The sequence below is a fragment of the Streptomyces sp. NPDC005962 genome, from assembly GCF_040629205.1.
GTDB lineage: Bacteria > Actinomycetota > Actinomycetes > Streptomycetales > Streptomycetaceae > Streptomyces.
This window is the reverse complement of record NZ_JBEXVE010000047.1, coordinates 1-56619: the sequence shown is the minus strand read 5'-3', so window position 1 is coordinate 56619 and position 56619 is coordinate 1. Positions and strand designations below refer to the sequence as shown.

Genomic DNA, 56619 nt, shown 5'->3' with positions numbered 1-56619 from the left:
TCGTCCGGGACGTCCGCGAGCTTCTGCACGGTCGCGCCGTTGTCGAAGTTCTGCCAGTACCCGGTGACCGCGTGCGCCGGGACGGCGGCGGTCGCGGGGCCGTGCTCTTCGGCCGCGTGTCCGGTGCCGGTGGATATCAGCCCGCCGGCGGCGAGCGCGGCGACCGCCGCGGCTCCGAGCAGTTGCTTCCTGATCTGGGGGGATTGTGCGCGTACCACGACAGCCTCCGAGCGTGGGGGGAGAAAAGGAGGTGGTGCCAGTGCGCGTCCAGGGGCCCCTGAGGCGTGCGACCAAGGTGGTCCAGACCAATGCGGTTGTCAAGTCCATGAGGTGTATCCGCTGGTCACGGGCTACTCCCCGCCGTAGGCCGGAGGAGCGGGCGCACCGGGAGGGTGTAACTCAGAGGAACTGTTCTCTCACGCGGCTTTCGTGGATAAAGTGACGATGCACCAGCCAGGGGCAGTTCACGAACTGCGGCCGCCGCCGCTCGGCGACGACGTGAGACGGGGTAGCCGACGTGCCCACCGCGATAGCAGTCACCAGCCGTGAGCTGGTGCTTCCACCGCCCGACGGGCAGACGCCGTCGGCCGTAGTGCTCCGGCCGCCGGAGGAGCAGTCGTTGGACGACGCGCTCGCCGAGACCGGGGCGCTCCTCGACGTTCAGGGCTATCTGGTCGCGGTCTATCCTGCCGCCACGCCACCGCCCTTCGTCCGCAGACTGCATACCGTGCGTTCCGTACTGGAGAGCGACCGGATCGCGCTGTGTCCGCTCGAACTGCCGCCGCTGGCCGTCGCCGTCATCGCGCGTCAGCTGCGTCAGCTGTCGGTCTCCGACCTCGGCCCGGGCGTGCTGGCCTGTTCCGCCCGGCTGCTGGCGCACTACGTGCACGCGGGGGCGCTGCTCGGCAGCGTGGCCAGGCTGGACCGGGTGCCGGTGAGTCTGACCTCGCACGTCAAGTCCTGGATGCCGGGGGCCCAGTTCGGCGTCCTCGCGCACCCCGAGCCGCAGCTGGTCAAGGTGGGCGGTGGCGGCGCGCTTCCGGGGCCCGCGTACGCCACCGATATGACCGTCGCCCGTGGCCAGCTCACCAGCCATGGCCATGGGACGGCCCCGCGCGACGACTGGGTCGGCGGGGCACTGGCGCCGTCCTGGGGCGTCGGGGAGGTCCAGGAGGTGCCACTGGCCGCCGAGTCGGCGCGCTGGTGGGGCACCCCGAAGCTGATCGAGTTCGCGGCGGCCATCCCGGACCTCTCCGTGCTCTACCAGCTCGTGGCGTCCGTACGGAGAGAGGAGTGCCACTGGTGCGGCTTCGAACTCATCGGCGACCGCTGCGCCTTCTGCTCCTGCCCGGTGCCGCGCGGCGATGAGATTCCCGCCCTGGCCCGGTCCGCCGGGCGCCCAGCCCTGACCAGCCGGTAAACGTCCCACTCACGAGGTTGTCCGTCCATGAATTCTCGCCAGCGCCGTGGAGTCATCCTGCTGGTCCTGTCGGTCCTGTGCGCCGGTGGCGCGTTCGCCGGAGTGCTCTCGGTCGTCAACGACGTGGAGTCCAAGGTCGGGCCCGAGACGACCGCGTACAAGCTCAAGTCGGACATCAATCCCTATGAGGCACTGGAGCCGGGGGCGTTCGAGGCGGTCTCGATGCCCGAGCGCTGGGTGCCCGACGCCGCGATCACCGATCTGGACGAGGTGCGCGGCAAGATAGCCGTGACCGAGCTGAGCAAGGGCTCGCTCCTCCAGAAGGGCATGATCGTCGACCGGCCCGCGCTCAAATCCGGGCAGCAGGAGATCGCGATCATGGTCGACGCGGCGACGGGGGTCGCGGGCAAGATCACCCCCGGGTCGAAGGTCAACGTCTACGCGACGTTCGAGGGCAAGGCGCAGGGCGAGAAGTCGGTCTCCAAGCTGATCGTCCAGGACGCGGACGTCATCGACGTCGGCAAGATGTCCGCGCTGAAGCCGGACGAGAACGACGACCGGCGCATGAACCAGGCCGTGCCGATCACCTTCGCGCTCGACACCAAGGACGCCCAGCGCGTCGCGTACGCCGAGTCCTTCGCGTCCCACGTACGGCTCGCCCTGATCGGCCCCGGCGGCGACGCCTCCGTATCGCCGCGCGACCGCACCTACACCCTCGACGGCGACAAATGACCCCTGTGAATCCCGTGAATCCCGTGAGTGAGGAGGTGCCGCGGTGACGATCAGAATCCTCCCGGCCGTCAGCGACGCCGACGCGGCCCGCGCCATCGGCGGGCTGCTCGGCCAGCTGCCCGGCGTCGAACCGTCGGCGCCGGTGGGCGACTCGACCCGGCTGCTGGACACCCTCGCCGCGCTGGCCGCCGCCTCCCTGGAGGAGCTGCCGGAGGTCGTCCTCGTCCATGAGCGGATCGGCCCGTCCCCCGCCCTGGAGCTGATCCGGGAGGTCGCGCTGCGCTTCCCGGCGGTGGGCGTGGTGCTGATCACCGGCGACGCGGGACCGGCCCTGTACTCGGCCGCGATGGACGCGGGCGCGCGCGGCATCGCCGGGATACCGCTGTCGTACGACGAGCTGGCGGCCCGCGTCCAGGCCGCCGCCCAGTGGGCCACCGGCGTACGGCGCCACCTCGGGGGCGGCGGCGATGTGGCCGCCACCGGGCCGGGTGGCACACTGGTCGCCGTCGCGGGCGCCAAGGGCGGGGTCGGTACGACCGTCACCGCCGTCCAGCTCGCGCTGGCCGCGCGCGCGGCGGGCCGCACGGTCGCCCTGGTCGACCTGGACCTCCAGTCCGGCGACGTGGCCTCGTACCTCGACGTCCAGTTCCGGCGCTCCATCGCCGACCTGGCCCAGATCACCGATATCTCGCCGCGGGTGCTCCAGGACGCGGTCTTCACCCACCACACCGGCCTCGGGCTGCTGCTCGCGCCGGGGGAGGGCGAACGCGGCGAGGAGGTCACCGACCGGGCGGCCCGGCAGGTCGTGGGCGCGCTGCGGACCCGGTTCGAGCTGGTGGTCGTCGACTGCGGTACGCAGATGACCTCGGCGGGCGCGGCCATCGTCGAACAGGCCGACACCGCGCTGCTGGTGACCACCCCGGACGTGGTCGCGGTGCGGGCCGCCAAGCGGATGGTGCGGCTGTGGGACCGGCTCCAGGTCCGCAAGGCCGAGGAGACCGTGACCGTCGTCAACCGGCACACCCGCAGCGCCGAGATCCAGCCGCAGCTGGTCGCGCGCGCCACGGGAACGGCGGTGGCGCGGACCGCGATCCCGGCCGGGTTCAAGGAGCTGCAGCCCGCCGTCGACTCGGGGCGGATGCAGGACCTGGACCCCAAGTCGGCCGTCAAGCAGGCGCTGTGGGGGCTCGCCGGGGAACTGGGCCTGGTGGACGGGGCGCAGGGCACACCCCCGCCCGGCCGCCGCGCCTCCCACCGGGGCGGGTCCGCCGGAAGCGGCGGCGACCGCTCCCTGCCCGGAATGCGGCGGCGCCGTGCCCTAGGGGCGGGGCCGTATGACGACGGTGACGGTGACGGCGGCGGTGACGCGGGCCCGGGGACGGACGCGCTCAACGAGATCCCGTCGTCCGCCACCGGCCGCTTCCTGCGCAAGCGGGGCGGCGGCGACCGCGGCCAGGTCACGGTCGAGTTCATGGGCGTTCTGCCGCTGGCGCTCGTCGTGCTCGCGGTGGTCTGGCAGCTGGTGCTCGTCGGCTACACGTACTCGCTCGCGGGCAACGCGGCCGACAAGGGGGCCAGGGCGGGCGCGGCCGGGGGCTCGGCCGCCTGCCAGGCCGCGGCGCAGGACGACATTCCCGGCTCTTGGAGCGCCGACATCGACTGCCCCGGCGGGGGCGGCGGCGCGGTGTACCAGACGACGGTGAAGCTGTACGTCCCGATCCTGTTCCCGGGCGCCTCCGACTTCCCGTGGACGGTGACCGGCTCGGCGGGCGCGTCCGACGAGACGGAAACCGCGGCGGGCACGGGGCAGTGAGGGGGCCTACAGCGATGACCCGACGGAGAAGCCCCGGGCGCGACCGGCATGGATGCGACCGGCGCAGTCGGGATCGGGGGCAGGCGTCGATCGAGTTCCTCGGCTTTCTGCCGCTCCTGATCCTCGTCGCGCTGGCCGCCGTCCAGATGGGCATCGCCGCGTACGCCGTCCAGCAGGCGGGCACGGCGGCGCGGGCTGCGGCGCGTACGGGCTCCCAGGACGAGCCGGGCACCACCCCGGCGGCCGCCGGTCAGGCGTCGATCAGCGGCTGGCTGGCCGGTGGGACGGACATCAGCGGGGGGAACTGCGGCGGGGGCGAGGCGAGCGCGACCGCGTCCGTCACGATCCCCTCGGTCTTCCCCGGCTTCGACGACTTCGGCAGCGCGGAGAGGAGCGCCACCATGCCGTGCGACGACGGACCACTCCAGGCGGCTGGAGGGCGGCCATGAGCCTGCGGGCCCGTATCAACGTGCCCGAGGGGCCCGCGGAGGGGCGACAGGACGGGCATCTCGTCGCCGTCTACCGCGCCAAGCTGCTGGAGGAGATCGACCTCGCCGAGATGTCCTCGCTGGCCGCCGCCGAGCGCCGGACCCGGCTGGAGCGCGTCCTCGGCCACATCATCAGCCGCGAGGGCCCGGTGCTGTCCACCGGCGAACGGGCCCAGCTCATCCGCCGGGTGGTGGACGAGGCGCTGGGCCTCGGCGTGCTCGAACCGCTGCTGGAGGACGCGTCCATCACCGAGATCATGGTCAACGGGCCGGACCAGATCTTCGTGGAGCGGGCGGGCCGGGTGGAGCTGGTGCCCGTCCGGTTCGCGTCCGAGGAGCAGCTGATGCAGACCATCGAGCGCATCGTCTCCACCGTCAACCGGCGGGTGGACGAGTCGAATCCGATGGTGGACGCCCGCCTGCCGTCCGGTGAGCGGGTCAACGTGATCATCCCGCCGCTGGCGCTCACCGGCGCCACGCTCACCATCCGCCGCTTCCCGCGCGCCTACACCCTCAGCGAGCTGATCGGCATGGGCACGCTGGACGAGCAGATGCTGATGCTGCTGGCGGCGCTGGTGCGGGGCAAGTTCAACGTCGTCGTCTCCGGACCCACCGGCTCCGGAAAGACCACGCTGCTCAACGCCCTCTCCGGGCTGATCCCGGACGGCGAGCGGATCATCACCGTCGAGGACGCCGCCGAACTCCAGCTCCAGCAGACCCATGTCATCCGGCTGGAGTCCCGGCCGCCCAACGTCGAGGGCAAGGGCCGGATCACCATCCGCGACCTGGTCCGCAACTCGCTGCGCATGCGCCCCGACCGCATCATCGTCGGCGAGGTGCGCGGCGGCGAGACCCTCGACATGCTGCAGGCCATGTCCACCGGCCACGACGGTTCGCTCGCCACCGTCCATGCCAACAGCGCCGAGGACGCGCTGATGCGGCTCCAGACGCTCGCCTCGATGTCCGAGGTGGCGATCCCGTACGAGGCGCTGCGCGACCAGATCAACAGCGCCGTGGACTGCATCGTCCAGCTCGTCCGGCAGGCCGACGGCTCCCGCCGGATCAGCGAGATCGCGCTCCTCGACAGCCATGGCCACGAGGAGTACCGCATCGCCACCGTCTGCCGCTTCGACGCCCAGCCGATGGGCGCCGACCGGATCGTGCACGGACAGTTCTCGTACTTCCCGCTCCCGGAGCGGGTCGCGGAGCGGCTGCGGATGGCCGGTGAGGCGGTGCCGCCCGCCTTCGGGGTGGCCGCCTTCCCGGCGCAGCTGACCACGCGGGGCGCCGCGTACGAAACGGGCGCGTACGGCACGGGCCCGTACGGCAAGGGTCCGGACGACACGGGCGCTTACGGCGCGCGGGATGGGAGGTAGCCCCGCATGGACCGGCTCGCGGTGCTGGCACTCGGCACGACACTGGTGTGCGGCGCGCTGGGCGTCGCCGGGGTGCACACCTACGCCCGGGGGACGGACCGGCAGCGCGCGCTGATCGACCGGCTGTCGGAGTCGGGGGCGGCGGAGGCGACCGGGCGCCTCCGCCGCTTCGCCCGGGTGGACCGGCGGCTGCGCACCACCTCCCTGGGGCGACGGCTGGAGCTGCGGCTGGCGGCGACGGGCCTGGACATCACGCCAGGCGAGTTCTTCGTCTACACGGCCGGGGCGGCGGCCGGGCTGTGGCTGCTGGCGGCGTCGCTGCTGGCGTCGTTCTTCGGCCCGATCGCGGCCGTCATCGCCGTCTGGTCGGCGTTCGGGTTCCTGAGCTGGCAGCGGCAGAAGCGGATCGAGCGGTTCATCAACCAGCTGCCCGAGCTGTCCCGCATCCTGGCCAACGCCACCCAGGCCGGGCTGGCGCTGCGGACCGCGCTGAGCATGGCGGCGGACGAGATGGAGGCCCCGGCGGGCGAGGAGCTGTCCAAGGTCTCGGCCAAGCTGGCGGTGGGCCACTCGGTCGACGACGCGCTGGGCGAGCTGGCCGAGCGGCTGCCGTCCCGGGAGCTGGTGGTGCTGGTCACGACGCTGGTGCTGTCCAACCGCGCGGGCGGGACCGTCGTCAGCTCGCTGCGCAACCTCACCCACACGCTGGAGGAGCGGAAGGAGACCCGGCGTGAGGTCCGCACCCAGCTCTCCCAGGTGACCGTCACCGCGTATGTGGTGCCGCTGATGGGCATCGGGACGCTGCTGCTGATGGACCGCATCTCGCCGGGTTCGCTGGACCGCATGACCGCGTCCATCTGGGGGCAGGCCGCGGTGATCGGGGCCTTCGCCCTGTACGGGATCGGCTTCTTCCTCATCCGCCGCATGTCGAAGATCGACGTCTAGGGGTACCTCGCATGGGTTCTGGAGTGCTGCTGGCGCTGGCCGCGGGGCTCGCGGTGGCGGGCGTCGCGTACGGCATCGCGCTGTACCGCAGCGAGGCCAAGCTGCCGAGCGACCTCGCGGTCGCGCTGGAGGTCGGGGCGACCCGTACGAACGCGGTCGGCTCGGCCGTCGACCGGCTCGGCATGCGCTACGCGCCGCTGGTGCTGCGGATGATGGGCGAGAAGCGGGTCGCCCGGGTGCGCCGCCGGATCGATCTGGCGGGCCATCCGGGCGGGCTGACGGTCGACCGGTACGCGGCCCGCCGCGCGGTGTACGGGATGCTCGGTTTCGGCGGCGCGCTGGTGATGCTGATGAAGGGCCAGCTGCTGCTGGCCCTGCTGCTGGTCGTCTTCGGCCTGTTCTGGATCGAGGTCGGCATCTGGGCGGCGGTGCGGGAGCGCAAGGACGCGATCGACCGGACCCTGCCCGATTTCCTGGACGTGCTGGCGGTCGTGGTGAGCGCGGGGCTGGGCTTCCGGCAGGCGCTGGACCGGGTGTCCGAGAAGTACGAGGGTCCGTGGGCCGATGAACTTCGCATCACACTTCGGCAAATGGACATGGGGGTCAGCCGCCGCCAGGCGTTCGAAGAACTGCGGAAGCGGAACGACTCCGAACAGGTCGCCCAGTTCGTCACGGCGCTTCAGCAGGGCGAGGAACTGGGCGCTCCGATCGTCGAGACACTGATCGCCATCGCGAACGACATGCGCCGTACGGACGCCCAGAACGCCCGCCGCCGCGCCGCCCGCGCCGTCCCCAAGGCGACCATGGTCATCACCACCTTCATGGTGCCCGGGACGATGGTGCTGCTCGTGGCGGGGTTCTTCATCGGGTCCGGTACGGACTTCGGTTCGGTCACGGGAGATTGACGGTCATTTGGGCGAATATGCTTCGCGATCGCAATCGGGTGTGGGACAGTCGTCGACGGTGGACTCCTCGGCGGCGGGAGGGGGTGAGACGGATGGGCCGCGGCGGCGGAGGTCCGCGCACAGGGTTCGAACACCGTGTATCGGGAAGGCAATGCCCCCTGGGACACTGTTCCGAGGCAGCTGTTTCGGCGTACTTTGCTCGTGTCGCGAGCGACACCACGGGGGTTGAGTCGCCGGACCACAGTGGGACGGCCACCCATGGAGGGGAACACGATGGGGAAGCGCGTTATGGGGAACGACCGGGGTCAGACCTCGATCGAGTACCTGGGGATCATCGCCGTGGTGGTCGCCATCGTCCTGGTACTGGCGACGACGGACTTCGGAAGCATGATCGCGAATGCGATCTCAGACAAGATCGCTCAGGTCGTCGGCATCTGAATCCGAGCGAGCGTGTGAGTCGCCGCGCGCGTGACCGCGTGAAGGCTCGTGGATATCGCAACGGCGATACCGGGCAGGCCTTTCCGATATACCTCACCGCGGTCGCGGCCCTGCTCTTCCTCGCCCTCGCCTTCTTCGCGGTGGGCCAGGCCGGGGCCACCCGCAACGGCGGACAGACCGCCGCCGACGCGGCCGCCCTCGCCGCCGCCCAGGACTACCGCGACCAGCTGGGCACGGCGCTGCTGGCCGCCGTGACGGACGGCGGCGCGCTGGAGGACCTGCTGAACGGGCGGGGGATCGGCGTGGGTAACGCGTGCGAGCAGGCCGAGTGGTTCGCCCAGCAGAACGCCGCGAACCTCACCGGGGACCGCTGCGTCCCGGGCTACCTCCCCACGTCGTTCACGGTCACCGTCAAGACGCAGAAGCCGGTGGGCAAGTCCGTCATCCCCGGTACGGAGAGCCAGTACGGCGAGGCGGAGGCCAAGGCGGTCATAGGTCCGCGCTGTACGCTCCAGCCGCCCGCCGAGCCGTCGCCCGCCCCCACCCCCACCACGAGGCCGACACCGACGCCGACGGGCGACGAGGACGGCGGAGACGGCGGAGATGGCGGTGGCGACGAGGGCGAGAAGCCTGCCACCGCCCTGAAATGCGACGGCAGGACAGTGACCATCGACCCGGCACACCCGGAACTGCTCCCGGACGTCAAAGACCTGTTCTCCGTGCACCTTGCCGACTGAGCGACCCAGCGACTGAGCGACTGACGAGTAGACGAGCAAAGGACAGCGAACGATGAGCATTCGGCACACGACGAAGGCCCGGAGGGGGGCTGCCGCGGCGGCGCTCGCAGCGGCCCTGGCCCTCGCCGTGGCCGGGTGCGGCAGCGGCGACGACGGCGGGGGCGGCGGGAAGGGGGACGGCTCCCCGCAGAAGTCCACCGAGGCCAAGACCGACGACGGGCAGGGGGAGACGGAGCCCGCCGCGGACTCCAAGAAGGTCATCGGCGAGATGAAGGGGCCGAAGAACATCGTCGTCACCCTCCACTCCGCGGAGCGCGACAGCGGCGGCTTCGTCACCGTCAGCGGGACGGTGACCAACCGCGGCAGCCTGCTGTTCAACCCGGTCGACTGGCGCTCCTCGGAAGTGGAGCTGGCCAAGTCCCGTTCGTCCGTGTCGGGTGCGACCCTGGTCGATGCGAAGGGCAAGAAGCGGTATCTCGTACTCCGGGACACCGATGGGCAGTGCCTGTGCACGACGGGGCTCTCCGGGATCAAGCAGAACGAGAGCCGCCCGTTCTTCGCGCAGTTCCCGGCCCCGCCCAAGAGCGTCACGGAGGTCGACTTCCAGCTCCCGACGATGCCGTCCGTCAGCATCAAGCTCTCCGGGTGAGCCCCGCCATGCCGACACGGACGACAACCCGCCGCGGCGTAACGGCCCTGGCCGCCCTCGCCCTCGCCCTCACCTTCGCCACCCCGGCCCCTGCCGACAGCGGCCCCGGCGCCCCCGCCGACACCAGGCCACCCCTCAAGATCGACGCGAACGACCCCGATCTGCGGATGCCCGAGGGCGCCAAGCTCGCGGCCGGGCGGGTCCTGGACATCAAGTCGGTCGTCGAGACGGACAACGGCGACGAGCGCCGCGAGGACACCAACACCAAGGTGAGCTTCGCCCTCCAGGCCGAGGTGCTGTTCGGCAAGGACAGCGCCAAGCTCGGCGCCAAGGCGAACGCCCGTATCCAGCAGATCGCCGACGAGGCGAAACGGCAGGACGCGAAGAGCGTCCGGGTCTTCGGCTTCACCGACGACCTGGGCTCGGCGGCCCACGGCCTCGAACTGTCCCGGAAACGCGCCGACGCGGTGCAGCAGCGGCTGGCGGCGAGCCTCGACTCCTCGGTCGCGTACCAGATCCGCGGCTACGGCGAGCAGTACCCGATCGCGGACAACGCGACGGAGGAGGGCCGCAAGAAGAACCGCCGAGTAGAAGTCAGCTTCCCCCGAGGCGCGTAGGGGTGGGGGAAGGGCCCCCGGCGGGGCGTGCCGCATCATGGTGCACGTTGCCCACCCCCGCACGGGAGTCCCCCTGAGTACCACCGTCGCCGAGATCCTCGCCGTCACGCTCCTGCTCGCCGTACTGGCGTTCGCCGTCGCCCGCCCCCGCGGCTGGCCCGAGGCTGTCGCGGCGGTGCCCGCGGCCGCGGTCGTGGTGGGGGCCGGGGCCGTGACACCGGCGGCGGCGTGGGCGGAGACGCGGAGCCTGCTGCCCGTCGTCGGGTTTCTGGCGGCCGTGCTGCTGCTGGCGCAGATGTGCGCGGACGAGGGGGTGTTCGAGGCGGCGGGGCAGGCCGTGGCACGGGCCTGCCGGGGGCGTACGGACCGGATGCTGGGCGGGGTGTTCGCGGTGGCGGCGCTGGTCACCGCCGTACTGAGCCTGGACGCGACGGTCGTCCTGCTGACCCCCGTGGTGTTCGCGACCGCGACCCGGCTCGGCGCCCGCTCCCGGCCGCATGTCTACGCCTGCACCCATCTGGCGAACTCCGCGTCGCTGCTGCTGCCGGTCTCCAACCTCACCAACCTGCTCGCCCTGGAGGCGAGCGGACTCTCGTTCACCCGGTTCGCCCTGGTCATGGCCCCGGCCTGGCTGGTGTCCATCGGCATCGAATTCCTGGTCTTCCGCCGCTTCTTCGCCGCGGACCTGGCCGCCGGGACCACGAAGCCGCCGCCCGCCGAGTGGCCGCCGGTGCCGGTGTTCGCGCTGAGCGTGCTGGGGCTGACGCTGGCCGGGTTCGTCGGGACGTCGCTCGCCGGGCTGGAGCCCGCGTGGGCCGCGGGGGCGGGGGCGCTGGTGCTCGCGGTGCGGGCGGTGCGGCGGGGGACGACGACGGTACGGGGCGTGGTCGGCGCGGCGGGCCCGCTGTTCTGCCTGTTCGTGCTCGCGCTGGGCGTCGTGGTGCAGGCGGTCCTGGACAACGGCCTGGAGGGGGCGCTGTCCCGGGTGCTGCCGGTCGGCACCGGCCTGCCCACCCTGCTCGCCATCGCGGGCATCGCGGCGGTGCTGGCGAACCTCGTCAACAACCTGCCCGCCACGCTGGCGCTGCTGCCGATCGCCGCCGAGGGCGGCCCGGGCCCGGTCCTGGCCGTGCTGATCGGGGTCAACCTGGGCCCCAATCTCACCTACGTCGGTTCCTTGGCCACGCTGCTGTGGCGGCGTATCGTCCGCCACCACGGGGCGGACGCCGACTCCGGGCTGGGCGAGTTCACCCGCCTCGGGCTGCTCACCGTGCCGACCACGCTGGTGGCGGCGACGGTGGCGCTATGGGCCATGCTGGCGACGCTATGAGAGCGATGAGGCTATGAGGGCTATGAGGAACTCATGATCGTGCTCATCTGGATCGCCGAGGGCACCTGGCAGTCCACCGTGGACGCCGCCCGCGACCACCTGCCCGCCGACGGCGGCGCCGAGATCCGTCTGCTGTACGTCACCGACGACCAGGTGGCGGGCGCCGCACACGGCGCCTTCGCCGGGCTGCTGGGCCGGGGCCGCCCCGGGCGGGACCCGGGGGATCAGATGGAGGAACTGGCCCGGACCGCCGCGTCCGAAGCGCTGGACGCCGCCGCCGAGCGGCTGCGGCGGCCCGCGGCGCGGCTCCAGCGGCACGGCCGGGTCGAACACGAGGTGGTGCGCGAGGCGGACGGCGTGGACCTGCTCATCTGCGCCCGCGACGGGGACCGCGACCGGCTGGGGCCGCACAGCCTGGGGCCCGCCGCGCGGTTCGTCGTGGACCACGCGCCGTGCGCCGTCCTGCTGGTGTGGCCGGAGACAGTGCCCGGTATCGAGTCGCTGCCGCCACCGCCGCCGTGAGCGAGTCGGGTCAGGACTCGATCCAGTTGTGCGCCTGGGCCAGCTCGATGACCCGGCGCCGCACCTGCTTGATCTGGTCGGCGGTGAGACTGCCGCCCATGTCGACCAGCGACTCGGTCAGCTCCTGCCGGAACTCGCCCACCGAGAGCACGTCGCACATCGTGTCGTCACCCGAGTCCGAAGGCGCGGAGGGCGGCCGGACGACCGGGGCCGCGGAGCGCTCCAGGATGCGGACCTCGGACGCCTTGGGGCCCTTGTCGCCGTACTCGGGGATGAACCGCACCTTCGAACCGGGCTGGAACAGGTGCTTCTCGTCCAGGAGATCGTTCGCGTGCATGAACACATCTTCGCCACCGTCGTCCGGGGCGATGAAGCCGTAACCGCGAAACTCGTCGAACCGCAGAATCTTGCCCGTCGTCGTCAACGTGCCACCCCTACCCCTGTACCTCTACCTCTTGTACCTCATGAAAACCGAGCTCAGCGTACAGAAGGCGGTGGAGCCGAAGAAGGGCCGGGGTCGACCGCGACCCGGACGCCCCGCCGCAGGCCCCAGTGCTCCATGGCCCCCGCCTCGGCCTCCAGGACGTGGCGTGAAAACGCCCGTGGCAGCCCGAGCCGCCCGGGGCGCAGGCTGGTGACGGCCAGCACGGTCAGCCGGCGGTCGAGATAGGCGACGTCGATGGCGAAGCGCATCCGGAAGGTGTGCACCCCGCTCGCGGGGGTCAGCAGGATCGCGCCGGTCAGCTCGTCCCGGCCGAGCAGCCCGCGGGCCCGGGCGCGGTAGGAGGCGGCGATCTCCAGCGGTACGACGAGCGGTGCGTCCGCACCGCTCGGGACGTGGAGCGTTCCGGTGCCGTCCCGCCAGCGGCCCATGCGTGTCCCCTCCACCACCCGTCGTCCACCCTTGGGATGAGTGTTCCACCGACGGGTCACCAGGGCCCGCCGCTTCCGTAGGCTCGGGCCGTGCTCCCACCGCTGCTGATCGTCCTCGCCGCCGCGTACGGCGCCGCCGCCGGGCTGCTGGTGCCGCGCCCGCTGTACCGGCTGGCGGTCGAGTCCGGGGAGCCATGGCGCGCGGAGTGTCCGCGCGGGCACGCGCTCACCGGCCCGGCCCGCGGCTGGCTGGGCCCCGCCCGCTGTCCGCGCTGCGAGACGGACGAAGGGGGCGCCGGACCGGCGTACGGGCCGGGCCCGCTGCTCCCCGCCGTGCTCACCGCGCTGGTGTGCGCGGGCCTGGCGGCGGCCACCGGGGTACGCCCCGAACTGGCGGTGTGGCTGCTGCTCGCCCCGCCCGCGGTGCTGCTGGCCGGAGTGGACCGGGCGGTGAACCGGCTGCCGGACGTGCTGACCCTGCCGATGGCGGCCGCCGCGTCGGCGCTGCTCGGCGCCGCCGCGCTGCTGCCGCACAGCACCGGGTCCTGGCCGCGGGCGCTGCTGGGCGGGGTGGTGCTGGGCGGGGCGTATCTGGTGCTGTTCCTGATCAGCCCGCGCGGCATGGGCCTGGGGGACGCCAAGCTGGCGCTGACGCTCGGCGTGGCGCTCGGCTGGTACGGCTGGCCGGTGCTCTTCTGGGGCGGATTCGCCGGGGTGCTGCTGGGGTCGCTGTACGCGATGGCCCTGGTTCTGGCGCGCAAGGCGGGCCGGGGGACGCCGCTGGCGTTCGGCCCGTTCATGATCCTCGGGGCGGGCGCGGGGCTGGTACTGGGGGCGCTCGGCACCGGCTGACGCGCCGAGGGTCCTTCTGACGGATCTCCGCGGCGTCGCGACGCCGCGGAGATCCGTCAGAAGGACCCAGGCGTCGGCGCCACGCACATCCTCACCGCGCCGATGCATGGACAACCGCTCACGAAGGGTTATGGTGGAAACCCCCCCTCGGGCCGGTCCGTACTCCCCCCCACGGACCGGCCCGCTCTATTAGGGGGTTCTCCTCGGATTATCGCGGTGCGACGGCGGCACACAGCCCGCACAGCGCGTCACGCAACGTAACGGCGACGGGGGCTCCGAACGGCCCGCGGACGCCTGTGCGGTGCCCCGATCACCCGTCCGACCGGCTCGGTTAGCCACCCCCGCCGCCCCGCAGTAGGGTGCTGCCCTTGGGGCGGACAGCCATGGCGAGCCATGCAAAGCACTGAGGGGCTGGAAGACGTGAAACTGCGCGACCTGGTGTACGGGCTCTACGCACGCCGGGTGGAGGGCCGCCTCGACCACGACCAGGTGCCCAAGCACATCGGAGTCATCCTCGACGGCAACCGTCGCTGGGCGCGCGCCTCCGGCGGCACCGCCGAGCAGGGTCACCAGGCGGGCGCCAGCAAGATCCAGGAGATGCTGGGCTGGTGCAGCGAGACCGACGTCGAGGTCGTCACGCTCTGGATGCTCTCCACCGACAACCTGGACCGCCCCGCGAAGGAGCTGAAGCCGCTCCTCAACATCATCGAGGGCGCGGTGCGCGACCTGGCCGCCGACGGCCGGTGGCGGGTGCACCACGTGGGGAACCGGGACCTGCTGCCCTCCCACACCCAGACGGTCCTCAAGGAGGCCGAGCGGGACACCGAGCACGTCGACGGGATAGTGGTCAACGTCGCCGTCGGCTACGGCGGCCGCCAGGAGATCGCCGACGCCGTGCGCTCGCTGCTCCTCGACCACGCCACCAAGGGCACGTCCTTCGAGGAGCTGGCCGAGGTCGTCGACATCGACCTCATCGCCGAACACCTGTACACCCGAGGTCAGCCCGATCCCGACCTGGTGATCCGCACCAGCGGCGAGCAGCGGCTGTCGGGCTTCATGCTCTGGCAGAGTGCCCATTCGGAGTACTACTTCTGCGAAGTTTTCTGGCCCGCCTTCCGCAAGGTCGACTTCCTCCGTGCCCTGCGTGACTACTCGGCGCGGCATCGCCGCTACGGCGGCTAATCGCCTTATCGCATAAAGAAGTTCACCGGCCGGGGCCGGACGCGACACCGCGTCCGGCCCCGGCCGCCGTGTAGCACGCCCGTTCCTCAACGTTCATGTACGGGCCGTCATATGCCGTTGCATGGCTCCGCACCTTCGAGGGAATATCCCTTCCAGGTCGACGCCCTGTTCCACTGTCCAGTGGGTGTCGAACTGCCAGCGGGCGGCATCGCGCCGTTCGCCCGGGAGGCCCTTTGCACACGGACGACTGTGCGGATCGTGCGTATGACGCGGAGGGCCGGCGCTCGGCCCGTTCCGTGGGGCCTGAGCCCGGTCCGCTCCCCGTCAACGGCGGGGACACCTCACTCCCGCGACGCCGTCGCACCCCAACCTCTCCCGAGGGGGTTCGTCCACCCGTGGTGACCAGCAAGAAACGCCGCGAGCACGACCGGCGCACCTATGTCCTCGACACCAGCGTCCTGCTTGCCGACCCAGGCGCCATGTCCCGCTTCGACGAGCACGAAGTCGTGCTGCCGGTCGTCGTGGTCACGGAGCTGGAGGCCAAGCGGCACCATCCGGAGCTGGGGTATTTCGCCCGGCAGGCACTGCGCCTGCTGGACGAGTACCGCGTCCGGTTCGGCCGTCTGGATGCTCCACTTCCGATCGGCGACCTGGGCGGCACCCTGCGTGTCGAGCTCAATCACTCCGACCCCGGCATCCTGCCCGCGGCCTTCCTGACCCACGGGGGCCGCGTGGGGGACAACGACGCGCGGATTCTCGCGGTCGCCCGGAACCTGCAGGCCGAGGGGTACGACGTCACCGTCGTCTCGAAGGATCTGCCACTGCGCATCAAGGCGTCCTCGGTGGGGCTGCTCGCCGAGGAGTACCGCGCGGAGCTGGCGATCACCGACTCGGGCTGGACCGGGATGGCGGAGCTGGCCGTCTCGGCCGAGCAGGTCGACGACTTGTTCGCCGCCGAGACCGCGTACATCCCCGAAGCGGCCGAACTGCCCGTGCACACCGGACTGGTCCTCCAGTCCGAGCGCGGCAAGGCGCTCGGCCGGGTCACCCCGGACGGGCAGGTACGGGTGGTGCGCGGCGACCGCGAGGCGTTCGGCATCCATGGGCGCAGCGCGGAGCAGCGCATCGCGCTGGACCTGCTGCTCGACCCCGAAGTGGGCATTTTGTCCATGGGCGGCCGGGCCGGTACGGGCAAGTCGGCGCTCGCGCTGTGCGCGGGTCTGGAGGCGGTCCTGGAGCGGCAGCAGCACCGCAAGGTGATGATCTTCCGTCCGCTGTACGCCGTAGGCGGCCAGGAGTTGGGCTATCTGCCCGGCAGCGAGGCCGAGAAGATGAGCCCCTGGGCTCAGGCCGTCTTCGACACGCTGTCCGCGGTGACCAGTGCCGAGGTGATCGAGGAGGTCGTCGGGCGCGGCATGCTGGAGGTGCTTCCGCTCACCCATATCCGCGGCCGGTCGCTGCACGACGCCTTCGTGATCGTCGATGAGGCGCAGTCGCTCGAACGGAATGTGCTGCTGACCGTTCTGTCCCGGATCGGCGCCAACTCCCGCGTGGTGCTCACCCACGACGTGGGGCAGCGCGACAACCTCCGCGTCGGGCGGTACGACGGGGTGGTGGCGGTCGTCGAGAAGCTGAAGGGGCATCCGCTCTTCGCGCATGTCACCCTCAACCGCTCGGAGCGTTCGCCGATCGCGGCTCTGGTGACCGAAATGCTGGAGGACGGCCGCATCTGAGCCGGTTGAATCCGGTACGCCGGTAACGCGCCGTACGGAATGGCCAAAGAGCCTAACCGTGCGGCGCGTTCCCGCGCGTGGATTTCCAGAAACCCTAGGGCGTAAACGGCATGTGAGCTTTCACACCTGCTGGGGAATTGCCTCCGGCTATCCGTGTCCGGCAGGGTGTGGGTTCTGTCAGGCCTCGCATACGGCACACCAGTACCGCCAGCGGTACAGAACCACAGCAGTACCAGAACTGAAGAGAGTTCGCCGTATGCCGCCCGAGCACCTCGCGACCCTCCTGCGGGAGGACGCACCGGGCCAGTGCCTCCCGTGACCAGCCGTTCCCGTCTCGCAATACCCGGGGGCGGAACAAGGGGAGGCCAGCGCACAGGGGCACGATTGCGCCCGCGAGGTCACCTAAGCGGGCGATGCTGGAAGGAAAACCGAGTGAGCCGGATTTCGGTCCGGGGATTCGCAGTGGCCTCGGCCACCGCGGTCACCACTGTGGGCGCCGTCGTCGGTGTCGCCGCGGGTGGCGGGCAGCAGCAGAGCCCGTCCGACCCGATCGAGGCGACCGCCGCCGACTCGACGCTCCTCGCGGACATACCCGCCGGCCAGCAGGCCGTGGCGCAGACAGCATCCCTGACGCAGCAGGCGGACGTTCAGTCCACCGCGGCCGACGCGGAGGCGAAGAAGTCCGCTGAGGAGGCGGCCCGCAAGCAGGCTGCCCAGGACGCGCAGGCCAAGAAGGCCGCCGCGGACAAGGCGGCCGCCGAGAAGCTGGCCAAGGAGCGCGAGGCCAAGAAGAAGCAGGAGATCGCGAGCCGTTCGGCCACGCGGGACGCCGGTGACTTCGTTCAGAAGACCTCGTACTCCATCGCCGATGTCCAGCAGATGGCGCGGCAGATGATCCCGGGCGACCAGTTCCAGTGCTTCAGCAACATCGTGGATCACGAGAGCGGCTGGAACTACCAGGCCACCAACCCGTCCTCGGGTTCGTACGGTCTGGTGCAGGCGCTGCCCGCGTCCAAGATGTCTTCCGCCGGTGCCGACTGGAAGACCAACCCGGCCACTCAGATCAAGTGGGGCCTGGGCTACATGAACGACCGCTATGGCAGCCCGTGTGAGGCCTGGTCGTTCTGGCAGGCCAACAACTACTACTGATCGGTCCGGGCTATCCGGCCGCTCGGTAAAGAGCTTCGCGAAACCCCCGTCCGCCAGGTCGGGGGTTTCGCGCGTCCGCAGCCGGTAACGTCGTCCTGACGACCACGGGGGAACCGGGGGTAGGGAAAGCTGAATGTCCAGATTGCCAGATTGGGTCGGCAGGTTGGGGGCCGGTCTGACCCGGCTCTCCGCACGGCTCGAACGAGAAGAGGCCGCGGCACGCGGTGACGAGGGCGCCGGGGGAGGAGCCGGTCGGCCACCCGGTGCTGCCGACGGCGCCGGAGGCCCGGAGCCGTCCCCGCGCTCGCAGGAGCCATCGGGGCCATCGGAGCTATCGGCGCCGTCGGGGTCCTGGAAGCCCCAGGAGCCGTCCGGGCCGGGGGCCGGGCCGGGGGGAGCGCCGGAGGGGGCCGAGGCGCCCAGTGTGCCCGCCCCGCCCGCCTACGCCCCCGCCGTGTCCGCCCGGCCCGAAGCGGTCGACGCCATCCCCTGGGGCATGCGCGTCGCCGCCGAGGCCGCATGGCGGCTGCTGGTGCTCGCCGGAACGCTCTATGTGCTGATGCAGATCATCAGCTCCGTCCAGCTGGTCGTGTTCTCCTTCACCGTGGCCCTGCTCATTACGGCCCTGCTGGAGCCCACGGTCACCCGGCTGCGGCTGCGGGGCGTCCCGCGCGGCCTCGCCACGACGATCACCTTCATCGGTGGCTTCATCGTCATGGGGCTGGTCGTGTGGTTCGTGGTCTGGCAGGTCATGGAGAACGTCGACGAGCTGTCCGACAAGCTCCAGGCCGGTATCGACGATCTGCGGCGCTGGCTGCTGCACAGCCCGTTCCATGTGACGGAGAAGCAGATCAACCATGTCGCCAAGAGCCTGCGTGAGGCCGTCGGCGCCAACACCGAGGAGATCACCTCGGCCGGGCTCGAAGGCGTCACGGTCGTCGTCGAGATGCTGACCGGCATCCTGCTGACCATGTTCAGCACGCTGTTCCTGCTGTACGACGGGCCGCGGATCTGGGGCTGGACGCTGGGGCTCGTCCCCGCGGCGGCCCGGCCGGGCGTGGCGGGCGCGGGGCCGCGGGCCTGGGCCACGCTGACCGCCTATGTGCGGGGCACGGTGATAGTGGCCCTCATCGACGCGATCTTCATCGGCGTCGGGCTGTTCTTCCTCGACGTCCCGATGGCCGTGCCGCTGGCCGTCTTCATCTTCCTCTTCGCCTTCATCCCGCTGGTCGGCGCGGTGGTCTCCGGCGCGCTCGCGGTCATGGTGGCGCTCGTCACCCAGGGCGTCTTCACGGCGGGCATGGTGCTGGTGGTGGTGCTGGCGGTGCAGCAGATCGAGGGCCATGTGCTGCAGCCGTTCATCCTCGGCCGCGCGGTACGGGTCCATCCGCTGGCCGTGGTGCTCTCCGTCGCGGGCGGTTCGCTGATCGGCGGCATCGGGGGCGCGGTGGTGGCCGTACCGCTGGTGGCCGTCGTCAACACGGTGGTCGGCTATCTGCGCGCGTACAGCCAGGAGAGCTCCCTGCGCGCCGCCCCGCGCCCGCACGGCGCGACCGTCATGGCCACCGCGCCGGTCCGGCCGCCCGAGCCGCCGGGGCCTTCGGGCGGCGCCGGTACGTAACTCCCGTGGCAGCAGCGCGAAGGGGCGCCCCACCAATGCGGTGGGGCGCCCCTTCGCGTGTGCGGTGAAAGCCCTATGTGGCGTATGGGGCCGGGCGGCGTCAGCCGTTCTCGGCCAGGACGCTCTCGGCGTCCAGGGTGGCGCCGACCGCCTGCAGCACCGAGGCGATCTTGAAGGCTTCCTGGACCGTCTCACGGTCCACGCCCGCCTTGCGGAGCACCTGCTCGTGCGAGTCGAGGCACATGCCGCAGCCGTTGATCGCGGAGACCGCGAGCGACCACAGCTCGAAGTCGGTCTTGTCCACGCCGGGGTTGCCGATGACGTTCATCCGCAGACCCGCGCGCAGGTTGTTGTACTCCGGGTCGGACAGCAGGTGCCGGGTCCGGTAGTAGACGTTGTTCATCGCCATGACGGCGGCCGCCGACTTGGCGGCGGTGTACGCCTCGGCCGACAGGTTGGCCTTGGCCTCCGGCTCCAGCTCGCTGAGCACGCGCGGCGAGCGCGAGGCGATCGCGCAGGCCAGCACGGTGCCCCACAGCTGCTGCTGCGGAAGCTCGGAGTTGCCGATCACCGAACCGAGGTTCAGCTTCAGGTCCTTGGCGTAGTCCGGCAGGGCGGACTTCAGCGTGTCGAGTGCCATGTCAGTTCCTCACTCGCCGGAGAGCAGCGCGACGGGGTCGAGGGTGTTCTCGCCCTGGGTCCAGTTGCACGGGCACAGCTCGTCGGTCTGCAGGGCGTCCAGAACCCGCAGGACCTCCTTGGGGTTACGGCCCACGGAACCGGCCGTCACCATGGTGAACTGGATCTCGTTGTTCTGGTCCACGATGAAGACGGCGCGCTGTGCGAAGCCGTCCTCGCCCTCGATGCCCAGGTCGCGCATGAGCTCGTGCTTGGAGTCCGCCAGCATCGGGAAGGGCAGGTCACGCAGGTCGGCGTGGTCCTTGCGCCAGGCGTGGTGGACGAACTCGGAGTCGCCGGAGAAGCCCAGGATCTGGGCGTCACGGTCGGCGAACTCCTCGTTCAGCTTGCCGAAGGCCGCGATCTCGGTCGGGCACACGAAGGTGAAGTCCTTGGGCCATGCAAAGACAACCAACCAACCCTTCTCGTCGCGGTTCCGCTTGATCCAGTCGGCGTCGATGCGCTCGAACTCCTGGCCCTTCTCCAGTGACACGCATGCCTGGAGGTCGAAGGTGGGGAACTGATCGCCGACGTTCAACATTTGCGCTGCTCCTGAGGGGTTTGGGGTTGGACAGTGGCTACCGTGCCACAGCCTCGATTGATCAGTGAAATAACTCGCCGCAGGTGGGTTGATCGGGGGTGTCTATCAATGGGCGGCCCGGTATGCCCGGCTGGCCGAGCGCGTGCGGGGGTGTTGAGGTGACGGAAGTCACATGCCTGTTCGCGTCGATGGGACCCCGGGCTCAAGGGGAGAGCCCCGTTCGGCCACTACCTGAACGGGGCTCGTGTCGTCCGGGGCGATCAGGGGTTGACCTACTTCATGCCCTGGTACGCCTCGCGTAGGTCTGATGCCTCGGGGAGCTGTCGGGCCTCCACGGCCTTCACGACCTCCAGTGCACGCCAGTGATTAGAGGGGACCACGCGACCGCTCAGTATGGCTTTTGAGGCGGCGTCACAGGCTTCGTCCAAGCGGCTGTCCTTCAGCAACACCAAGGCAAGATCGATGTTGGCGGATGCCACGCGGCGCGGCCATTTCGCGATGTCGTCGCTCGGGCGGAGTCGTGCGATCACTTCACGCGCGTAAGGCTCGGCGGCAGGGTCGCCAATCCAAGCAAGCGTGGTAGCCGTATAAGCTACGGCCTTTGCGGGGTCGTATCGATAGTGATGCTCTGGGCGATCCGGCCGTGAGAGTGTCGCTGCCATGTCCTGTACTCGTTTAATCGCGGAATATGTTTCGTCACTATTCCCGAGTCGCGCCTGTGCCCTTCCTTCCTGGGCTGTTGCTTGGATTTTTGCTGAACTTCCGACCGGGGCAATTCCCTGTGCCATCTGCGAGAGTTTGGCGGCATGCGCAAAGTTGCCCGCCGTCAGCACACGCCACGCTTCGGTCTCGTAGCACCATGCCTCAATTTCTTGGTGATCGGCTTGTTTGGCAAGTGCTGCGGCGGTTTGCAATCTCGCGGTGGCGGCGTTCTCTTGCTTGAGGTCAATATGTAGGGTGGCGCCAAGAAGTGAAAGCCAACCGCCGGTCACGAGCAGTCGCCGATGCTCTTTGAGGGTTTTTCGGGCGTCCATGAGGTGAGCCACGTAAGATGTGTGCTCCCTTACGCGTTCCAAGAGGTCCTGTGGCGGGGTGATTGGATAAGCCATCGCTAGACCATCGAATGCAACCTCAAGGCGGTCTAGGGTTTCTTCCCCAACATCACTTGCTGCGACTCGGCGCATCAACTCCCACGCTTCGAACTCGTCATTACTCGACGGTTCGGAAGATATGGCTAGGCGCGCTCGTGGCTCTTTCTGGTCGCCGTGCAGAAGCACGTCTAGCTCTTTCTGGGTGATGTCTAGGGCTTTCGTGATCGCGGGACGTTGGCACGGCTGTGGATCAACGCTTCCATTTTCCCATCGGTGAATGGTGCTGCGATTGGTGCCGATCTCTTCTGCGAATGCTTCTTGACTGTATCCGCACGCCTTGCGGCGATCCGCGAACCGTTGCCGTTTGCCCGCCATGTCCCCGCCCTTCCCTCGGTCTGAGGCCAGGGTAGACCTCGTGAGCCGAAGTGCATCAAGACTGCATCAGAGATGCACTGTTCGGGCGAACCGGCTGCCAGTTGCATAGATGGATGCAGAGCGGACCCCCGCGACCGTCCGACCGGCCCGGGGGCGTGGCCATCAACTACAGGGAGTTGACGACGTGGGCCAACCTATCCGAAAGATCTTGGAAGCGCTGCTGCGGCGGTTATTTCCCGCTCACGGGGCTCATCGAGCGGTAGCGCCAACGTCACTGCGGTTTGCGCCGGGGCCCGTGCGATGCGGTGAGGCGGTGATGCTGGCTCATCGTCGAGGCCCTGAGCCGATCTGGCCGACGGACACCAACACGCTGATGTTTCTTCGCCCGTTCCCCGATCCGGACCCTGTGAGGCCGTACGTGCTCGCCTTCGAGGCGAAAAGGAGGCGTGTCGAATGGTGAGGACGGACACGCCACCAGTCGAACCGCGCGGGGCACAACAGGGCTCCGATACGCCTCCTCCTCCCAAGGACCTGGATCAGATCGCGAGGGACTTGGACAAGAAGATCAATGATCATCTGGGGCGAAAGAAGAAAAATACATGAGCAAGGTAGTTCCCCCGCTCGTTTTCGTCTATGACCGCGAGATTTCCGGCGACACAGATTCGCCGGAGTCACGCGTTCGGGCGTGCCGTGACTATGCGAAGCGGATGGGCTGGGAGGTGGCTGGTCAGTGGCTGGAACGGGGCGACTCCGAAAACCGGCTGGTCTGGCGCGGGATGGTGGCAGCGATGGAGTTTCAGGGGAAAGACCGGACCTCTGTCTGCCTCGTGGCTGCTTGGAGGCGACTCAGCACCGATCCGAATGACCGTGACACGCTTCGCCTGTCTGTTCTGGAGGCGGGCGGTGTGTGCATCACCATTCCGCCGTGTGTCGTCTAGGTAAGGGCTGGCCGGGTGGGGCCCTCCCGGCTTCGGTGATCGGGTGGGCCCCGAGCTTTTTGAGTACATGGGTGGGCTCAAGGGCGATGGATATTGCCGGAAAACGAAAAGGGGAGAATCGAATGCAATTCCAGAGTGATGACCGCATTCAAGCTGAGGAACTGGCCACCAAGCTGTATGACGCGTTCGAGAAAATCGGCCTGGTCTTCGATGACATTCATATCGATGAGCCGTGTTCCCGGTGCACGTCGGTGACAGAGATTAGGGTGAACCTGGGCGGTCTTTACCTGGATGACGTGCGGAAGTACACAGAGATTATTGAGGAGTTGGGCAAGCGGCCGATGACGACACCGCCTGGCACCCTTGCCTGCTAGCCCTGCTTGATTCCGCTCCGGCCGGTGCATGCTTTCGACCGGCCGGAGCGGCCTAGCCCCGTTCATGCGCTCCCCGTGGCGGATGAACGGGGCCTTGCGCGTTCATGGGTAGCCCTCGTGAGCGGGCGTCACTCTTCGTAGTACGTGGTTGACGCGATTCAACTTGTGTCTGCATGCTGGGCAACTCATCGGTACGAGTGATGACAGGTTGTCTGGCGGTCACTCGCGCGAATCTCTAGTGGAGGGGGTGTCAGGTGTATTGGCGAGTGCGGTTGCGACTCGGTGTTGCGGCGATCGTCCTGGCCGTCGTGCTCGGGTGGTGCGGGTATCCCGGGGCTCGGTAGGGGCTGAGTGCTGGGTGCTCCCCCCGGATGGACCGGGGGGAGCGTTCGTTTCTCCCCGTCACTGATCGGTTCTGATCCGTTACTGACCTGTGGCATCTGATGCTTGAGTGACGTGGGTGATGCGGTGTCTGATCGGAGTACGGGGGCGGAGTGATGGTCGACGCGGGGAGGTGACCGTTGCAGTGGCAGAGACACCGGACTGGGATCAGCCCGGAGACGTGGTGTGGGTACCCGACGCGCCTTACCTTGCGGCGTGGAGAGAGGCCCGGGACGCGACTGATGACCTGTGCGCCGCGCTGGATGACGCGGGTGTCATGGATAGGGGGGAAGTGCTGGCGGTTCCGAGTACGGACACCAAGGGTGAACCGGTGGTGCGCCTTGCCGGGCAAGTAAGTCCTGCACAGGTGCGCCATGTTGCGGATCTACTCAGGCGTGGCGCGGGGGCTGGGCCTGGGCGGGCTTCGGGGTGCCGCTAGAACGCGCGGTGCCGTAAACGTGCAGGTGGGGCACGCCGCCGGCCGTAGAGGCTTTGGGCGGGAGCTGCCATGGGGCGAGAGAACAGGGGGCCTTACGCTGGCGCGGCGAATCGGGCGGGTCTGTGATCCTGCCCGCGTTTGCGACCGATCGGCCCCCTGTTCTTAGAGGCTCGCCCCATGGTGGCTGCCTAAAGCCTCGTAGGCCGTCGGCCCCAGCCACAGCGCACCGGCCACGACGATGGGACCTCTTGTCACCGGTAGGTGGTGACGCGGAGCATGGCTAGTGCCACAACGAGAGGGGAAGCGCATGAGGTGGGGTCGAGCAAAGCCAGAGAAGCAAGGGTTCCGGACGCGGGGGCGCGGCACGGTACGTGTGGAGCGTGACCGACGTGGGGGCGAGTGGGTCAAGTGCACTGGGTGTGGGCAGCGACGGTTCAACGCCGGTGTCACCCCGTCGAAGTTCGCCGCGCGAGACCACGCGGACACCTGCACCTGCTGACGACCCGTGCACATGTGCCCTACGGCCACCGAGGTGACCAGGCACTTTGAATTCCGCGGGAGTCAGGTCGACCGCCTGGTGCCCGCACAACGAAGCCCCTGCGGCTGGCGCGGGGGCTTCGTGCTGCTCGGGGTCGCTGGTGGTCGTCGGGCGGCTTGGCGTCCGACCGGACCGGCCGTCAGGCCGCAGCCGGTCGGGGCGCCTAGGCCGCCCGGCGCGCCGCAGGCGCGCCCTTGAGCAAGTAAAGAAGATCTAGACGCATTCAGCCGCGCTTGGGAGTGGTCGGCGTGATGCGGTAGGCGAGGCGGACCCGCGCCGGACTCGTCCGCATCTCCTCGACCAAGAGTGCCCGGCCGTCCTGGTCCTCGGTGACGCGGTGGGTGATCAGGATGGTGTCGGCGTCGTCGGCCATGCGCAGTGCGGCGCGTTCGTCGGGCCGGGCGGTGCGGGCGTCGACGGTTTCCCACCAGGTGAGTGTGAGCCCGCTTTCGGCGAGTATCCCGTAGAGGTCGGTAGGGCTGGCGTTGGGCTGATCGGCAAGCGCTGGCACCTCGTCGGCGATGTCGAACGGGATGATCGTGCGGTGGGTCGCGCGCACCCCTGTCTTAGGGTCTGTCAGTAGCCGGTCGGTGGTGAGCGCGTGGACCGGGCCTCGGGCAAACAGTGCCTCGATGTCCCCACTGACGTGGTCTCGGGTGACCGTGGCTTCTTCGGCCTCGTCGAGCTGGTGACCCATGATCAAGTTCTTGCCGCGTCGGATCAGCGTTCGTTTGATCGTTGCGACGGGGGTGGCTTGCTCGCGCACGTACGTGCCTTTGCCGTGCTTGCTCACGGCGAGTCCCATGCGGCGCAACTCGGCAACGGCCTGGCGGACGGTGCTGCGGGAGACGCTATAGCGGTCTTCGAGTTCTGTTTCGCTCGGCAGTCGGCTACCTGGCGGGTACTCCTCGCCTGCGGCGATCGCTGCGGCCAGAATGCCCGCCAGTTGCCTGTAGAGGGGCTGGTGGGGCTGTAGAGCGTCGGCGCTGTTGCTGGGCATGGGGTGCGCTCCTAGGCGGTGTCAGGCCCGGCTGGGCGTAGGTCGACGGAATAGATGTACTGCACGCAATCTGTACTGCACTCAAGATGACGGCCACTCATCAGGATAAGAGCTTGCCCCCTCTGGTCAACATGACGCATGCTCGTCACTCGGTCACTCGTCGGTACGAGTGACGACAGGGCGAGCTATGAGAGAGGTGATCTTGAATGCGGACCATTCCCGTGGATGTGGCCAGGCTCGGCACGCTGATGTGCGTGGTGCCTGCTGAGCCGCGCGTGAATCCCGAAACGGGTGAGGTGAGGACTGACCGGGAGGGGCGGCGTACCTACGTCGTCGGCATCTCGGTGCGGCAGCCGGAGACCCGCCGCGCTGACGTGATCGAGGTGGTTGTGTCGGGCGCTGAGCCCCCGATCATCGCTGAGGGTGCCCGGGTGCGGGTGACCGACCTGGTGGCGATCTCCTGGGAGATGGGCGACCGGCACGGCACGTCGTACCGCGCTGCGGCCGTCACGTCGACAGATGAGGCCGCTAAGACGTCTCCGGCGACGGGTCGACCGAAGACAGGCGGTGGTGACGATGGGACTCGGTGAAGCCTCGGGCCTGCCTCAGCGGGTCGTGGGCTGGGCCGACCTGCGGCGCCATGTGCATGAGCTGTCGCGGCAGCTCGACGCCGCCGAAGTGGACGAGATGGACGCGGCCGAGCGGGAACGGCTGGCCCGGGTCGCCATGGCCACCGCCCATCTCGCTCAGACCATGATCGCGCGCGCTGGATCGGGAGGTCGCTGGTGGGACACGCCGACGCAGAAGTAAAGCGGCTCATGCGCAATCTCAGGTTACTGGCTGGCTGCGACGCCCTGCTGACGGCCATGACCGGCGGGCCCCTGGTCACACAGATCCTGGCTCTGACGGCACGGACCGCTGAGGACGTCGCACGCGACGCCCGCCAAGTACACCTGACGATGTGTCAGGACCCCCGGGAGAACCAAGGAGGTGATCACTGATGTCGTGGCAGTGGATGGTGTGGTTCGCGCTGCTGCTGGCAGTGCTGACGCAACCGCGATGGGAACACCGTGTGCCCCCCATGCCTCGTGGGCTGAGGCGCCTGGGGGCGCTGCCCTGGCGGTGGTACCTGGGCGGCTTCCCGGCCGTCGCGCTGCGGATGCGGTTCACCTGGCGGAAGTTCAGCCGCAATGCCGACTTGGCAGTGCAGCGGCAACCGCCTCGTGCCCTTGTCGGCAAGGACATGATCGTGACCGGTCGCGCGGTCCGGATGATCCCGCCACGGCTTGGCCTGCCTGTACCCACTCGGGACGGCCTGGTGGTGCGCGTGCAACTGCACCCGGGGCAGACGCCCGCTCCCTTCGTGGAAGCGGCTCCTGCCATGGCGCACGCGTGGCGAGTGCATGCGGTCCGGGTCGTCTCCGCACGGCGTGGTGAAGTGATCATCACAGCGACCTGGAGAGACCCCCTGGCCGACGCGGATGCAGTGCTGAGGCGAGAGCCGACTCGGGTTCTCGCTGCGCACGTGGGCCGTATGGAAACAGGCGCTGGGTGGAGTATCGACCTGCGACAGGTGCCGCACTGGCTGGTCGTCGGCGCAACCCAATCCGGGAAGAGCACACTGCTCGCTGCCATGGTCTGCCAGCTCGCGCCGCAGCCGGTCGCGCTGGTCGGGATCGACTGCAAAGGCGGCATGGAACTGTCCCTCTTCGAACGGCGGCTGTCCGCGCTGGCTTGTAGCAGGTCGGAGGCCCTGGCCGTCCTGGTGGCGCTCAGCGATGAGGCGGCGGACCGCATGGCTATCTGCCGTGCGGCGGGGGCTCGGTCCATATGGGACCTGCCTGAGGCAGTACGGCCGGTGCCGGTCGTGGTCCTGGTGGACGAGCTGGCCGAGCTGTACCTCGTCGATGGGTCCCGGATCAGTCGGCAAGAGGCTGCCGAGTGCTCGACTGCCCTCCTCCGGCTGGGGCAGCTCGGGGCGGCTCTCGGTCTGCACCTGGTCGTCGCGGGGCAGCGCATGGGGTCTGAGCTGGGTGCCGGTGTCACGGCGCTGCGGGCCCAACTCGGCGGCCGTATCTGCCATCGCGTCCATGATCAGCAGACGGCTGAGATGGCGCTCGGTGACCTCGCTGAGGACGCGGTAGTGGCAGCTCAAACGATCACGGAGCAAGAACAAGGTGTGGCCATTACGACGGTCGGCGGTACCTGGTCGCGTGTGCGGTCCCAGATGACTACCGCTGCTGACGCCCGGGAAATCGCGGCCGCGAATTCAGGCCGGACCCCGGCAATGCCCGCGCTGGTACGAGCTATGAGCGCAGTGAAAGGAGGGGGCGCGTAATGCTGAGTGAGTCGGAGGCAATTCCGCTCGCTGTCATCCTGGGAATTCTCTGCGTCATGGTCGTACGGTCTCGGGAAGTCGTGTGGTGGGTCGGTTCCCTCTTCTTCCTCTGGGGATTCACCATGGCCAGCACCACACCAGGTCTCACAATCGCCAACTTCCTGGAATGGGTGCGGACTTACGTCCTTCCCGGGTAGCTGATCAAGAAAGGAGCGCATCATGCCTCACCTATATGTGAGGTGCCGTGGCTGCGGGCGGCTGCGTTTCCGCACTCGGAGTGGCCGTCTCCGGCGGTGTCGCTGCTGTCGGCGTCGGCCGCCTAGGAACTGACCGGTTCGCCATCCCTGCGATTGCAGCAAGCCACCAATACCCCGGGCCACACAAAGGAGTACGCACCAATGTCCCACCTCATCCATCCGAATTCTGTGGCCGTCCTCCTGACGGCCCGTCGAGAAAGGGCACCTCCGTGAACGTCTGGAATGACGATCGTGCACGGCGCTCCGCACTCCTAACGGCGGAGCGCCTGCGCGCTCTCACAAGTACCGAACGCGACATGATCCGGGTGGTCCAAAACCCTGAATTCCGGCGCTGGCTCGACCAAATGCACGCCATCGGCGGCTGCGCCCACCCGATCTACCTCTCTGGCCAAACCACCACCCGTGAAGCAGCGACGGGCGACGTGCTGCGGGTCTACAGCACTGCCAATGAGCCTCACGGCGTCCTGGCCGTCCGCTGCGGAAACCGCCGTGAGAGCCGCTGTGGGCCATGCTCTCGCATGCATAGCGGCGACACGTTCCACCTGGTGCGCGCCGGACTCCTGGGCGGGAAAACCGTCACCTCTGCTGTTGCTGGCCACCCCCGGCTGTTCGTCACCCTGACAGCTCCGGGCTTCGGGCCAGTCCATCGTGCTACCACTGATCAGCAGTGTCGGCCTAGACGCTCCGGCGACCAATGCACCCATGGAAGCCATCTGGGCTGCGGCGCCATTCATGACGATTCTGATAACGCAGTTGGTCAGCCGCTGTGTCCAGCCTGCTATGAGTACTCGGCTCATGTTCTCTGGCACGCGAAAGCGGGCGAGCTGTGGAACCGTACCTGCATTCTGATTCGACGTCATTTGGCGGCGACCCTTTCCGTAAAGCAGCGTGATTTGAATGATCACCTGCGGGTCTCTTTCGCGAAAGTCGCGGAATACCAGAAACGCGGCGCTGTTCATGTGCACGCGGTGATTCGGGTGGATGGTCCGGATGGTCCTTCAACGCCACCGCCATCGCAGGTCAGTTCTCGGGTGCTGTCTGATGTCGTTGAGAGTGCGGTAGAGGACGTGGAAACTCGAACGCCGTACGCTCCGGCGCTGGGGGAGTACATCATCAAGTGGGGTGACCAGTTCGACGTGCACCCAATCAGCGCTGAGACTGCGCGGGCCACAGTCACGGATAGCGCGGTGGCCGCGTACGTGGCTAAGTACGTCAGTAAGAGTGTGGGAGATGTCGGGGGAATAGACAGGCCGATTGAGTCGGCGTCGGAGATTGGCCTTTTGCCCGTCACCTCTCATGTACGGGCCCTCATGGGCGCCTGCTGGCGTCTCGGCGGCATTCCTGCCCTGGAGTCCCTGCGCCTGCGTCTCTGGGCCCACACCCTTGGATACAGGGGGCATGTCCTCACCAAATCCCGGCGGTACTCCACCACCTACGCGGCGCTCCAAGCCGTGCGTGCTGCATACCGGTCGGGAGACAGAGAAGAGAGCGCGGAAGAGCTGTCAGTGGAGTCGGCTTGGCGCTATGCCAGTTCGGGTCACTCATTGGCTGAGGCGGAGATAGCGACGGGAATCGCTGCGGATCTTGCCGTGGCTCGTGATATCGGAAAGGAGGAAAACGGCAAAGCTGCGGCGGGTGGTGGCTTTGGCTGAGCACGCGAGAAAGAAGCACCAGCCCATGACAAAAGAGGAATGGATGGAGCGTGAGTTGGCGAAGGCTCCTCGGCGTGATGAAGCATGGAGAAAGCGCATGCTGAAACTATGGGGCCTGAAACCTCTTGAATAGAAAGACCCCCCTCCGGCAATGAGGGGGGTCTTTCTATTGGGGTCTTATTCGCGCCACACAATTTCTATGAACCGTGGGTCGAAACGCTTTCCGCGTCCCACTGGGTGAATGATCACGGTCCGGATTTCTTGCTGCATTAGGGCCCGGCGCTCGCTGATTGTGTAATTCTCCCACTCTTTGAGCAGGTCCGGCGTGGAATTCGTGGATACCTGTGCGATCTTGGCAGCAGCCTCCCGCTGTTTGCGCTTTAGCTGCGCCTTCTCCTGCTCTAGCTCCTCGATTATGTCCAGTGCTGCCGTTATCGAGATTCGCTTCTCCCTGCGCCGCTCATTGGTGACGTCGATTTCGGCGGCAATTTCCTGTAGTCGAGGCTCGTGGTCCTCGGGGACTTCCGCCTCGACTGGTTCGACGGCTCCAATGTTCCGGCGCATGTGCTCAAGATAGGCATCTGTCACGTGCTCGTCGACTGGCGGACCCACGCGTGTGACTCCTCCGCATCCGCCCTGATTTACCAGGCAGGCATATCGGAACCCGTATTTTTCGTATGCGGGCTTACTCTTGTCGTAGGGATTCATCCACACCACAGAACTGCATTTCCCGCATCGACCCCACCCTGAAAGGAGGTACTTTACGATCGTAGAATGCGGCTTGGTGAGCCCTTCTTGATGTGCTTTCTTGCGCTCCTCAAGAGTCCCTACGCATGCCCGCCATTCCTCCGGGGTGCAGACTGTGTCCCACTTTCCGGTCACCGGCTTTCCGTCTACTTCCACCACGTGATCAGGGAGCCATAAGCGCCCGTTTTGGCGCCTTTCTGCCACGGAGACGTAAGTGACGTACCCGCAGTTGCGAGGATTCACAAGGCGCTGTTCTACGGAGCTGTGTGCAACCGGCAGATTCTGCTTTCCATTAGAATTCCTCTGAGGGACGTAGCCCTTTTTCATCCATTCCTTGCGAATTTCGCCGACCAGTTTTCCCCGTGGAATTGCAAGGATGGCGGCCCTGAGATCTTTTGACTCTATTGGGTGTAGCGTTTCGTCGTCTTTGAGCCAGCCAAAGGCGCGGCGTCCTTTCCCCTTCCTGCCTCGTTGGGCCCGGGATTTGTTTGTGCCACTGACTCGGCGGCGTGTGTTATGTACTTCCAGACCACCCACTGTCGCCTTCATCATGAACATTGCCCGGCCCTCTGGAGTGGAAAGATCCGCGCTCCCGTCAAGCTCTCGGCCGACGTAATCGGGATGCATGGCGAAAATGCGATTGATGCGGGCTGCGTCGTATTCCAGTCGCGCTAGGCGGTCCGAGTGAGTAAAGAGGATTCCGCGAATTGCCCCGCTCTCAAGATCCACGAGCATCCGCTCGAAGTCTGTGCGTGTGATGAATGGATCGCTGGCGGGGGTGTTGTTGTCGTTGTATTCCCTGACGATCACCCCGCCGTGGCGGGCGGCGGCGGCGCGGCACCGCTTGAGCTGGTCGGTCGTCTGCTCGCCCTCCTCGCGCTCTGGGTCCGCGTCGGCGCGTAGGGCCTTGTCCTCGCTGAGGCGGGCGTACGCGCCTAGGGGAACCAGGTCGCCGGTAGCGAAGGCTGCGACGTCGGTGCTGGTCTGGAGGCTGCTGCGTCGTGTACTGGTCATGACAACCACGCTAAAAAAAAGAAGGGTGGTTGGCTAGTCCTTTGCCATGCGAAAACCACGCGCCACTTGCCCTCGTAGGACTTGTGGGTGATCTGCTCGAACTCCTTGCCGCTTTCCAGCGACACGCAGGCGGTCAGGTCGTACGTGGGGAACTTGTCACCGACAGTGAGCACGTTTCTCCTTGCAGCTTTCGCGTGGGAGGGACCCTTTGTGGGGGTTTCCCGGGGTTGGACGATCTCCACCCTGGCACATCGCACATTGATCAGTGAAATAGCTAGACTCGGTGAAGTTGATTGGAGGTGGCTATCAGTGGCCGCAACAGCGACACCCGCCGGAAAGCCGCGTCAGCCGAGCTTGTCCCAGCTCAAGGCGTTCGCCGCGGTCGCCGAGCATCTGCACTTCCGGGATGCGGCGGCCGCCATCGGGATGAGCCAGCCCGCCCTTTCGGGCGCCGTCGCGGCCCTGGAGGACACGCTCGGAGTTCAGCTTCTGGAGCGTACGACCCGCAAGGTGCTGCTCAGTCCGGCGGGTGAGCGGCTGGCCGTGCGAGCACGCTCCGTACTCGCGGAGGTCGGTGCGCTGCTGGAGGAGGCCGAGGCGGCGCGGGCGCCGTTCACCGGGGTGCTGCGGCTCGGGGTGATCCCGACGGTGGCCCCGTATCTGCTGCCGACCGTGCTGCGGGTGGTGAACGAGAACTACCCGCGCCTCGACCTCCAGGTCCACGAGGAGCAGACCGGCTCGCTGCTGGACGGGCTCGCCCAGGGGCGGCTCGACCTGCTGCTGCTCGCGGTCCCGCTGGGTGCCCCGGGGGTGGTGGAACTGCCGCTCTTCGACGAGGACTTCGTGCTGGTCACGCCCCGGGACCACTGGCTGGGCGGGCGTACGGACATCCCCCGCGAGGCGCTCAAGGAGCTGGATCTGCTGCTGCTGGACGAGGGCCACTGCCTGCGCGACCAGGCCCTGGACATCTGCCGCGAGGCCGGTCGCACCGAGGGAGCCCCGGTGACCACGACCGCCGCCGGGCTCTCCACGCTGGTGCAACTCGTGGGCGGCGGGCTCGGGGTGACGCTGCTGCCGCGTACCGCGCTGCGGGTCGAGACCGGGCGCAACGGCGAGCTGGCCACCGGTGACTTCGCCGACCCGGCCCCCGCCCGCCGTATCGCCCTGGCCATGCGGGCCGGGGCAGCGCGGGCGGAGGAGTTCGAGGCCCTGGCCGCCACGCTCCGCGAGGCGGTGCGGCCGCTGCCGGTGCGGGTGGCGCGCTGACACGAGGGGCACGCCGACGCGGGACGCACGCGGACGCGCCGCCGCGGCGGGGGTTCCTCCTCCCCGCCGCGACGGCGCGTTCCGGGCCTATCGACGGGGCGGCTACTCCGAACGCAGCCCCTCCGGGCGCATCATGCGCCACAGCGGAGGCAGGCTGGCCAGGGTCACCAGGACGATGACGCCCGCGCCGATGCCGGTCATCATCGCGAGTCCGGCCCAGTCCACGGCCATCTCCTCACCGACCATCTTCAGCAGCAGCGTGCCCAGCGCCAGTCCGCCCGCGACCGACAGCGCGAGACCCAGCACCACCGGGATCGCGGTCTGCCACAGGACGGACCAGCTGAGCGTGGAGCGCCGGGTGCCGAAGGCGACCAGGACCGACAGCAGCCGCTTGCGATCCCGCAGTTGCTCCAGGGTGGTCACGATCATGCTGGCCCCGATGAGCAGCAGCGTCGCGGTGGCGCCGATGTACAGGACATTGCGGATCGTCTGGAAGTCGTCCGACTGCGAGAAGCCGGAGATCTGGATCACGTCCATCGCCGGGTCGATCGTCACGCTGGCGTTGCGCACGTACTCGTTGGCGTCCGGCACCTTCGGGTCCATCCGCATCATCGCCACCGCCTGCGGGTCGGCCAGCTGCGTGATGTCGAAGGCGCCGGGGGTGGCGAAGACGCCGGAGCGGTACGTGCCGGTCGGATCCTTCCTGGGCTTCGCCGTCGTGGCCGAACTGGGGATCGTCCACAGCTTCTGCTTGCCGATCGTGGGCATGCCCTCGTCGTCGAAGCTCAGGTTGACCTGCGCGCCGGGTTTCGCGAAGGGGACTTGAGGGGGCGGCGCGTAGGCCACTTCCCCATCGGCCTCCGCGTCGGCCGGTGGTGCGCCGACGACGAAGACATCGCCGTCCCGGCAGCTCTTCAGGTGCGCCAACTCACGCAGTGCGGGGCAGTCGGCGACGGTGAGGGAGTCGGTCGGGATGTCGGCCGGGTCCTTCGCCTTGCCGCTCGGCTTGGAGATTTGGTCCTGGGTGACCCCGAGCACGCTGCGGACGCCCTTGGTCGCGCCGAGCCGGTCGAAGGCGTCGCGGGCCTGGGCGCCGTTGTCCACCACCATGCCCATCGACAGCTGGGCGCGGTTCGGGTCCTGGTCCGTCTTTTCGGTGCTGTGGGACTGCACGCTCGCGAAGAGCATCTGGAGCGCGATGGCCCCGGCGACCGCCACCGTGATGCCGCTGACCGCGCGCGCCGCGGTGCCGCTGCTGAGCTGGAGCCGCCGGGTGGCGAGCTGCCAGGGCACCGGGCCCTTGCCGAAGCGTTCCACGACGGACTCGACCATCCACGGCAGCAGCGCGGTGGTGCCGATGAGGAGCAGCACGGCACCGGCCGCGGCCTGGTACGCCTGGAAGTCGCCGCCGCCCGAACTGGTCGCCCCGAAGCCGCCCGCGAGCGGGGCCAGCATCCCGACGCCGAGGAGCGGCAGCAGCAGCCGCCACCACAGCCGCCGCCGCTTGGGGGTGGCGTTCCGTACGACGCCCAGTGGTTCGATGGCGATGGCGCGCAGGGCGATGAGCGTGACGGCGACGGCCGAGGCGGGCACGGTCAGCGCGATCGCCAGGGCGAGCGGGAGGGTGGGCGTGATGTCGGAGGTGAAGAAGCTGAGGTTCATCATCGAGGCACCGCCGACGGCCTCCCGCAGCAGCAGGAAGAGCGTGGCGCCGACCGCGAGCCCGAGGACCGAGCCGAAGAGCGATTCGCCCGCGGCGATCCGCCGGGTCATCCGGATGTCGGCGCCGACCAGCCGCAGCGCGGCCAGTCTCCGGTCGCGGCGCTCGCCGCCGAAGCGGGTGGCCGTGGCGATGAAGATGAGCACCGGCAGCAGCAGCACCACACAGCCCATGATGACCAGCAGCACCAGCATGGGGTCCAGCCCGTCGCCGCTGGTGTCCGTGGCACCCCAGGTGTCGAGGTGGTAGCTGGAGGGGACGCTGTCGAACTGCTTCGGGGTGATCCCCGCGTAGTAGCGCAGCTCGGTGGGGCCGGACAGTCCGCTGTCGCCGATCACCCCGGCGACGCGGTACGGGAAGCGGTCCCGGAGCAGCTTGCCCTCGTCGGAGGCGAGCAGCTTCTTCAGCGCGGGGGAGACGTACATCTCCCCGGCGGCCGGAACGCCGCTGACGCCCGGCGGATGGGGCGGACCCTCGCCGTCGGGCGCCATCACCATGCCCGAGATGTCCATGTCGCGGAAGTCGGTGTCCGCTTGGGCGAGGTGGACCGTGCCGGGGCCCGGCTTCGGCTCCTCCCCGAAGCCGAAGGCGGCGATGGCGTTGGCCCGCGCGGTGCGCTCGGCGTCCATGGTGGGGACGCAGGCGGCGAACAGCAGCAGCGTGACGCCGAGGCCGACCCCGACCGCCGTCATGATCGTCCTGGCCCAGCTCTCCCGTCCGCCGCTGATCGCGAACCGCCCGCCCATGGCGAGGTCCGCGGCCCAGCGGGCGATGCCGGGGCGCTGCGGGGGCTCGGGGGCCGGGGCCGGGGGCTGGGGCGGTGCGGTCCTCAGGGTCAGAGTCGCCTGGCCGGTGTGGCCGCCCGGGCCGGTGTGGCCGTCGTCGGGGCCGCTCATCGGGCGCCCGCCATGTCCCGCGCCTTGCCGTCGCGCACGACGACCTCGCGGTCGGAGTACGCGGCGACCCGCGCCTCATGGGTGACCAGGACGACGGCCGTACGGGTCTCCCGGGCCGCCTCGGTCAGCAGCTCCATCACCCGCTCGCCGTTGAGGGAGTCCAGCGCGCCGGTCGGCTCGTCGGCGAAGAGCACTCGCGGCCCGGTGACCAGCGAGCGGGCCACCGCGACGCGCTGCCCCTGGCCGCCGGAGACCTCGCCGGGCCGCTTGGCCGCCACGGCGGCGACCTCCAGCCGCTCCATCCAGAACAGCGACCGGGCCTCGGCCTCCTTGCGCTTGACCCCGTTGAGCCGCAGCGGCAGCGCGACGTTCTCCACACAGGTCAGCTCGGGGACGAGCTGGCCGAACTGGAAGACGAAGCCGAACTCGCCGCGGCGCAGGCCGCTGCGCTCGCTGTCCGACATGGCGGACAGCTCGCGCCCGCCGTAGTGCACCGAGCCGGAGTCCGGCCGGACGATCCCGGCCAGGCAGTGCAGCAGGGTCGACTTGCCGGAGCCGGAGGGGCCCATGACGGCGACGACCTCGCCGGGGTGGATGGAGAATTCCGCGCCGTCCAGCGCGGGTGTGTGGCCGTACGACTTGTGGAGGTCGTCGGCCATCAGCAGGGAGCCCGCCGGAGTCATGAACGCACCGCCTTGGCGAGTGGGTTGAGGCGGGCCGCGGTGAGCTCAAGCCAGCGCAGGTCGGCCTCAAGATGGAAGAGGGCGTGGTCGCAGATGAGTTGGTCGCTGAGGTCGCCGCCGCGCTTGCGCTGGGTCAGCTCGCGCATCAGCCGCAGATGCTCCGCGCGCTGGACGTCGAGCAGATCGGCGGCGTCGCGCCCGGTGAGCAGCGCGAGGACGACCTTGGTGTAGAGGACCGACTGGAGGTAGGGCTCGGGCTTCTCGGGCTGAGCGAGCCAGTGCTCCACATCGGTGATGCCCGCGTCGGTGATCGCGTAGCGCTTGCGCTCCGGACCGCCCGCGTGCTCGACGCCGTCGACCTCGACGAGGCCGTTCTTCAGGAGCCGGGACATGGTCGAGTAGACCTGTCCGTAGTGCAGCGGGCGGTCGTGACCGAACTTGTCGTCGAAGGCGCGCTTGAGGTCGTACCCGTGTCGTGGACCGGACTCCAGAAGTCCGAGCAGCGTGTGGCCGATTGACATGCACGGCACTCTACACCACGCGTATACCTCGTGTGTATAGATGCGGTGTACGGCGCGTCAGTGCAGGTCAGAGCCCTACTGCGGGGTTCGGCCCCCGGATTCGCCGTCGGCGCTGTCATCGGGCCCGTCGCTGCCCGCCGCGCCGCCCGCCGCCCCGTCCGCAGCGCGGGGCGGGCGGCCGCGGCGGGGGATCGGGCGGGCCGTTCCGGGCAGTCGGCCCGCGTCCGACAGCGCCTTCCGCAGCAGGAACTCGATCTGCGCGTTGGCGCTGCGCAGCTCCTCGCCCGCCCACCGGGCGAGGGCGTCGTATACCGCCGGGTCGAGCCGCAGCAGCGTCTGCTTGCGCTGCCGCCGCGGCCCACGGCCTCCCCCGGCGGCGCCTGCAGCGCCTTCTTCGTCTCGGTCTGTCACTGGTAGAGCGTGCCGGTGTTGAGGACGGGCTGCGGGGAGCGGTCCCCGCACAGCACCACCATCAGATTGCTGACCATCGCGGCCTTGCGCTCCTCGTCCAGTTCCACGATCCCCTGCTCGGTGATGCGGGCCAGGGCCGCCTCGACCATGCCCACCGCGCCGTCCACGATCTGCCGCCGGGCGGCGACCACCGCGCCCGCCTGCTGCCGCTGGAGCATCGCGGAGGCGATCTCCGGGGCGTACGCGAGATGGGTGAAGCGCGACTCGATGATGCGGACCCCGGCCGCGTCGACCCGGGCGTGCAGCTCGATCGCGAGCTTCTCGGTGATCTCCTCGGCGTTGCCGCGCAGCGAGAGGCCGTCCTCGTCGTGGGCGTCGTAGGGGTACTCGATGGCGATGTGGCGTACGGCCGCCTCGGTCTGGGTGGCGACGAACTCCAGGAAGTCGTCCACCTCGAACATCGCCTGCGCGGTGTCCTCGACCTTCCAGACCACGACGGCGGCCAGCTCGATCGGGTTGCCGTACGCGTCGTTGACCTTGAGCACCGCGGTCTCGTGGTTGCGCACCCGGGTGGAGATCTTCTCCCGGCTGGTCAGCGGGTTCACCCAGCGCAGTCCGTCGGTGCGGATGGTGCCGCGGTAGCGGCCGAAGAGCTGGACGACCCGGGCCTCGCCCGGCGCGACCATGTTCAGCCCGCCCATGGTGAAGAGCGAGGTGAGGATCACCACGATCCCGGCGACGATCAGCGCGGTGGACCCGGCGCCCTTGTGGTCGGCGGCGACGGCGGCCCCGGCGAGGATCAGCCCGACCCCGGCGACCAGCCCGGCCAGGCCCAGCAGCAGGGCGAGACCGCCGCTGATGTTCTTGGCGGGCCGCTCCCGTATCTGCGGCTCGGGGATGGCCGGTATGTCGGCGGTGGGGGTGGTGTCGGTTGCGGTGGGTGTGTCGGTGTCGGTCACGGGGTCCCCGTTTCTTTTCGAGAGTGCCTAGCAAAGTGATAACACATTTAGGTTCCTGTGCAACCCTCGGCGGCCCTGGGGAGTCAAGTTCCCGTGAGCGACGTGCTCTTTGTCACGTACGGAAAAAGCTTGATCGATGAGTATTTGCCGGTAGTTGCGGTGCTAGCTTCATGAGCTGGGCTGGGGGGCTGATGGACTGGAGCGGCGGGAGAGATGGGTAGAGCGGACGATCGGCGGGCGCGGCAGAAGGGCGCACGCAGAGCCAGGAAGACCGCTAAGCAGGGGGGCATACGGCGGTTCTTCACCTGGAAGATGGTGTTGGCCTACTTCGTCGGGCTGGGTGCCCTGGGGGTCGGGGCGTTCTTCATCGCGTACTTCTTGGTGAAGGTCCCGCCCGCCAACGCCGCGGCGACGGCGGAAGCCAACATCTACAAGTACAGCGACGGCGCGATCATGGCGAAGGAGGGCTCGGTCAACCGCGAGTCGGTGCCGCTCTCCAAGATCCCCAAGAAGGTGCAGCACACCTTCGTCGCCGCGGAGAACAAGGACTTCTACACCGACTCCGGTGTGTCCTTCTCCGGCACCGCGCGCGGTCTGATCAACACCGCCCTCGGCCGGGGCAAGCAGGGTGGCTCGACCATCACCCAGCAGTTCGTCAAGAACTACTACCTGAGCCAGGAGCAGACGGTCAGCCGTAAGCTCAAGGAGCTGGTGATCTCCCTCAAGGTGGACCAGGACCAGTCCAAGGACTACATCCTCCAGGGCTACATCAACACCAGCTACTACGGCCGTGGCGCCTACGGCATCCAGGCCGCCGCCCGCGCGTACTACAACAAGGACGCCGACAAGCTGACGGTCCAGCAGGGCGCCTATCTCGCGGCACTGCTCCAGGCCCCCAGTCAGTACGACTATTCAACGGCGGGCCCCAACGGCAAGAAGCTGGTCGTCGCCCGCTGGAACTACATCCTCAACAACATGGTCGAGATGGACTGGCTGCCCAAGAGCGAGCGCGACGGGCTGAAGTTCGAAAAGCCCATCGCGCCCCGCCCCATTCCCGGGCTCGACGGCCAGACCGGCTATGTGATCGAGGCGGCCAAGAAGGAGCTGTACAAGGAGGGCGTGAGCGAGAACGAGCTGGAGGCCGGCGGCTGGACGGTCACCCTCAACATCAACAAGAAGAAGCAGACGGCGCTGGAGAAGGCGGTCCGCACCGAGCTGACCGACAAGCTGGACCCGAAGAAGCGCCAGGCGGACAAGGACGCCCAGGTCGGCGCGGTCTCGGTGGACCCCAAGACCGGTGGCATCGTGGCGATGTACGGCGGCGCGGGCTACACGGAGCACTACACCAACAACGCCACCCGCGCGGATTACCAGCCCGCCTCCACCTTCAAGCCGCTCATCCTGGCCTCGGCCTACGAGAACGGATCGACGACCCAGAGCGGTACGCCGATCACCGCGAGCACGCTCTACGACGGCACCAGCAGGCGGGCCGTCAAGGGCAGCGTCACCGCCTTCGCGCCGCCGAACGAGGACAACAAGTCCTACGGCTCGATCAACGTCCAGAAGGCGATGAACAAGTCCGTCAACTCCGTCTTCGCGCAGATGGCGGTGGACGTGGGCCTGGACAAGGTCAAGAGCACCGCCATGGACCTCGGCATGACCGGCCAGGTGAGCAACGGCTTCGACGTGCGCCCCGCGATGTCGCTGGGCGTGATGGGCGCCAGCCCCAAGGAGATGGCCGGGGTCTACGCGACCCTCGACAACCACGGCAAGAAGGTCACCCCGGCGTTCGTGAAGTCGGCCCAGAAGGGCGAGGACCAGCAGGCCGACCTGCCGGACCCGACCAACGGCCAGGCGATCAGCCGTGGCGCGGCCGACTCCGTCACCCAGGTGCTGACCGGTGTGGTCGACGACGGCACCGGCCAGGCCGTGCGCACCAAGGGCCAGGAGATGGCGGGCAAGACCGGTACCTCGGACGACAACAAGTCGGCCTGGTTCACCGGCTACACGCCCGACCTGGTCACCTCGGTCGGCATGTTCGGCGAGGCGAAGGGCGGCAAGCAGGTCACGCTCAAGGGCGTGGCCGGCGGCGGCCGGGTCAACGGTGGTGACTTCCCGGCCAAGATCTGGGGCTCGTACATGGGCAGCACCCTGAACGGCTCGTCGACCACGAAGTTCGACCTGGACACCGAGCTGGAAAACAACGCGCCGCCCCCGCCGACGACGGACACGGAGCCGCCGGCGACCACGTCCGCGCCCCCGACCACGTCCGCGCCCCCGACCGCGAGCAAGAGCCCGACCGCGGACGACACGCCCACCGCGCCGACCACGCCCGCGACCCCGACGACGCCCCCGTCCACGCCCGTGACCCCGCCGACCCTGAACCCGACGACCCTGAACCCGCCGGGCAATGAGGACGGCGGCGGCCAGGGCGACGGGCAAACCGGAGGCTGACCGTTCCGACCGGCTGACGAAAGCGGCCGCCCGGCACCTTGGGTGCCGGGCGGCCGCTTCCGTACTTTCCGGGCCGGGCGGCTCAGGACGGCATGGCCAGTTCGAACCAGACGACCTTGCCCGTGGACAGCCGGGTCGCGCCCCACCGGCGCGCCATCCGGTTGACCAGGTACAGCCCGCGCCCGCCCTCGTCGGAGGGGCGCGCCTGGCGCAGCCGGGGCAGCTGCGGTACGTCGTCGCCGACCTCGCAGCGCAGCACGTCGGTGCGCAGCAGCCGCAGGGTGATGGGCCGCTCCGCGTACCGCACGGCGTTGGTGACCACCTCGCTGACCAGCAGTTCCACCGCGTCCGTCAGATCCTCCAGGTCCCAGCGGGCCAGCGCCCGGCGGGCCAGGCGGCGGGCCTGACCGGCGGTCTGGGCCTTCGGGTCGAGGAACCAGTACGCGACGTCGCTGGGCGCGATGCCCTCGAAGCGGGCCGCCAGGAGCGCCACGTCGTCGTCGCGGTCGCCGGGGCCGAGCATGTCCAGCACCTCGTCGCACAGCGGCTCCAGCGGCGGCGGGTTGGGGCCGGTGAGCCGGGCGGTGGCGGTGAGCCGCTCGCGCAGCTGCTCGATCCCGGTCCACACGTCGCGCACCCGCGACTCGACCAGGCCGTCGGTGTAGAGCATGAGGGTGGCCCCGGCGGGCGCGTCCAGCTCGACGGCCTCGAAGTCGACCCCGCCGACCCCGATCGGCGCCCCCGGCGGCACCCGCAGCACCTCGGCGCGGCCGCCGCGGTGCAGCAGCAGGGGCGGCGGATGGCCCGCGTTGGCGACCACGATGCGGTGCGCGACCGGGTCGTAGACCGCGTACAGGCAGGTGGCCATGCGGTCGGTGCCGAGCCGCTGGGCCTGCTCGTCGAGGTGGTGCAGCACCTCCTGCGGCGGCAGGTCGAGCCCGGCCAGGGTCTGCGCGGTGGTGCGCAGCTGGCCCATGATCGCGGCCGAGGTCATGGAGTGGCCCATGACGTCGCCGACGACCAGCGCGACCCGGTTGCCGGGCAGCGGGATCGCGTCGTACCAGTCGCCGCCGACCCGTGCGGTCTCGGCCGCGGGCAGATAGCGGCTGGCCAGCCGGACGCCGGTGGGCTGCGGCAGCGAGTCGGGCAGCATGGTGCGCTGCAGCTCGTCCGCGATGTAGACCTCGCGCCCGTACAGCACCGCCTTGTCCACGCCGAGCGCGGTGTGGGTGGCCAGCTGGGCGGCGACCAGCAGATCGTCCGGCTCGAACGGCGGCCGGTCCGGGCGGCGTACGAAGACGGCCGCGCCGATCACCCGGCGGCGGCCGCGCAGCGGGGCCAGCACGGTGCGCTGACCGGTCGCCACCGTCGGTCCTTCGCCGAGGAGTTCGGGCAGGGCGGCGCGGGCGGCCTGTGAGTCGCCGAACACCGGCCGCACCCCGCGCAGCACCTCGGCCAGCGGACCGCCCGCCTCCACCTCGCACAGCTCGGCGGCGGGGCCGCCGCCCACGGCGGGCGCCAGATCGGACTGCGAGGACATCAGCGGCAGCCGTCCGCTCTCGGTGTCCGCGTCCGTCGGGATGCGGTCGGTGCGGCGCAGCCGCAGCACCACCGGGCCGACCGGGCGCTCGTCGCCGACCGGCAGCGGGTCGCGCAGATAGACCAGGATCGCGTCGGCGAACGTGGGCACGGTGGCCCGGCACAGGCCGAGCACGATCTCGTCGAGGTCGATGCCGCGCGCGATGCGCCGCGTCGCCGCCCCGACGAACCGCAGCCGGTCCCCGCTGCGGTCCCGCATGGCGGCGGTGCCGTCGGCGCCAAGCGCGTTCGAGGGCGGTACGGCGGGCATCCCGCCCTCGGGGGTGGTGTACCCCACCTGACTGGCGGCCGCGACCTCACCCGCCGAGGTGGCCGAGCCCGCCGACGTCGCCGAGCCGCCCGGCGTGGCCGCGTCCGGCCGCGTGGGGGCCGGGTGTTCGCCCGCCGTGGTGCTGGGGGCGTCGTCCCGGGCCCCGGGTCGGCGCGCCGCGCTTCTGGCGGCATTGCGGTCCGCGTCCCACACAGGTTCGCCCTCCGGTGTGCCGTGCTCCGGCTGCTCGCTCTCCGCCGCCGTGGTCCGGCGCCGCGTCCCTCCACCGGCGCGCTTCGCCTCTCCGTCGCCGCGTGGCGTTCCCCCGCCGCCGCGTGGCGCGGCCTTGTCCCGGCCGCGGCGCGCGGGCCGTGGCCGGGCGTCCCCGTCGGCCGGGGCTCCGTCCGGGTCCGGGGCCGGGGCGTCGCCGGAGCCCGGGGCGGCCGCCGGGCCGTCCGCGGGGAAGGCGGGACGCGGCCGGCCGCCGCCCGGCTCCTGGCCGGGGGCGGCCGTCTGCCGCACGGCGGTCCGCGGGTCCGGGACCGCGCCGTGCGCGTCCTCGGGCGCGCCCGAGGCGGCGGCGGGGCCGGCGGCCTGTCGCCTGTTGTGGGAGGTGGGGTGCTCCGTCACGCGTGGGTTTCCATCCGTCCGGGGCCGTGCGCCCCCGTCTCGTCGGGGGCGCACCGAGTGTCAGGCACGTCGTCGGCAGTTCAGATAGAGCTGGATCTCGGGTGGTACGTCCGTGCTGGCCGGGGCGTACGCATGCGAGTCCTCCCCGGCGATCTCGAAGCCCGCATCGCGTACGACCTGCCGAAGTTCGTCCCGCAGATAACCGGATACCCGGACCGAGTTGCCGAGGAACGGGATGGCGAAGTCGTCGACGTCCGCCTCGACCATGGCCAGTCCCAGCAGCCCGCCGGGTCTCAGCGCGGCGTGCAGGGCGCGCAGGGCGTACGGGATCTCCGGGCGGGGCAGCAGCAGCAGCGAGAAGTAGGCGGCGACGCCGTCGAAGGGGCCGAGCTCCCGGGAACCCCCGGGGCCGTACCGGCCGCCCACCCTCAGGTCGACGATGTCCACCTGCTGGAAGTCGGCGTCCGGCACATTGTCCCGGGCCAGCTTCAGCATCCCGGGGGAGATGTCGATGCCGGTCACCCGGTGTCCGGCGGCGGTCAGCTGACGGGCCGTGGGAAGCCCCGTACCGCAGCCGACGTCGAGTACGCGGGACCCGGGCGGCAGCGTGTCGGCCAGCCATTGACCGGCCGCGACCTGGCCATCCTTGCGCGGGAAGGCGTCGTCGTAACGGTCGCCTATCGCGTCGAACGCCTCCGCCTGACCGCTGCGGTCGAGTGCCAGGCGGTCGAAGTCCTCGTAGCCCGCATAGCCGTCGCCGTAGTCGTCCTCACCGCTCACGACTCCCGCCCCTCCTGTGACATTGCGTCAGATCGTGCGCATCGTCCGTGAGTTGCGCCTATGTCTTGTTTCCCGCATGTGCAGTGTTCCGGACGACGATCCTACGTTTGAAACACGGGGACACAGCAAGAGGTTCAGGACCTCGAGTGCGCCGACGTACGCCCCCTGTCGATACGGTGCCAGTCCGCCGGGAGGACGGGGACCGTCCACGACGGGTCCGGACGCCACTCCTCCCACCCCTCCCGGAACGGCGCGTCCCAGGATTCGATGAGCCGCACGGCGGCCCGGCCCGCCGCCCGTACCCGCTCGGCCTGCTCACCGTCCATCAGACCGGCCCGCTGCGCCTGCGCGAACTCGTCCTCGTCCTTCCATTCCCAGCTGTGGTCCGGGTAGACCGCGATGTCCAGGAAGTGGTCCTCCGAGTCCACGCCGCGGCCCCAGCGTGCCAGCGGCTCCTCCAGGTTCACGTACCAGTTCTTGAACTGCCAGCCCTGATCCCAGAACAGCCACACCGACCAGGGCTCTCCGGGCCGGGCGAGCTTGAGCACCCCGGTGCCGAACCACTGGGACAGCGCGGTGGTGCGCGGCTTGGTGTAGCGCGTGGACAGCGGCTCGCGGTGCACCTGCGTACCGTCGGCGAGCTGCGGCTTGACGCATGCCGTACCGGGTGCCAGCCAGACGGCCAGCAGCTCCGGGGTGTCCCGGACGACGGTCACCGGACGGCAGATGTGGATGGCGTCGGAGGCGTTGGCGCGATAACGCCAGAGGATGTGATCCCCTGGCGCCCATCCGGCGCCGCCCGCCATGTCCGTCGTCTCCACGATGTCCGCTGTCATGAGCAGATCTTAGGTGCGACCGGGCCGCCGTGCCGTGACCTATGCCGCACGCACAGTACAACAGGGGCTTACGGATGCGTCATCCGCAGCACGTCCAGCGCCTCGTCCAACTGCTCCCGGGTCAGCAGCCCGCGCTCCACATAGCCCGACTCCAGCACCACCTCGCGGATGGTCTTCCGCTCGGCGAGGGACTTCTTGGCGACCTTCGCCGCCTCCTCGTAGCCGAGGTAGCGGTTGAGCGGGGTGACCACCGACGGCGAGGACTCCGCGTACTCCCGGGCGCGCTCCGCGTCGGCGGTGATCCCGTCGATGGTGCGGTCCGCCAGCAGCCGGGAAGCACTGGTCAGCAGCCGGATCGACTCCAGCAGATTCTTGGCGATCACCGGGAGCATCACGTTCAGCTCGAAGTTCCCGGCGGCCCCGGCCGTGGCGACGGTCGTGTCGTTGCCGGTGACCTGGGCCGCGACCATCAGAACCGCCTCGGGGATCACCGGGTTGACCTTCCCCGGCATGATCGACGAACCGGGCTGCAGATCCGGCAGCGCGATCTCGGCGAGGCCGGTGCGCGGACCGGACGCCATCCAGCGCAGATCGTTGGAGATCTTGGTCAGGCCGACCGCGATGGTCCGCAGCTGACCGGACGTCTCCACCAGCCCGTCCCGCGCGCCCTGCGCCTCGAAGTGGTTCCGGGCCTCGGCCAGTGGCAGCCCGGTGGCCCGCGCCAGCTCGGCGATGACGGCGGCCGGGAAGCCGGGCGGGGTGTTGATACCGGTGCCCACGGCGGTGCCGCCCAGCGGCAGCTCGGCCAGCCGGGGGAGGGAGGCGCGCAGCCGCTCCACCCCGTACCGCACCTGTGCCGCGTAGCCGCCGAACTCCTGGCCCAGCGTCACCGGAGTGGCGTCCATCAGATGGGTCCGCCCGGCCTTGACCACCTCGGCGAATTCGGCCTCCTTGCGCTCCAGCGCCTCGGCCAGGTGGTCCAGCGCCGGGATGAGGTCGGCGGTGACGGCCGCGGTGGCGGCGACGTGGATGGAGGACGGGAAGACGTCGTTGGAGGACTGGCTGGCGTTCACATGGTCGTTGGGGTGCACCGGGCGGCCCAGCCGCTCGGTCGCGAGCGTGGCCAGCACCTCGTTGGTGTTCATGTTGGACGAGGTGCCGGAGCCGGTCTGGAACACGTCCACCGGGAAGTGGTCGTCCCAGCGGCCCTCGGCGACCTCCGCGGCCGCCTCCGCGATGGCCGCCGCCATGTCCTCCTCCACCACGCCCAGCTCGGCGTTGGCCCGGGCCGCCGCGGCCTTGATCCGGGCCAGCGCCTCGATGTGCGCCCGCTCCAGGCGCTGCCCGCTGACGGGGAAGTTCTCCACCGCGCGCTGGGTCTGCGCCCGCCACTTGGCGTGGGCGGGCACCCGCACCTCACCCATGGAGTCGTGCTCGGTCCGGTAGTTCTCGCCGGTCATGTCTTCTGGCATGTCGTCTGTCATGGGGACACCTCCGTGCAGAACAGCGTTGCCCTGCCACGCCATCTTCCCGCGCCGTCCGGGGCGGACCGGTGAGGTGGGTCACCGTACGGCCTCCGGGGCGCGCGGAGCCTCCACCTCACCGGTGCGCTTGAGCTTCTGCCAGGGCAGCAGGGCGCCGGTGGCCGCCGTCACGCACGAATGCAGCAGCACCAGATACATCAACTGGCGGTAGACGATCTGCTGGAGCGGCAGGACGGCCAGCGCCCGGTACCGCTCGCGGTCCAGCCGGAAGGCGTACGCCGCCCCCAGCAGCTGCACCAGCAGCAGCGCGCACCACGCCGCGAGGGAGCGCACCGGGTCGACGAAGATCATCCCGTACAGCGTGAACAGGTCGATCAGCGGCGCGAACAGCGGCGTGACGATCTGGAAGAGCACCACCAGCGGCATCCCCACCCGGCCGAACCGCCCCGAGGGCCCCCGGTCGATCAGCGAGCGCCGGTGCTTCCACAGCGCCTGCATGGTGCCGTAGCTCCAGCGGTAGCGCTGCTTCCACAGCTGGCCCAGGGTGCCCGGCGCCTCGGTCCAGGCGCGCGCGTGCTCCTGGTACACCACCCGCCAGCCCGCCCGGTGCAGCGCGATGGTGATGTCGGTGTCCTCGGCCAGGGTGTCGGCGCTCATGCCCCCGGCGTCCAGCAGCGCGCGGTGGCGGAACGCGCCGATCGCACCCGGGATGGTCGGCATGCAGCGCAGCAGGTCGTACATCCGCCGGTCGAGGTTGAAGCCCATCACGTACTCGATGTGCTGCCAGGCGCCGATCAGCCTGCGCCGGTTGCCGACCTTGGCGTTGCCCGCGACCGCGCCGACCCGGGCGTCGGCGAAGGGACGGACCAGCTCATGGATGGTGGTGGGCTCGAAGACGGTGTCGCCGTCCATCATCACGATCAGCTCGTGGCGGGCGCTCGCGATGCCGTTGTTGAGCGCGGCGGGCTTGCCCGCGTTCGGCTGGCGCAGCACCCGCACGTTGGGCAGCCCCATCGCTGCCACGATGTCCGCGGTGCCGTCGGTCGAGCCGTCGTCCACCACCAGGATCTCGATGGGGTGGGTGGAGGCGGACAGGGAGTTCAGGGTGTGGGCGATGCACTCCTTCTCGTTGTACGCGGGCACGACGACGCTCACCGGATCGTTCACCTCCTGCACCAGGGTGTAGCGGCGCCGGTACCGGGAGCGGTGGTGCCACCAGGCCAGCCCCAGCATCAGCAGCAGCCGCCCGAACACCGCGAAGCCGACGACGCCCAGCATCCCGACGAGCACCGGCAGCGCGTACTGGGTGGCCAGCGCGGCCCAGATCAGCGTCCGGCCCTCCCACACCCGGACGGCCGGGGCCGGGTGGTTGGCGCTCTTGGCGTCGAGCGCGCCGGTGATGGTGGTGAAGGAGTAGCCGCGCGCCGCCATCCGGTTGATGTAGTGCTCCAGCGCCTTCACGGTCCGCGCGCGGTTGCCGCCCGCGTCGTGGAACAGCACGGACGCGCCCTTCGTGCCGCGCGGGGTGGCGTTCTGGACGATCTCCTTGACCGGAGGCCGCCGCCAGTCCTCGCTGTCGGTGTCCACGAACGCGCTGACGTAGCCCTCGGCGCCCACATGCCGCTGGACCGGCCAGGTGCGGTCGTCCAGCGCGGAGACCTCCGACGCGTACGGCGCCCGGAACAGCGAACTGGTGACGCCCGCGGCGCCCGCCAGCGCCAGCTGCGACTGGGCCAGTTCGCGGTTCATCCGCCGCTTGTCCTGGTAGGACAGGTCGACATGGGAGAAGGTGTGCACGCCGATCTCATGTCCGGCGGCCACCATCCGGCGCACCAGCCCCGGATGCCGGACCACCATCTGGCCCAGCACGAAGAACGTCCCCGGTACGCGGTGCTTGCGCAGCACGGCGAGGATCTCCGGGGTCCAGCGCGGGTCCGGGCCGTCGTCGAAGGTCAGCGCGATGGTCTTGGCGGGGATGGAGTGCTCGGTCGCCTTTCCCCGCCGGTCGAAGGTGAGGACCGGTCCGCCGCGGCGCAGCCGTTCGGGGACGCTGCGGTACGAGTGCGCGGCGTGCACCCGGGCGTCGTTGCCGATCTCGGCGTACAGATAGCCGTCCAGCAGCAGGGCGCAGACCAGCGCGAGCAGCGTGGCCAGCGCGAAGGCCATCCGGGTGCGGGTACGCACCTTGAGGCGCCCCCGGAGGCGGTGCGGCTCGCGTGTTCTCTCGCCGGGCTTCTTGCCGGGCTTTTTGCCGGGGGCCGGGAGTCTGCGGCCGCGTGGCCGCGGCAGCTTCAGCGGTCTGCCGCCGCTCATGACACCCCGCCACCGAACGGCGTGAGGGACTGCCAGTTGATCCCGGCGGGCGTGGCCGGACCCCACACCGGGGGCTCGGGCTCGTTCACCGGGGGCTTGGCCTGGCCCTTGCCGGGGTTCTGGGGGCGGTCGGGGCCCGGCTCGGCGGGCTTCGCGGGATGGGCGGCCGGGGGCTTCCGCGCCGGATCGGGCGCCGGGTCCACCGGCTTCCGCGGCGGCTTGTGGGGCGCCGGGCGCGACGTATGCGACGAGGCGGGCTTGTGGGGCCGCGGGTGATGCGGCGCGTGGCCGGGCCGGTGGGCCGTGGACCGCTGGTGCCGCGGGGCGTGGTGCGCGGCCTGGTGCGCGGCCGGGCGGCGGCCCGGGCGCGCGGCGTGCTCGCCGCGCGCGGACCGCTTACCGCGCGCCGAGGGTGCGCGGCGCGTCCGGGGCGGGGCGGGACGGGCGAGTGCGGTGGGCTTCCGGGCGCCCGCGTGGTGCGCGTCCGCGGGGAAGTACGGACGGGGGCGGTCCGGGTCGCCGTCCGGGCGGTAGTACCCATGGTCTTCCGACGGGTACTCATGCGCGTCGGAACGTCCCCCCGGGTGTCCCTCCGGGGCGCCCTTCGGCTCCCGGCCGAACGCCTCGGTGGTGACGGGGTGGCCCGGGATCAGCGTCTCGGGAGCGATGGCCGTACCGCCCGCGAATCCCATCCCGAGGACCGCCGAATAGCCGAAGCAGACGGCCCCCGCGAGCGCGCCCGCGTGCCGTACCAGTCGGCCGCGGCGCCCGGAGAGGTCCACGAACACGGGCCCTTTCCCGGCCACGTCGGAGCGGACGGGACGCGAGGACGCACGCTCGGCCACCTCTGACTGAGGATCATCCATGCGTCAGAGGCTAGTGCAGAAAATACGACATACAACCTATGTGTCAAACATGCGGTGTGTCATAGTTCGTTACTTTTGATCGGATGTGCGAGGTTGAACGGAGAGACCGGACCGGGGCCGACCCCCGGCCCTCACATCCCCTCACCCCTTCACACCGGAGCGGAAGGAAGAGCGCGTGCGATTGAGGGCCAGCCCCCGCATGAGCGGAATCGCCATGGCCGGAGCCGTGCTCTGCGCCACCGTCGCCGTCTGGGCGGGCAGCGAGCAGTCGTCCGAGGCGCCCCACGCGGCCTCGCACGCCGCCCCCCGCCCCGCGCCGCCCCCCGCCGACTTCATGCCGTACGTCAGCGCCTGGGCCGGATCGCGCTACGACATGCCCGCCGCGGCGGCGCGCGGCATCAAGGAATTCACCCTGGGCTTCGTCGTATCGGGTGACGGCTCGGGTGACAGCTCAGGCGATGGCTGCGCCCCGGCGTGGGACAGCGGCATCCCTTTCGACGACGCGGCGCTGACGGCCCGTATCGAGGCCACCCGGCGGGCGGGCGGTGACGTACGGATCTCCTTCGGCGGCGCCGACGGCGCGGAGCTGGCGACGGCCTGCGAGGACGTCTCGCAACTGGCCGCCGCGTACACCGAGGTGATCGAGCGTTACGGGATCATCCGGGCCGACTTCGACATCGAGGGCGACGCCCTGGCCGACCCCGCCGCCACCGCCCGCCGGGCCCAGGCCATCGCCCTGGTCCAGCGCACCCACGAGGGGCTGAACGTCTCCTTCACGCTGCCCGCCATGCCGGACGGGCTGACGCCAGACGCCCTCGCCCAGCTCACCGCGGCCCGCCAGCAGGGCGTCACCGTCTCCTCGGTCAACGTCATGGCCATGAACTACAGCGGCGACCACACGGGCGACATGGGCCGCTACGCCATCCAGGCGGCCACCGCCGCCCACGAGAAGGTCCGACGGGTGCTCGGGCTGTCCGACGCCGCCGCGTGGAAGACCCTCGCCGTGACGCCGATGATCGGGGTCAACGACGTGACCGGCGAGGTCTTCACACTGGAGGACGCGGCCGGACTCGCCCGCTTCGCGGCCCGCAAGGGCATCGGGCGGCTGTCGATGTGGTCGGCGGAACGGGACCGTCCGTGCGCCGCCGAGGGTGCGAGCACCGGCGGCGCCGCGGCCCCCGAGAACCCCGCCGCCACCGCCCCGAGCACCTCCTGCAGCGGAGTCCCCCAGCGCCCGGGCGCCTTCGAGGCAACGCTGTCCGGCTGACAGCCGACGGCCCCGGCCGACCCGTTCGCAACGGGTGGCCGGGGCCGTCGGTCTGCGTATGGGTCAGGCGCCGGGGCGCACCGGGATGCTGCTCACGAACGGCTGGGCCGGGCCCGGGTCCGTGAAGAAGTCGTTCCCCTTGTCGTCCACCACGATGAACGCCGGGAAGTTCTCGACCTCGATCCTCCAGACCGCCTCCATGCCCAGCTCCTCGTACTCCAGGACCTCGACCTTCTTGATGCAGTCCTGCGCCAGCCGCGCCGCCGGGCCGCCGATCGAGCCCAGGTAGAAGCCGCCGTGCGCGTCGCACGCGTCGGTGACCTGCTTCGAGCGGTTGCCCTTGGCCAGCATGACCTTCGAGCCACCGGCCGCCTGGAACTGCTCGACGTACGCGTCCATCCGGCCCGCCGTGGTCGGGCCGAACGAGCCGGAGGCGTACCCCTCGGGGGTCTTGGCCGGGCCCGCGTAGTAGACCGGGTGGTTCTTCAGGTACTCCGGCATCTCCTCGCCCGCGTCCAGCCGCTCCTTGATCTTCGCGTGGGCGATGTCACGGGCGACGACCAGCGTGCCGGTCAGCGAGAGCCGGGTCTTGACCGGGTGGTTGGTCAGCTCGGCCAGGACCTCGTCCATGGGCCGGTTGAGGTCGATGGCGACCGCGTCCAGGTCCGGGCCCGCGTCCTTGGTCAGCTCCTCGTCGGTGGTGTCCGGGAGGAAGCGCGCCGGGTCGGTCTCCAGCTGCTCCAGGAAGACGCCCGCCGGCGTGATCTTCGCGAGCGCCTGGCGGTCGGCCGAGCAGGAGACGGCGATCGCGACCGGGCAGGACGCGCCGTGCCGCGGCAGCCGGACGACGCGTACGTCGTGGCAGAAGTACTTGCCGCCGAACTGCGCGCCGATCCCGATCTTCTGCGTCAGCTCGAAGACCTTCTCCTCCAGCTCCTTGTCGCGGAAGCCGTGACCGGTCGGGGAGCCTTCGGCGGGCAGCTCGTCCAGGTAGTGCGCGGAGGCGTACTTCGCGGTCTTCAGCGCGTACTCGGCGCTGGTGCCGCCGACCACGATCGCCAGGTGGTACGGCGGGCAGGCGGAGGTGCCCAGGGAGCGGATCTTCTCCTCCAGGAACTTCATCATCGATGCCTCGTTCAGCACCGCCTTCGTCTCCTGGTAGAGGAAGGACTTGTTCGCCGAGCCGCCGCCCTTGGCCATGAAGAGGAACTTGTAGGCGCCCCCGTCGGTCGCGTACAGCTCGATCTGCGCGGGCAGGTTGGAGCCGGTGTTCTTCTCGTCCCACATGGTCAGCGGGGCCATCTGGGAGTAGCGCAGGTTGAGCTTGGTGTACGCGTCGTAGACGCCGCGCGACAGGGCCTCCTCGTCGCCGCCCGAGGTGAGCACGTTCTGGCCGCGCTTGCCCATGACGATGGCGGTGCCGGTGTCCTGGCACATCGGCAGCACCCCGGCCGCCGCGATGTTGGCGTTCTTCAGCAGGTCCAGCGCCACGAAGCGGTCGTTCGCGCTGGCCTCGGGGTCGTCGAGGATGCGGCGCAGCTGGGTGAGGTGATCGGGGCGCAGGTAGTGCGAAATGTCGTGCATCGCCTCGGCCGCGAGCTTGCGCAGCGCCTCCGGCTCCACCTTGAGGAAGGTGCGCCCGTCGGCCTCGAAGGTGCTCACGCCCTCGGAGGTCACCAGACGGTACGGAGTGCTGTCCTCTCCCAGAGGCAGCAGGTCCGAATAGGCAAACTCTGGCATCGCGGCCATTCCTTACTCGACGGGGGGCTACGGCTGACTTCGTCGACAGCGCGTGCATAAGCGTAGAACGGGGCGGGGGAGACGGGGCTTGTGAGGTAAGGCTCAGTAGAGCCCGCCGCATATCGAGCCGCCGCACACCACTAGTCGCGATCTATCGCGACTGGGTAGTCTGACGCGTGTGGATGAGCAGCAGCCGGTGTCCTTGACCAAATCGTCCCCTTCTGCCGCCCCGGCGCCCGTCGCGGCGCCTGTCGCGGCGCCCGCCCCGGCGCCCGTCGCCGAGGCGGAGATCCGTGCGTCCGACGCGGACCGCGACCGGATCGCGGACATCCTGCGGGAGGCCCTCGCCGAGGGGCGGCTCGAACCCGAGGAACACGCCGAGCGGATCGACGCGGTCTACCGCGCCAAGACCCTCGGCGAGCTGGAGCCCCTGGTCCGGGACGTGCCCGCGGGTACGTCCCCTGCCGCGGCGGGCTTGGCCTCCGGTGCGGCCTCCGGCCCCGGGGCCGGACCCGAGAACCTGATCGCGGTGTTCGGCGGCGCCGCGCGCAAGGGCCGCTGGCGGCCCCGGAGCCGTACGCACGCCTTCGCGGTCTTCGGTGGCGTCGATATCGACCTCACCGAGGCGGTCTTCGAGCAGCGGGAGATCGTCATCCAGGCCTGGGCGGTGTTCGGCGGCGTGGAGATCAAGGTTCCGGAGAATGTCTCGCTGCACGGTTCGGGCTCCGGCGTATTCGGCGGCGTGGACATCGCGGAACACGAGGCTCCGGACCCCGACGCGCCGGTGATCCGGGTCAGCGGATTCGCGCTCTTCGGCGGGATCGACGCCAAGCCGAAGCGCGGGAAACGTGTGAAGAACCTGAGGTCATAAGGGCTGAAGAGCCGTTGTGCATACGGAATTTCCGGCTGGGGCAACCGTGTGCATAAGCGTGCGCACAGCGGGTAAGGCTTGGTGCATCGTCTCTTGCACGGCTGATGGGGGTGCACAGGGGGCCGTATGGCGGGAGACGGGCAAGGGTGAACACCGGAGCCGTCGTCAGGAGTAGACCGTGCTGCAACCGCATCAGCCCCTGCTGGACGCCGCCGTGCCCCCGCAGCGCATCCCCGCTCGGGAACAGGCCGGCCCCTGGCACTCGGAGGCGGTGTGCCGCCGGGACGAGGCCGGGCTGTTCTTCGCTCCGTCCAAGGAGCCCACGGCCGCCAGGCTGTCGCGGGAAGAGGCCGCCAAGCGCGTCTGTGCGCGCTGCCCGGTCATGGTCGAGTGCCGGGAGCACGCGCTGCTCCAGCCCGAGCCGTACGGGGTGTGGGGCGGGCTGACCGCGGCCGAGCGCCGGGTGGTGCTGGCGCGCCGTCGGCGTCGAGAGGCGGAGTTGCAGCGCGCCGTGCGCGTCGCCGCCGCCGGGTGAATTCTTCGCGTCACGGGCCGGGCCCCGCCATACGGCGGAGTCCGGCCCGTGACGTACGTCACGCCTTGTTCCCGGGAGGCGCTAGCGCGGGCGCTCGAAGTCGACCGAGGCGTAGGCGCGCAGCTTGGACAGCCGGTGGGTGGAGTCGATCTGCCGGATCGTCCCGGACTTCGACCGCATGACCAGCGACTGGGTGGTGGCGGTATCCGCGCTGTACCGCACCCCGCGCAGCAGATCGCCGTCGGTGATGCCGGTGGCGACGAAGAACACGTTGTCGCCGCTGACCAGGTCGTCGGTCTGGAGCACCTGGTCGAGGTCGTGGCCCGCGTCGATGGCGCGCTGCCGCTCCTCGTCGTCCTTCGGCCACAGCTTGGTCTGGATGGTGCCGCCGAGGCACTTGATCGCGCAGGCGGTGATGATGCCCTCCGGTGTGCCGCCGACGCCCAGCAGCAGATCCGCGCCGGTGCCCTCGCGCACCGCCATGATCGCACCGGCCACGTCGCCGTCGGAGATGAACTTGATCCGGGCGCCCGCCTCCCGGATCTCCTTGACGAGGCCCTTGTGGCGGGGACGGTCCAGGACCACCACGGTGACGTTCTCGGGGGTGGACTTCTTCGCCTTGGCGATCCGCCGGATGTTCACCCCGGGCGGCGCCGTGATGTCGACGAACTCGGCGGCCTCGGGGCCGGTGACCAGCTTGTCCATGTAGAAGACGGCCGACGGGTCGAACATGGTGCCCCGCTCGGCGACGGCGAGCACGGAGACGGCGTTGGCCATGCCCTTGGCGGTCAGCGTGGTGCCGTCCACCGGGTCCACGGCCACATCGCACTCCGGGCCGGTTCCGTCGCCGACGCGCTCTCCGTTGTAGAGCATCGGGGCTTCGTCCTTCTCGCCCTCGCCGATGACCACGACGCCGTTCATCGAGACGGTGTGGACCAGGGAGCGCATGGCTTTCACGGCGGCGCCGTCCGCGCCGTTCTTGTCGCCACGGCCCACCCAGCGGCCGGACGCCATGGCGCCCGCCTCGGTGACCCTGACCAGCTCAAGGGCGAGGTTGCGGTCGGGAGCCGCGGGACTGACCTCGAGCTGGGACGGGAGATGGTGCTCGGTCATCGGAGCGCACCTTTCTGTACGGCGACGAACCGGAAAGTGAGGGTGCTCATGACCTTATCCGTTCATTGCGAAAGTGAGCAGTGGACCCCACGCATGAGCGCGACGCCGTTGCGGCGGTTGCGGCCCTGTTGCCGGGCGCCGGGAGGCGATGAGGGACGATAGGGGGCGTGGCAGGTATGCGTGGCAAAGAGACGGTGCGGGACATGGTCCTGTCGCTGACGGTGATTGGCGTCGTCGCGGCGGCCATCTACGTCTTCGGCATTCCGCATGACGACAGTGACAAGGGCAAGGGCGTCCAGACGGTCGACTACCGGGTGGAGGTGGACACCGCCCGGCGCGCGGCGCCGTACCCGGTCGCCGCCCCCGAGAAGAGCAGCCTGCCCAAGGGGTGGCGCGCGACCTCGGTGACGTACCAGCCCCAAACCACCGCGGACAAGGGTGCGGCCTGGCATCTGGGCTTCCTCGACCAGAACGAGGAGTACATCGCGGTCGAGCAGAGCGACGGCAGGCCGGTCCCCTTCATCGAGGACGTCACCCAGCAGGCGCGGGAGACGAAGGCCAAGCAGAAGATCGACGGCCATGAGTGGGTCCGCTACGAGGGCGACAAGTACGACGCCCTGGTGCGCCGCGAACCGGGTGTGACCACGGTGGTCACCGGTACCGCGTCGTACGGGCAGCTGGCGAAGATGGCTGCCGCGCTGAAGGCCGAGAAGGCCGAGAAGACTGAAAAGGGCTGACGGAACAGCGCCGCGCCCCGTCGGCACCTGTGATGCCGAAGGGGTGCGGAGGTATGAACCCGGTGGTCACACGGTCGTGACGACCTGGTCGTAGTCCAGGCGCGGGCTGCGCGGCTTCGAGGCGTCCTCGCCCGGCTTGCCGATGTTGATGACCATCAGCGGGGTGTGGTTGTCGTCCAGGAACTCCTTCTGGACCCCGGACGGGTCGTAACCGGTCATCGGGCCGGCCGCCAGACCGGCGGCGCGGACGCCCACGATGAAGTAACCGGCCTGCAGCGAGGCGTTGAGCGCGGCGGCCTGCTCACGGGTGCCGCGCTCGCTGAAGAAGACGTCCTTGATCTGCGGGGCGTGCGGGAAGAGCGCGGGCAGCTCCTCGTGGAACTCGTTGTCCGCGGCGAGGATCGCCACCAGCGGCGCGGAGGCCGTCTTGGGCTGGTTGCCCTCGGCCATGTGAGGAACCAGACGCTCACGCGCCTCGGCGGAACGGACCAGGACAATGCGCAGCGGCGACTGGTTGAAGGCCGTGGGGGCGTACTTCACCAGGTCGTAGATGGCCTGCACCTGCTCCTCGGAGACCGGCTCGTCGGTGAAGGTGTTGGCGGTGTGGGCCTCACGGAAGAGCAGATCCTGGGCGGCCGGGTCGAGTGCGAGCGTCATGGTAAACCTCCTGGTCACGGTGGTGATATCGATGTGCGCTGATTCCACTGTACGAGGTTTAGGTTAATGTTCAACTAAAATCGGGCCGGGGTGCGCCGAATCACAGCCACCGGTCGCGCCCCGGGCAGTAGCCGGGCGAGCTTGCGCCCCGGCGCCGGAGGCGGAGCTGCCCCACCCCCAGCCCCTCCGGCGTTTGAGGAGCGGGGTCCAGAACGGAAGAGCACACGACTTAACAACAGTCACATAGTTGGTGCTCTCGGAATCCGTCTAGTGCTTGTAAAAGGGA

The 56619-nt window shown here is 69.7% G+C and carries 52 protein-coding genes and 1 pseudogene (1 of these 53 only partly in view); 30 read left to right on the top strand and 23 right to left on the bottom strand.

Annotation, left to right across the window (positions count from 1 at the left end):
• Positions 1-218, bottom strand: partial view of a chitinase gene (locus ABZ370_RS42380; protein ID WP_358633391.1) — the start only. 796 nt of this gene lie to the left of the window's left edge; only the first 218 of its 1014 coding nucleotides appear in the window; the start codon lies at positions 216-218; the stop codon falls past the left edge of the window.
• A gap of 299 nt (positions 219-517) precedes the next feature.
• Here ABZ370_RS42380 and ABZ370_RS42375 point away from each other — a divergent pair, with 299 nt between their 5' ends.
• From ABZ370_RS42375 to ABZ370_RS42315, 13 genes are all read left to right on the top strand, one after another.
• Positions 518-1420: a hypothetical protein gene (locus ABZ370_RS42375; protein WP_358633388.1), complete on the top strand. Its 903-nt coding sequence runs from the start codon at positions 518-520 to the stop codon at positions 1418-1420.
• A gap of 27 nt (positions 1421-1447) precedes the next feature.
• Positions 1448-2152: a Flp pilus assembly protein CpaB gene (gene cpaB / locus ABZ370_RS42370; protein WP_358633385.1), complete on the top strand. Its 705-nt coding sequence runs from the start codon at positions 1448-1450 to the stop codon at positions 2150-2152.
• Positions 2153-2195: 43 nt separating this feature from the next.
• Complete coding sequence (locus ABZ370_RS42365; RefSeq protein WP_358633382.1) at positions 2196-3965, top strand: P-loop NTPase; 1770 nt, start codon at positions 2196-2198, stop codon at positions 3963-3965.
• 14 nt (positions 3966-3979) lie between these two features.
• Positions 3980-4414, top strand: coding sequence for a TadE/TadG family type IV pilus assembly protein (locus ABZ370_RS42360; RefSeq protein WP_358633379.1), 435 nt, complete (start codon positions 3980-3982; stop codon positions 4412-4414).
• Positions 4411-5829, top strand: a complete 1419-nt coding sequence (locus ABZ370_RS42355; protein WP_358633376.1) for a CpaF family protein — start codon at positions 4411-4413, stop codon at positions 5827-5829. The genes ABZ370_RS42360 and ABZ370_RS42355 overlap by 4 nt, the downstream gene beginning before the upstream one ends.
• Before the next feature lie 6 nt (positions 5830-5835).
• Positions 5836-6774, top strand: a complete 939-nt coding sequence (locus tag ABZ370_RS42350) for a type II secretion system F family protein (protein ID WP_358633373.1) — start codon at positions 5836-5838, stop codon at positions 6772-6774.
• Positions 6775-6785: 11 nt separating this feature from the next.
• A complete protein-coding gene (locus ABZ370_RS42345; protein WP_358633370.1) occupies positions 6786-7679 on the top strand; it encodes a DUF5936 domain-containing protein in 894 nt (297 codons plus the stop codon).
• A 273-nt stretch (positions 7680-7952) separates the two neighbouring features.
• The gene (locus ABZ370_RS42340; protein WP_179936527.1) at positions 7953-8117 is read left to right on the top strand and encodes a hypothetical protein; all 165 of its coding nucleotides are present in this window, start codon (positions 7953-7955) and stop codon (positions 8115-8117) included.
• 38 nt (positions 8118-8155) lie between these two features.
• Positions 8156-8854, top strand: a complete 699-nt coding sequence (locus ABZ370_RS42335) for a pilus assembly protein TadG-related protein (RefSeq protein ID WP_358633367.1) — start codon at positions 8156-8158, stop codon at positions 8852-8854.
• 52 nt (positions 8855-8906) lie between these two features.
• A complete protein-coding gene (locus ABZ370_RS42330) occupies positions 8907-9503 on the top strand; it encodes a hypothetical protein (protein WP_358633364.1) in 597 nt (198 codons plus the stop codon).
• An 8-nt stretch (positions 9504-9511) separates the two neighbouring features.
• On the top strand, positions 9512-10120 hold the full coding sequence (locus tag ABZ370_RS42325) for an OmpA family protein (protein ID WP_358633361.1): 609 nt from the start codon (positions 9512-9514) through the stop codon (positions 10118-10120).
• Between the two features lie 37 nt (positions 10121-10157).
• Entirely contained in the window at positions 10158-11450 is a 1293-nt protein-coding gene (locus ABZ370_RS42320; protein WP_358633358.1) for an ArsB/NhaD family transporter, read from the top strand.
• A gap of 33 nt (positions 11451-11483) precedes the next feature.
• Positions 11484-11972 carry a universal stress protein gene (locus tag ABZ370_RS42315; RefSeq protein ID WP_358633355.1) on the top strand — a complete coding sequence of 163 codons (489 nt, stop codon included), beginning with the start codon at positions 11484-11486 and terminating at the stop codon, positions 11970-11972.
• A 10-nt stretch (positions 11973-11982) separates the two neighbouring features.
• On the opposite strand, the gene ABZ370_RS42310 is transcribed toward ABZ370_RS42315, so the two are convergent.
• Positions 11983-12396 carry a cold shock domain-containing protein gene (locus tag ABZ370_RS42310; protein WP_358633352.1) on the bottom strand — a complete coding sequence of 138 codons (414 nt, stop codon included), beginning with the start codon at positions 12394-12396 and terminating at the stop codon, positions 11983-11985.
• Between the two features lie 53 nt (positions 12397-12449).
• Positions 12450-12845, bottom strand: coding sequence for a DUF192 domain-containing protein (locus ABZ370_RS42305; protein WP_358633349.1), 396 nt, complete (start codon positions 12843-12845; stop codon positions 12450-12452).
• A gap of 90 nt (positions 12846-12935) precedes the next feature.
• On the opposite strand from ABZ370_RS42305, the gene ABZ370_RS42300 reads away from it, so the two are divergent.
• The 5 genes from ABZ370_RS42300 (at position 12936) to ABZ370_RS42280 (ending at position 19382) form a co-directional block, all read left to right on the top strand.
• Positions 12936-13697 carry an A24 family peptidase gene (locus tag ABZ370_RS42300; RefSeq protein ID WP_358633346.1) on the top strand — a complete coding sequence of 254 codons (762 nt, stop codon included), beginning with the start codon at positions 12936-12938 and terminating at the stop codon, positions 13695-13697.
• 420 nt (positions 13698-14117) lie between these two features.
• Positions 14118-14879: an isoprenyl transferase gene (locus ABZ370_RS42295; protein ID WP_358633412.1), complete on the top strand. Its 762-nt coding sequence runs from the start codon at positions 14118-14120 to the stop codon at positions 14877-14879.
• A 395-nt stretch (positions 14880-15274) separates the two neighbouring features.
• Entirely contained in the window at positions 15275-16612 is a 1338-nt protein-coding gene (locus tag ABZ370_RS42290; protein ID WP_358633344.1) for a PhoH family protein, read from the top strand.
• 432 nt (positions 16613-17044) lie between these two features.
• On the top strand, positions 17045-17761 hold the full coding sequence (locus ABZ370_RS42285; RefSeq protein ID WP_358633341.1) for a transglycosylase SLT domain-containing protein: 717 nt from the start codon (positions 17045-17047) through the stop codon (positions 17759-17761).
• A gap of 133 nt (positions 17762-17894) precedes the next feature.
• A complete protein-coding gene (locus tag ABZ370_RS42280) occupies positions 17895-19382 on the top strand; it encodes an AI-2E family transporter (protein ID WP_358633338.1) in 1488 nt (495 codons plus the stop codon).
• Positions 19383-19482: 100 nt separating this feature from the next.
• On the opposite strand, the gene ABZ370_RS42275 is transcribed toward ABZ370_RS42280, so the two are convergent.
• The 3 genes from ABZ370_RS42275 to ABZ370_RS42265 form a co-directional block, all read right to left on the bottom strand.
• On the bottom strand, positions 19483-20022 hold the full coding sequence (locus tag ABZ370_RS42275) for an alkyl hydroperoxide reductase (RefSeq protein ID WP_358633335.1): 540 nt from the start codon (positions 20020-20022) through the stop codon (positions 19483-19485).
• 9 nt (positions 20023-20031) lie between these two features.
• Positions 20032-20601 (bottom strand): peroxiredoxin, encoded by a 570-nt coding sequence (locus ABZ370_RS42270; RefSeq protein ID WP_358633332.1) that lies wholly within the window; start codon positions 20599-20601, stop codon positions 20032-20034.
• Positions 20602-20873: 272 nt separating this feature from the next.
• A complete protein-coding gene (locus ABZ370_RS42265) occupies positions 20874-22067 on the bottom strand; it encodes a helix-turn-helix transcriptional regulator (protein WP_358633329.1) in 1194 nt (397 codons plus the stop codon).
• A gap of 599 nt (positions 22068-22666) precedes the next feature.
• On the opposite strand from ABZ370_RS42265, the gene ABZ370_RS42260 reads away from it, so the two are divergent.
• Both ABZ370_RS42260 and ABZ370_RS42255 read left to right on the top strand, forming a co-directional pair.
• Positions 22667-23005 (top strand): recombinase family protein, encoded by a 339-nt coding sequence (locus ABZ370_RS42260; protein ID WP_358633326.1) that lies wholly within the window; start codon positions 22667-22669, stop codon positions 23003-23005.
• 86 nt (positions 23006-23091) lie between these two features.
• A complete protein-coding gene (locus ABZ370_RS42255) occupies positions 23092-23379 on the top strand; it encodes a hypothetical protein (RefSeq protein ID WP_358633323.1) in 288 nt (95 codons plus the stop codon).
• A gap of 1581 nt (positions 23380-24960) precedes the next feature.
• Here ABZ370_RS42255 and ABZ370_RS42250 read toward each other — a convergent pair.
• Entirely contained in the window at positions 24961-25737 is a 777-nt protein-coding gene (locus ABZ370_RS42250; RefSeq protein ID WP_358633320.1) for a GntR family transcriptional regulator, read from the bottom strand.
• A 206-nt stretch (positions 25738-25943) separates the two neighbouring features.
• Between ABZ370_RS42250 and ABZ370_RS42245 the strand changes: the two genes are divergently transcribed.
• The 4 genes from ABZ370_RS42245 to ABZ370_RS42230 all read left to right on the top strand — a co-directional run bounded on the left by ABZ370_RS42245 (position 25944) and on the right by ABZ370_RS42230 (position 29984).
• Entirely contained in the window at positions 25944-26327 is a 384-nt protein-coding gene (locus ABZ370_RS42245; protein ID WP_358633317.1) for a hypothetical protein, read from the top strand.
• On the top strand, positions 26314-26547 hold the full coding sequence (locus ABZ370_RS42240) for a hypothetical protein (protein ID WP_358633314.1): 234 nt from the start codon (positions 26314-26316) through the stop codon (positions 26545-26547). Before ABZ370_RS42245 ends, ABZ370_RS42240 begins: the two co-directional genes overlap by 14 nt.
• Positions 26548-26737: 190 nt before the next feature.
• Positions 26738-28075 (top strand): FtsK/SpoIIIE domain-containing protein, encoded by a 1338-nt coding sequence (locus ABZ370_RS42235; protein ID WP_358633311.1) that lies wholly within the window; start codon positions 26738-26740, stop codon positions 28073-28075.
• Between the two features lie 553 nt (positions 28076-28628).
• A complete protein-coding gene (locus tag ABZ370_RS42230; RefSeq protein ID WP_358633409.1) occupies positions 28629-29984 on the top strand; it encodes a replication initiator in 1356 nt (451 codons plus the stop codon).
• A 177-nt stretch (positions 29985-30161) separates the two neighbouring features.
• Here ABZ370_RS42230 and ABZ370_RS42225 read toward each other — a convergent pair whose 3' ends face one another.
• Together ABZ370_RS42225 and ABZ370_RS42220 are read right to left on the bottom strand one after the other, a co-directional pair.
• Complete coding sequence (locus ABZ370_RS42225) at positions 30162-31745, bottom strand: recombinase family protein (RefSeq protein WP_358633308.1); 1584 nt, start codon at positions 31743-31745, stop codon at positions 30162-30164.
• Between the two features lie 38 nt (positions 31746-31783).
• A pseudogene (locus ABZ370_RS42220) lies at positions 31784-31918 on the bottom strand (peroxiredoxin); the annotation flags it as partial.
• A gap of 136 nt (positions 31919-32054) precedes the next feature.
• Here ABZ370_RS42220 and ABZ370_RS42215 point away from each other — a divergent pair.
• Entirely contained in the window at positions 32055-33011 is a 957-nt protein-coding gene (locus ABZ370_RS42215) for a LysR substrate-binding domain-containing protein (RefSeq protein ID WP_358633306.1), read from the top strand.
• 102 nt (positions 33012-33113) lie between these two features.
• Here the strand turns inward: ABZ370_RS42215 and ABZ370_RS42210 are convergent, their stop codons facing one another.
• The 5 genes from ABZ370_RS42210 to ABZ370_RS42190 form a co-directional block, all read right to left on the bottom strand.
• A complete protein-coding gene (locus ABZ370_RS42210; RefSeq protein ID WP_358633303.1) occupies positions 33114-35627 on the bottom strand; it encodes an FtsX-like permease family protein in 2514 nt (837 codons plus the stop codon).
• The gene (locus ABZ370_RS42205) at positions 35624-36310 is read right to left on the bottom strand and encodes an ABC transporter ATP-binding protein (RefSeq protein ID WP_358633300.1); all 687 of its coding nucleotides are present in this window, start codon (positions 36308-36310) and stop codon (positions 35624-35626) included. Before ABZ370_RS42205 ends, ABZ370_RS42210 begins: the two co-directional genes overlap by 4 nt.
• On the bottom strand, positions 36307-36831 hold the full coding sequence (locus ABZ370_RS42200) for a PadR family transcriptional regulator (protein ID WP_358633297.1): 525 nt from the start codon (positions 36829-36831) through the stop codon (positions 36307-36309). Before ABZ370_RS42200 ends, ABZ370_RS42205 begins: the two co-directional genes overlap by 4 nt.
• 75 nt (positions 36832-36906) lie before the next feature.
• A complete protein-coding gene (locus ABZ370_RS42195; RefSeq protein WP_358633294.1) occupies positions 36907-37242 on the bottom strand; it encodes a hypothetical protein in 336 nt (111 codons plus the stop codon).
• Entirely contained in the window at positions 37239-38201 is a 963-nt protein-coding gene (locus ABZ370_RS42190) for an SPFH domain-containing protein (protein WP_358633291.1), read from the bottom strand. The genes ABZ370_RS42195 and ABZ370_RS42190 overlap by 4 nt, the downstream gene beginning before the upstream one ends.
• A 213-nt stretch (positions 38202-38414) precedes the next feature.
• Here ABZ370_RS42190 and ABZ370_RS42185 point away from each other — a divergent pair, with 213 nt between their 5' ends.
• Complete coding sequence (locus tag ABZ370_RS42185; RefSeq protein ID WP_358633289.1) at positions 38415-40655, top strand: transglycosylase domain-containing protein; 2241 nt, start codon at positions 38415-38417, stop codon at positions 40653-40655.
• Positions 40656-40737: 82 nt separating this feature from the next.
• Here ABZ370_RS42185 and ABZ370_RS42180 read toward each other — a convergent pair whose 3' ends face one another.
• The 6 genes from ABZ370_RS42180 to ABZ370_RS42155 form a co-directional block, all read right to left on the bottom strand.
• Complete coding sequence (locus ABZ370_RS42180; RefSeq protein ID WP_358633286.1) at positions 40738-43134, bottom strand: SpoIIE family protein phosphatase; 2397 nt, start codon at positions 43132-43134, stop codon at positions 40738-40740.
• A 60-nt stretch (positions 43135-43194) separates the two neighbouring features.
• Positions 43195-43914 (bottom strand): class I SAM-dependent methyltransferase, encoded by a 720-nt coding sequence (locus ABZ370_RS42175; protein WP_358633283.1) that lies wholly within the window; start codon positions 43912-43914, stop codon positions 43195-43197.
• 134 nt (positions 43915-44048) lie between these two features.
• Positions 44049-44750, bottom strand: a complete 702-nt coding sequence (locus ABZ370_RS42170) for a DUF402 domain-containing protein (protein ID WP_358633280.1) — start codon at positions 44748-44750, stop codon at positions 44049-44051.
• Between the two features lie 68 nt (positions 44751-44818).
• Positions 44819-46234: a class II fumarate hydratase gene (locus tag ABZ370_RS42165; protein WP_358633278.1), complete on the bottom strand. Its 1416-nt coding sequence runs from the start codon at positions 46232-46234 to the stop codon at positions 44819-44821.
• Between the two features lie 78 nt (positions 46235-46312).
• Positions 46313-48547, bottom strand: coding sequence for a bifunctional polysaccharide deacetylase/glycosyltransferase family 2 protein (locus ABZ370_RS42160; RefSeq protein WP_358633275.1), 2235 nt, complete (start codon positions 48545-48547; stop codon positions 46313-46315).
• Positions 48544-49413, bottom strand: a complete 870-nt coding sequence (locus tag ABZ370_RS42155) for a hypothetical protein (protein WP_358633272.1) — start codon at positions 49411-49413, stop codon at positions 48544-48546. Before ABZ370_RS42155 ends, ABZ370_RS42160 begins: the two co-directional genes overlap by 4 nt.
• A gap of 199 nt (positions 49414-49612) precedes the next feature.
• On the opposite strand from ABZ370_RS42155, the gene ABZ370_RS42150 reads away from it, so the two are divergent.
• Positions 49613-50680, top strand: a complete 1068-nt coding sequence (locus ABZ370_RS42150; protein ID WP_358633269.1) for a chitinase — start codon at positions 49613-49615, stop codon at positions 50678-50680.
• 63 nt (positions 50681-50743) lie between these two features.
• On the opposite strand, the gene ABZ370_RS42145 is transcribed toward ABZ370_RS42150, so the two are convergent.
• Entirely contained in the window at positions 50744-52420 is a 1677-nt protein-coding gene (locus tag ABZ370_RS42145) for a fumarate hydratase (RefSeq protein WP_358633266.1), read from the bottom strand.
• 178 nt (positions 52421-52598) lie between these two features.
• Here ABZ370_RS42145 and ABZ370_RS42140 point away from each other — a divergent pair, with 178 nt between their 5' ends.
• Positions 52599-53291, top strand: a complete 693-nt coding sequence (locus tag ABZ370_RS42140; protein ID WP_358633263.1) for a DUF1707 domain-containing protein — start codon at positions 52599-52601, stop codon at positions 53289-53291.
• A gap of 178 nt (positions 53292-53469) precedes the next feature.
• A complete protein-coding gene (locus ABZ370_RS42135) occupies positions 53470-53826 on the top strand; it encodes a WhiB family transcriptional regulator (protein WP_055548186.1) in 357 nt (118 codons plus the stop codon).
• Between the two features lie 81 nt (positions 53827-53907).
• On the opposite strand, the gene glpX is transcribed toward ABZ370_RS42135, so the two are convergent.
• A complete protein-coding gene (gene glpX, locus ABZ370_RS42130; RefSeq protein ID WP_358633259.1) occupies positions 53908-54939 on the bottom strand; it encodes a class II fructose-bisphosphatase in 1032 nt (343 codons plus the stop codon).
• 176 nt (positions 54940-55115) lie between these two features.
• Here glpX and ABZ370_RS42125 point away from each other — a divergent pair, with 176 nt between their 5' ends.
• Positions 55116-55676 (top strand): DUF4245 domain-containing protein, encoded by a 561-nt coding sequence (locus tag ABZ370_RS42125; RefSeq protein WP_358633406.1) that lies wholly within the window; start codon positions 55116-55118, stop codon positions 55674-55676.
• A gap of 66 nt (positions 55677-55742) precedes the next feature.
• Here ABZ370_RS42125 and ABZ370_RS42120 read toward each other — a convergent pair whose 3' ends face one another.
• Complete coding sequence (locus tag ABZ370_RS42120) at positions 55743-56333, bottom strand: malonic semialdehyde reductase (RefSeq protein ID WP_358633256.1); 591 nt, start codon at positions 56331-56333, stop codon at positions 55743-55745.
• Positions 56334-56619 lie beyond the last annotated feature (286 nt).

Coding starts and splice junctions, on each gene's coding strand:
- ABZ370_RS42270 (WP_358633332.1), bottom strand. CDS start 20,601: ATGTTGAACGTCGGCGATCAGTTCCCCACCTTCGACCTCCAGGCATGC.
- ABZ370_RS42250 (WP_358633320.1), bottom strand. CDS start 25,737: ATGCCCAGCAACAGCGCCGACGCTCTACAGCCCCACCAGCCCCTCTAC.
- glpX (WP_358633259.1), bottom strand. CDS start 54,939: ATGACCGAGCACCATCTCCCGTCCCAGCTCGAGGTCAGTCCCGCGGCT.
- ABZ370_RS42160 (WP_358633275.1), bottom strand. CDS start 48,547: ATGAGCGGCGGCAGACCGCTGAAGCTGCCGCGGCCACGCGGCCGCAGA.
- ABZ370_RS42345 (WP_358633370.1), top strand. CDS start 6,786: ATGGGTTCTGGAGTGCTGCTGGCGCTGGCCGCGGGGCTCGCGGTGGCG.
- ABZ370_RS42275 (WP_358633335.1), bottom strand. CDS start 20,022: ATGGCACTCGACACGCTGAAGTCCGCCCTGCCGGACTACGCCAAGGAC.
- ABZ370_RS42145 (WP_358633266.1), bottom strand. CDS start 52,420: ATGCCAGAGTTTGCCTATTCGGACCTGCTGCCTCTGGGAGAGGACAGC.
- ABZ370_RS42125 (WP_358633406.1), top strand. CDS start 55,116: ATGCGTGGCAAAGAGACGGTGCGGGACATGGTCCTGTCGCTGACGGTG.
- ABZ370_RS42340 (WP_179936527.1), top strand. CDS start 7,953: ATGGGGAAGCGCGTTATGGGGAACGACCGGGGTCAGACCTCGATCGAG.
- ABZ370_RS42185 (WP_358633289.1), top strand. CDS start 38,415: ATGGGTAGAGCGGACGATCGGCGGGCGCGGCAGAAGGGCGCACGCAGA.
- ABZ370_RS42325 (WP_358633361.1), top strand. CDS start 9,512: ATGCCGACACGGACGACAACCCGCCGCGGCGTAACGGCCCTGGCCGCC.
- ABZ370_RS42170 (WP_358633280.1), bottom strand. CDS start 44,750: ATGACAGCGGACATCGTGGAGACGACGGACATGGCGGGCGGCGCCGGA.
- ABZ370_RS42210 (WP_358633303.1), bottom strand. CDS start 35,627: ATGAGCGGCCCCGACGACGGCCACACCGGCCCGGGCGGCCACACCGGC.
- ABZ370_RS42230 (WP_358633409.1), top strand. CDS start 28,629: ATGATCCGGGTGGTCCAAAACCCTGAATTCCGGCGCTGGCTCGACCAA.
- ABZ370_RS42320 (WP_358633358.1), top strand. CDS start 10,158: ATGGTGCACGTTGCCCACCCCCGCACGGGAGTCCCCCTGAGTACCACC.
- ABZ370_RS42155 (WP_358633272.1), bottom strand. CDS start 49,413: ATGGATGATCCTCAGTCAGAGGTGGCCGAGCGTGCGTCCTCGCGTCCC.
- ABZ370_RS42360 (WP_358633379.1), top strand. CDS start 3,980: ATGACCCGACGGAGAAGCCCCGGGCGCGACCGGCATGGATGCGACCGG.
- ABZ370_RS42265 (WP_358633329.1), bottom strand. CDS start 22,067: ATGGCGGGCAAACGGCAACGGTTCGCGGATCGCCGCAAGGCGTGCGGA.
- ABZ370_RS42355 (WP_358633376.1), top strand. CDS start 4,411: ATGAGCCTGCGGGCCCGTATCAACGTGCCCGAGGGGCCCGCGGAGGGG.
- cpaB (WP_358633385.1), top strand. CDS start 1,448: ATGAATTCTCGCCAGCGCCGTGGAGTCATCCTGCTGGTCCTGTCGGTC.
- ABZ370_RS42330 (WP_358633364.1), top strand. CDS start 8,907: ATGAGCATTCGGCACACGACGAAGGCCCGGAGGGGGGCTGCCGCGGCG.
- ABZ370_RS42315 (WP_358633355.1), top strand. CDS start 11,484: ATGATCGTGCTCATCTGGATCGCCGAGGGCACCTGGCAGTCCACCGTG.
- ABZ370_RS42225 (WP_358633308.1), bottom strand. CDS start 31,745: ATGACCAGTACACGACGCAGCAGCCTCCAGACCAGCACCGACGTCGCA.
- ABZ370_RS42165 (WP_358633278.1), bottom strand. CDS start 46,234: ATGACAGACGACATGCCAGAAGACATGACCGGCGAGAACTACCGGACC.
- ABZ370_RS42235 (WP_358633311.1), top strand. CDS start 26,738: ATGTCGTGGCAGTGGATGGTGTGGTTCGCGCTGCTGCTGGCAGTGCTG.
- ABZ370_RS42280 (WP_358633338.1), top strand. CDS start 17,895: ATGTCCAGATTGCCAGATTGGGTCGGCAGGTTGGGGGCCGGTCTGACC.
- ABZ370_RS42120 (WP_358633256.1), bottom strand. CDS start 56,333: ATGACGCTCGCACTCGACCCGGCCGCCCAGGATCTGCTCTTCCGTGAG.
- ABZ370_RS42255 (WP_358633323.1), top strand. CDS start 23,092: ATGGATATTGCCGGAAAACGAAAAGGGGAGAATCGAATGCAATTCCAG.
- ABZ370_RS42150 (WP_358633269.1), top strand. CDS start 49,613: ATGAGCGGAATCGCCATGGCCGGAGCCGTGCTCTGCGCCACCGTCGCC.
- ABZ370_RS42200 (WP_358633297.1), bottom strand. CDS start 36,831: ATGTCAATCGGCCACACGCTGCTCGGACTTCTGGAGTCCGGTCCACGA.
- ABZ370_RS42205 (WP_358633300.1), bottom strand. CDS start 36,310: ATGACTCCGGCGGGCTCCCTGCTGATGGCCGACGACCTCCACAAGTCG.
- ABZ370_RS42305 (WP_358633349.1), bottom strand. CDS start 12,845: ATGGGCCGCTGGCGGGACGGCACCGGAACGCTCCACGTCCCGAGCGGT.
- ABZ370_RS42260 (WP_358633326.1), top strand. CDS start 22,667: ATGAGCAAGGTAGTTCCCCCGCTCGTTTTCGTCTATGACCGCGAGATT.
- ABZ370_RS42350 (WP_358633373.1), top strand. CDS start 5,836: ATGGACCGGCTCGCGGTGCTGGCACTCGGCACGACACTGGTGTGCGGC.
- ABZ370_RS42240 (WP_358633314.1), top strand. CDS start 26,314: ATGGGACTCGGTGAAGCCTCGGGCCTGCCTCAGCGGGTCGTGGGCTGG.
- ABZ370_RS42245 (WP_358633317.1), top strand. CDS start 25,944: ATGCGGACCATTCCCGTGGATGTGGCCAGGCTCGGCACGCTGATGTGC.